The organism is Isoptericola sp. b515 (assembly GCF_030588125.1).
In the GTDB taxonomy this organism is placed as follows: domain Bacteria; phylum Actinomycetota; class Actinomycetes; order Actinomycetales; family Cellulomonadaceae; genus Isoptericola; species Isoptericola sediminis.
Window position 1 is genome coordinate 224015 of sequence record NZ_JAUQYR010000005.1, and the last position, 51115, is coordinate 275129.

At 72.8% G+C, this 51115-nt stretch carries 48 protein-coding genes, 1 pseudogene and 1 riboswitch (1 of these 50 only partly in view); of the genes and pseudogenes, 17 read left to right on the plus strand and 32 right to left on the minus strand.

Annotated elements, in window-relative coordinates; genetic code table 11:
- On the minus strand, nucleotides 1-11 hold the start of the coding sequence (locus Q6350_RS14895; RefSeq protein WP_305066611.1) for a sigma-70 family RNA polymerase sigma factor. It extends 3955 nt beyond the left edge of the window; 11 of the gene's 3966 nt are visible here — the first part of the coding sequence; its start codon is at nucleotides 9-11; its stop codon lies off the left edge, out of view.
- 179 nt (nucleotides 12-190) lie between these two features.
- Between Q6350_RS14895 and Q6350_RS14900 the strand changes: the two genes are divergently transcribed.
- A complete protein-coding gene (locus tag Q6350_RS14900) occupies nucleotides 191-952 on the plus strand; it encodes a hypothetical protein (RefSeq protein ID WP_304604589.1) in 762 nt (253 codons plus the stop codon).
- A 72-nt stretch (nucleotides 953-1024) separates the two neighbouring features.
- Here the strand turns inward: Q6350_RS14900 and Q6350_RS14905 are convergent, their stop codons facing one another.
- The 7 genes from Q6350_RS14905 to Q6350_RS14935 all read right to left on the minus strand — a co-directional run bounded on the left by Q6350_RS14905 (nucleotide 1025) and on the right by Q6350_RS14935 (nucleotide 8329).
- On the minus strand, nucleotides 1025-1333 hold the full coding sequence (locus Q6350_RS14905; RefSeq protein WP_304604590.1) for a DUF1540 domain-containing protein: 309 nt from the start codon (nucleotides 1331-1333) through the stop codon (nucleotides 1025-1027).
- 171 nt (nucleotides 1334-1504) lie between these two features.
- The gene (locus Q6350_RS14910) at nucleotides 1505-1963 is read right to left on the minus strand and encodes a heat shock protein transcriptional repressor HspR (protein WP_171248365.1); all 459 of its coding nucleotides are present in this window, start codon (nucleotides 1961-1963) and stop codon (nucleotides 1505-1507) included.
- Between the two features lie 38 nt (nucleotides 1964-2001).
- The gene (locus tag Q6350_RS14915; RefSeq protein ID WP_304604591.1) at nucleotides 2002-3009 is read right to left on the minus strand and encodes a DnaJ C-terminal domain-containing protein; all 1008 of its coding nucleotides are present in this window, start codon (nucleotides 3007-3009) and stop codon (nucleotides 2002-2004) included.
- A gap of 56 nt (nucleotides 3010-3065) precedes the next feature.
- A complete protein-coding gene (grpE, locus tag Q6350_RS14920; RefSeq protein ID WP_305066612.1) occupies nucleotides 3066-3722 on the minus strand; it encodes a nucleotide exchange factor GrpE in 657 nt (218 codons plus the stop codon).
- Complete coding sequence (dnaK, locus tag Q6350_RS14925; RefSeq protein ID WP_304604593.1) at nucleotides 3719-5608, minus strand: molecular chaperone DnaK; 1890 nt, start codon at nucleotides 5606-5608, stop codon at nucleotides 3719-3721. Before dnaK ends, grpE begins: the two co-directional genes overlap by 4 nt.
- A gap of 169 nt (nucleotides 5609-5777) precedes the next feature.
- Nucleotides 5778-6938: an MFS transporter gene (locus Q6350_RS14930; RefSeq protein WP_305066613.1), complete on the minus strand. Its 1161-nt coding sequence runs from the start codon at nucleotides 6936-6938 to the stop codon at nucleotides 5778-5780.
- Between the two features lie 101 nt (nucleotides 6939-7039).
- A complete protein-coding gene (locus Q6350_RS14935; RefSeq protein WP_304607439.1) occupies nucleotides 7040-8329 on the minus strand; it encodes a septum formation family protein in 1290 nt (429 codons plus the stop codon).
- Nucleotides 8330-8505: 176 nt separating this feature from the next.
- Between Q6350_RS14935 and Q6350_RS14940 the strand changes: the two genes are divergently transcribed.
- Entirely contained in the window at nucleotides 8506-9576 is a 1071-nt protein-coding gene (locus Q6350_RS14940) for an acyl-CoA desaturase (RefSeq protein ID WP_304607438.1), read from the plus strand.
- Nucleotides 9577-9622: 46 nt separating this feature from the next.
- Here the strand turns inward: Q6350_RS14940 and Q6350_RS14945 are convergent, their stop codons facing one another.
- Both Q6350_RS14945 and Q6350_RS14950 read right to left on the minus strand, forming a co-directional pair.
- Entirely contained in the window at nucleotides 9623-10591 is a 969-nt protein-coding gene (locus tag Q6350_RS14945) for a cold-shock protein (RefSeq protein WP_370375401.1), read from the minus strand.
- 82 nt (nucleotides 10592-10673) lie between these two features.
- Nucleotides 10674-11345 carry an O-methyltransferase gene (locus Q6350_RS14950; protein ID WP_304607437.1) on the minus strand — a complete coding sequence of 224 codons (672 nt, stop codon included), beginning with the start codon at nucleotides 11343-11345 and terminating at the stop codon, nucleotides 10674-10676.
- Nucleotides 11346-11408: 63 nt separating this feature from the next.
- On the opposite strand from Q6350_RS14950, the gene Q6350_RS14955 reads away from it, so the two are divergent.
- Together Q6350_RS14955 and Q6350_RS14960 are read left to right on the plus strand one after the other, a co-directional pair.
- Nucleotides 11409-11984: a 1-acyl-sn-glycerol-3-phosphate acyltransferase gene (locus tag Q6350_RS14955; protein ID WP_171248374.1), complete on the plus strand. Its 576-nt coding sequence runs from the start codon at nucleotides 11409-11411 to the stop codon at nucleotides 11982-11984.
- A 37-nt stretch (nucleotides 11985-12021) separates the two neighbouring features.
- Nucleotides 12022-12417 (plus strand): annotated as a pseudogene (locus Q6350_RS14960) (GNAT family N-acetyltransferase); the annotation flags it as partial.
- A 91-nt stretch (nucleotides 12418-12508) separates the two neighbouring features.
- Here the strand turns inward: Q6350_RS14960 and Q6350_RS14965 are convergent.
- Nucleotides 12509-13426, minus strand: coding sequence for a universal stress protein (locus tag Q6350_RS14965; RefSeq protein ID WP_304604598.1), 918 nt, complete (start codon nucleotides 13424-13426; stop codon nucleotides 12509-12511).
- A 125-nt stretch (nucleotides 13427-13551) separates the two neighbouring features.
- Between Q6350_RS14965 and Q6350_RS14970 the strand changes: the two genes are divergently transcribed.
- Nucleotides 13552-15174 (plus strand): GAF domain-containing sensor histidine kinase, encoded by a 1623-nt coding sequence (locus Q6350_RS14970; RefSeq protein WP_305066615.1) that lies wholly within the window; start codon nucleotides 13552-13554, stop codon nucleotides 15172-15174.
- Here the strand turns inward: Q6350_RS14970 and Q6350_RS14975 are convergent, their stop codons facing one another.
- The 3 genes from Q6350_RS14975 to Q6350_RS14985 all read right to left on the minus strand — a co-directional run bounded on the left by Q6350_RS14975 (nucleotide 15175) and on the right by Q6350_RS14985 (nucleotide 18632).
- Nucleotides 15175-15822 (minus strand): response regulator transcription factor, encoded by a 648-nt coding sequence (locus Q6350_RS14975; RefSeq protein WP_304604600.1) that lies wholly within the window; start codon nucleotides 15820-15822, stop codon nucleotides 15175-15177.
- Between the two features lie 23 nt (nucleotides 15823-15845).
- Nucleotides 15846-16385: a hypothetical protein gene (locus Q6350_RS14980; protein ID WP_304604601.1), complete on the minus strand. Its 540-nt coding sequence runs from the start codon at nucleotides 16383-16385 to the stop codon at nucleotides 15846-15848.
- Nucleotides 16386-16538: 153 nt separating this feature from the next.
- Nucleotides 16539-18632 (minus strand): hypothetical protein, encoded by a 2094-nt coding sequence (locus Q6350_RS14985; protein ID WP_305066616.1) that lies wholly within the window; start codon nucleotides 18630-18632, stop codon nucleotides 16539-16541.
- A 208-nt stretch (nucleotides 18633-18840) separates the two neighbouring features.
- Between Q6350_RS14985 and Q6350_RS14990 the strand changes: the two genes are divergently transcribed.
- Nucleotides 18841-19080 (plus strand): hypothetical protein, encoded by a 240-nt coding sequence (locus Q6350_RS14990; protein WP_246246830.1) that lies wholly within the window; start codon nucleotides 18841-18843, stop codon nucleotides 19078-19080.
- 39 nt (nucleotides 19081-19119) lie between these two features.
- Here the strand turns inward: Q6350_RS14990 and Q6350_RS14995 are convergent, their stop codons facing one another.
- Nucleotides 19120-20238, minus strand: a complete 1119-nt coding sequence (locus Q6350_RS14995) for a dipeptidase (RefSeq protein WP_304607433.1) — start codon at nucleotides 20236-20238, stop codon at nucleotides 19120-19122.
- 45 nt (nucleotides 20239-20283) lie between these two features.
- Nucleotides 20284-21855: a SulP family inorganic anion transporter gene (locus Q6350_RS15000; protein ID WP_370375402.1), complete on the minus strand. Its 1572-nt coding sequence runs from the start codon at nucleotides 21853-21855 to the stop codon at nucleotides 20284-20286.
- 222 nt (nucleotides 21856-22077) lie between these two features.
- Between Q6350_RS15000 and Q6350_RS15005 the strand changes: the two genes are divergently transcribed.
- Nucleotides 22078-22446 (plus strand): MerR family transcriptional regulator, encoded by a 369-nt coding sequence (locus Q6350_RS15005; RefSeq protein WP_304604604.1) that lies wholly within the window; start codon nucleotides 22078-22080, stop codon nucleotides 22444-22446.
- 84 nt (nucleotides 22447-22530) lie between these two features.
- On the opposite strand, the gene Q6350_RS15010 is transcribed toward Q6350_RS15005, so the two are convergent.
- The 6 genes from Q6350_RS15010 to Q6350_RS15035 form a co-directional block, all read right to left on the minus strand.
- Nucleotides 22531-22890, minus strand: a complete 360-nt coding sequence (locus tag Q6350_RS15010) for an RNA-binding S4 domain-containing protein (RefSeq protein ID WP_171248383.1) — start codon at nucleotides 22888-22890, stop codon at nucleotides 22531-22533.
- A 71-nt stretch (nucleotides 22891-22961) separates the two neighbouring features.
- On the minus strand, nucleotides 22962-25328 hold the full coding sequence (locus tag Q6350_RS15015; RefSeq protein WP_304604629.1) for a glycoside hydrolase family 3 N-terminal domain-containing protein: 2367 nt from the start codon (nucleotides 25326-25328) through the stop codon (nucleotides 22962-22964).
- A 116-nt stretch (nucleotides 25329-25444) separates the two neighbouring features.
- Nucleotides 25445-27178, minus strand: a complete 1734-nt coding sequence (locus Q6350_RS15020; RefSeq protein ID WP_305066618.1) for a glycoside hydrolase family 43 protein — start codon at nucleotides 27176-27178, stop codon at nucleotides 25445-25447.
- Between the two features lie 76 nt (nucleotides 27179-27254).
- Entirely contained in the window at nucleotides 27255-28139 is an 885-nt protein-coding gene (locus Q6350_RS15025) for a carbohydrate ABC transporter permease (RefSeq protein WP_369810849.1), read from the minus strand.
- Nucleotides 28136-29161, minus strand: a complete 1026-nt coding sequence (locus Q6350_RS15030) for a carbohydrate ABC transporter permease (protein ID WP_305066619.1) — start codon at nucleotides 29159-29161, stop codon at nucleotides 28136-28138. Before Q6350_RS15030 ends, Q6350_RS15025 begins: the two co-directional genes overlap by 4 nt.
- Before the next feature lie 8 nt (nucleotides 29162-29169).
- Entirely contained in the window at nucleotides 29170-30462 is a 1293-nt protein-coding gene (locus Q6350_RS15035) for an ABC transporter substrate-binding protein (RefSeq protein WP_304604630.1), read from the minus strand.
- A 200-nt stretch (nucleotides 30463-30662) separates the two neighbouring features.
- Here Q6350_RS15035 and Q6350_RS15040 point away from each other — a divergent pair, with 200 nt between their 5' ends.
- Nucleotides 30663-31730, plus strand: a complete 1068-nt coding sequence (locus Q6350_RS15040; protein ID WP_304607431.1) for a LacI family DNA-binding transcriptional regulator — start codon at nucleotides 30663-30665, stop codon at nucleotides 31728-31730.
- A 26-nt stretch (nucleotides 31731-31756) separates the two neighbouring features.
- On the opposite strand, the gene Q6350_RS15045 is transcribed toward Q6350_RS15040, so the two are convergent.
- The 4 genes from Q6350_RS15045 to Q6350_RS15060 form a co-directional block, all read right to left on the minus strand.
- Nucleotides 31757-32413, minus strand: coding sequence for a response regulator transcription factor (locus Q6350_RS15045; RefSeq protein WP_304604608.1), 657 nt, complete (start codon nucleotides 32411-32413; stop codon nucleotides 31757-31759).
- Complete coding sequence (locus Q6350_RS15050) at nucleotides 32410-33915, minus strand: cell wall metabolism sensor histidine kinase WalK (protein ID WP_305066620.1); 1506 nt, start codon at nucleotides 33913-33915, stop codon at nucleotides 32410-32412. Before Q6350_RS15050 ends, Q6350_RS15045 begins: the two co-directional genes overlap by 4 nt.
- Entirely contained in the window at nucleotides 33891-35102 is a 1212-nt protein-coding gene (locus Q6350_RS15055) for a phosphotransferase (RefSeq protein ID WP_171248388.1), read from the minus strand. The genes Q6350_RS15050 and Q6350_RS15055 overlap by 25 nt, the downstream gene beginning before the upstream one ends.
- A gap of 80 nt (nucleotides 35103-35182) precedes the next feature.
- Nucleotides 35183-35557: a hypothetical protein gene (locus Q6350_RS15060; RefSeq protein WP_304604609.1), complete on the minus strand. Its 375-nt coding sequence runs from the start codon at nucleotides 35555-35557 to the stop codon at nucleotides 35183-35185.
- Between the two features lie 213 nt (nucleotides 35558-35770).
- Between Q6350_RS15060 and pgi the strand changes: the two genes are divergently transcribed.
- The 8 genes from pgi to Q6350_RS15100 all read left to right on the plus strand — a co-directional run bounded on the left by pgi (nucleotide 35771) and on the right by Q6350_RS15100 (nucleotide 44235).
- Nucleotides 35771-37480, plus strand: coding sequence for a glucose-6-phosphate isomerase (pgi, locus tag Q6350_RS15065; RefSeq protein WP_304604610.1), 1710 nt, complete (start codon nucleotides 35771-35773; stop codon nucleotides 37478-37480).
- A gap of 91 nt (nucleotides 37481-37571) precedes the next feature.
- On the plus strand, nucleotides 37572-38402 hold the full coding sequence (locus Q6350_RS15070; protein ID WP_171248391.1) for an STAS domain-containing protein: 831 nt from the start codon (nucleotides 37572-37574) through the stop codon (nucleotides 38400-38402).
- Nucleotides 38399-38800, plus strand: coding sequence for an STAS domain-containing protein (locus Q6350_RS15075; protein ID WP_304604611.1), 402 nt, complete (start codon nucleotides 38399-38401; stop codon nucleotides 38798-38800). The genes Q6350_RS15070 and Q6350_RS15075 overlap by 4 nt, the downstream gene beginning before the upstream one ends.
- Nucleotides 38797-39213 (plus strand): ATP-binding protein, encoded by a 417-nt coding sequence (locus Q6350_RS15080; RefSeq protein WP_304604612.1) that lies wholly within the window; start codon nucleotides 38797-38799, stop codon nucleotides 39211-39213. The genes Q6350_RS15075 and Q6350_RS15080 overlap by 4 nt, the downstream gene beginning before the upstream one ends.
- A gap of 32 nt (nucleotides 39214-39245) precedes the next feature.
- Complete coding sequence (locus tag Q6350_RS15085) at nucleotides 39246-40268, plus strand: SpoIIE family protein phosphatase (protein WP_304604613.1); 1023 nt, start codon at nucleotides 39246-39248, stop codon at nucleotides 40266-40268.
- Nucleotides 40269-40276: 8 nt separating this feature from the next.
- Nucleotides 40277-41512 (plus strand): HAMP domain-containing sensor histidine kinase, encoded by a 1236-nt coding sequence (locus Q6350_RS15090; RefSeq protein ID WP_304604614.1) that lies wholly within the window; start codon nucleotides 40277-40279, stop codon nucleotides 41510-41512.
- Nucleotides 41509-43113 (plus strand): SpoIIE family protein phosphatase, encoded by a 1605-nt coding sequence (locus tag Q6350_RS15095; protein WP_304607425.1) that lies wholly within the window; start codon nucleotides 41509-41511, stop codon nucleotides 43111-43113. The genes Q6350_RS15090 and Q6350_RS15095 overlap by 4 nt, the downstream gene beginning before the upstream one ends.
- 9 nt (nucleotides 43114-43122) lie before the next feature.
- Nucleotides 43123-44235, plus strand: a complete 1113-nt coding sequence (locus Q6350_RS15100) for a PrsW family intramembrane metalloprotease (protein ID WP_305066623.1) — start codon at nucleotides 43123-43125, stop codon at nucleotides 44233-44235.
- A gap of 46 nt (nucleotides 44236-44281) precedes the next feature.
- Here Q6350_RS15100 and Q6350_RS15105 read toward each other — a convergent pair whose 3' ends face one another.
- The 3 genes from Q6350_RS15105 to Q6350_RS15115 are packed head-to-tail and all read right to left on the minus strand — an operon-like array spanning nucleotide 44282 to nucleotide 47864.
- Nucleotides 44282-45028: an ABC transporter ATP-binding protein gene (locus Q6350_RS15105; RefSeq protein WP_370375403.1), complete on the minus strand. Its 747-nt coding sequence runs from the start codon at nucleotides 45026-45028 to the stop codon at nucleotides 44282-44284.
- Nucleotides 45028-46764 (minus strand): ABC transporter permease, encoded by a 1737-nt coding sequence (locus tag Q6350_RS15110; protein WP_370375404.1) that lies wholly within the window; start codon nucleotides 46762-46764, stop codon nucleotides 45028-45030. The genes Q6350_RS15105 and Q6350_RS15110 overlap by 1 nt, the downstream gene beginning before the upstream one ends.
- Complete coding sequence (locus Q6350_RS15115; protein WP_305066624.1) at nucleotides 46761-47864, minus strand: thiamine ABC transporter substrate binding subunit; 1104 nt, start codon at nucleotides 47862-47864, stop codon at nucleotides 46761-46763. Before Q6350_RS15115 ends, Q6350_RS15110 begins: the two co-directional genes overlap by 4 nt.
- 57 nt (nucleotides 47865-47921) lie before the next feature.
- A riboswitch (TPP riboswitch) is annotated at nucleotides 47922-48025 on the minus strand.
- Between the two features lie 106 nt (nucleotides 48026-48131).
- Between Q6350_RS15115 and Q6350_RS15120 the strand changes: the two genes are divergently transcribed.
- Entirely contained in the window at nucleotides 48132-48416 is a 285-nt protein-coding gene (locus Q6350_RS15120; protein ID WP_304604618.1) for a DUF4235 domain-containing protein, read from the plus strand.
- An 89-nt stretch (nucleotides 48417-48505) separates the two neighbouring features.
- Here the strand turns inward: Q6350_RS15120 and Q6350_RS15125 are convergent, their stop codons facing one another.
- From Q6350_RS15125 to Q6350_RS15135, 3 genes are all read right to left on the minus strand, one after another.
- Entirely contained in the window at nucleotides 48506-49183 is a 678-nt protein-coding gene (locus tag Q6350_RS15125; RefSeq protein ID WP_305066625.1) for a PAS domain-containing protein, read from the minus strand.
- A gap of 157 nt (nucleotides 49184-49340) precedes the next feature.
- The gene (locus tag Q6350_RS15130) at nucleotides 49341-50252 is read right to left on the minus strand and encodes a sulfite exporter TauE/SafE family protein (protein WP_305066627.1); all 912 of its coding nucleotides are present in this window, start codon (nucleotides 50250-50252) and stop codon (nucleotides 49341-49343) included.
- A gap of 129 nt (nucleotides 50253-50381) precedes the next feature.
- On the minus strand, nucleotides 50382-50840 hold the full coding sequence (locus tag Q6350_RS15135) for an Rrf2 family transcriptional regulator (RefSeq protein WP_171248401.1): 459 nt from the start codon (nucleotides 50838-50840) through the stop codon (nucleotides 50382-50384).
- Nucleotides 50841-51115 lie beyond the last annotated feature (275 nt).

Below are 51115 nucleotides of genomic sequence, written 5' to 3' on the forward strand. Positions count from 1 at the left end.
ACGTCGGTCACACTCGTCCGCTTCTCGCCCGGTTGTCGGCCTCTGCACCCGCGTCGACACGGGACGCTCACACTCTATCCGTACCCCGTGCACGTCGCCGCCCGGCCGAGCGGGCTGATCCGGGCCGGTTTCACCCGCACACGTCGCGGGTTTCTGCGTCATAGTGGGGGGCCATGAGAGTCACATCAGCATGAGCCTGCCGCCCGGCGACACCGTCGCCGTCGCCACGCGCGAACGCTGGCGCACCACGAGCCTGACGGAGGTCTGGCTGCGCCCGGGCGACTGGTACCACCCGGCCGTGGACGCGGTCGTCGAGGCCATCATCGAGGGCCGCTCGCCCGAGGCTCCCGCGCACCGGCTGGGCAACGCCCGCAGCGCCGCCGGCATCTCCCTGGACGAGACGCTGGAGGACGTCGCCTGCCTGTTCCGGACGGTGGGCTCCCCGGTCGACGTCGACGCGGTCCGCGGATCGGCCCTGGGCTGGGCGCTGGGACGGGAGCGCCGGCCCGCCCTGAGCGGTGTCCGTGATCCCGCGACCGGCCTGCCGACGGGGGACTACCTGGGCGAGCGGCTGCGCGAGACCTACGGACGGGCGGAACGTGACGGCGTCGAGGCGTCCGAGTCCCACTGCCTGGTCGTGGTGGACGTGGCCGTCGAGGCGCTGGACCCCTGGCAACGCATGGCACGCGCCGCGTCGGTGGGGCGGACCCTGGACCAGGTGTTCGGCGGCGGGCACCCGATGGCGTCCCTCAGTGACGGCGTCTTCGCCGTCCTGTGCGAGCGGTCGGCGGACATCCCGCGCCTGTCCCAGGGCGTGCGTCGCATCATCGAGCGGAACGCCCAGATCCTCGGGGTCTCCGAGACGATGCGTCGGCCGGTCCGGGTGTGGATGGAGCGGCTGCCCCGTGACCACGAGGCGGCGCTCGACCTGCTCGAGCACCTGCGGCGCTGACGGCCCGCACCGCGACACCAGGGCCCCGGACGGATCTCCCGTCCGGGGCCCTGGTCGTGCTGCGCGGCGTGCTCAGGCCTCGGTGAAGGTGAGGCAGTCGGCGTGGTGGTCGTCCTGCGGACCGGACCCGACGCGGATCGCCGAGGCGCCGCACTCGAGGTCCTTGTTGTGGACGCAGTCGATGCGCTGGCAGGCGCCGACGTGCGCGACGACCTTGTCGAGCCCGCCCTTGGTGCCGAGCGGGATGAACGTGGCGCAGGCGGCGTCACCGGGGACCCCGGCGATCGTGACGGCACCCGCGTGGCAGTCGTGGTCGTGGTTGTAGCTGCAGCCCTCCACCGAACACTCGGTGACCTCGGGCATCTCCATCAGCGTGGTCATGGCCGCTCCTCGGGTCGCTGGATCATCGCCGAACCATTTCGATGATAGGCACGTCTCGGCATTCCTGCCGAGAAACCAAAGGCGACCTCGAAAGATCAGGGGAGGCTTACCGAGCGATTCGTGAATTGCGAAAGGACGGCATTTCCAAATTCCGCGGTCGGCGCCGTCGCCTCACCCGCGGTCGCGCGAGGGACGCCACAGGACCAGCGCACCGCCCCGCTCCCGCCGCGGGTCGATGTCGAGCCGCAGCTCCGAGCGTCGCACGCGGCGGCCCAGCGGCACCGCGACGACGTCACCACCCGTGCCGGCGGCGAAGACGCGACCCTCCGCCTCGTCCCGCGCGGCGATGAGCCCCGCCAGCTCGGAGAGCCGTCGCTCGAGCTGGCCGACCTGGTGCTCGAGGTCGAGGATGCGCTTGATCCCGGCGAGGTTGATGCCCTCCTCCTGGGCGAGGCGCTGCACCTCGAGCAACCGGGCGACGTCGCGCCGGGAGTAGCGGCGCCCGCGCCCGCGGGCGCGCCGGGGCACGACCAGACCGAGCCGGTCGTACTGGCGCAGCGTCTGCGGGTGCATGCCGGACAGCTGCGCGGCCTGCGAGACCGTCAGCACCGGTGCGTCGTCGGTGACCATCTCGACCTCCCTCGCGCCCTGAGGTTACCGGTGCGTGCCTACTGGGCGGCCTGGGCGCCGAGCTCCGCGCGCACGTCGCCGGTGTCCACCTGTGCCGCGAACTCCTCCAGCGCCTGCTTCGCCGACCTGCTGAGCTTCTGCGGCACGACGACCTGGATCGTCACCAGCAGGTCGCCGGTGCGCTTCGCCGTCGCCACGCCACGACCCTTGACCCGCAGCACGCGGCCCGACGGCGTGCCCGCGGCGACCTTGAGACGCACCGTCTCGCCCGACAGCGTGGGCACCTCGACGGTCGTGCCGAGCGCCGCCTCGGCGAAGGTCACCGGCAGCGTCATGCGCAGGTTCGCGCCGTCCATCGCGTACACGGGGTGGGACTCGACGTGCACCTTGATGAGCAGGTCCCCGTCCGGGCCACCGTTCATGCCGGGCCGGCCCTTGCCGCGCAGCCGGATCTTCTGGCCGTCGTGGACCCCGGCGGGGATCCGCGCGGTCATCTTCCGGCCGTCGACGGTCAGCTCGACCGTCGTGCCCTCGACCGCCGCGCGGAAGGGCAGCGTGGCCCGCGTCTCGACGTCGGCGCCCTTCTGGCGCTGGGGCCCGCCGAACCCGGCCGGGCGTCCGCCCGCGCCCCCGCCGAACATCGATCCGAGGATGTCCTCGAAGCCGCCGCCGGTCTGCTGGTACTGGACCCGGGGGCCTCCGGGGCCGCCCGCCCGGCCGGCACCGCCGCCGAACATGGAGCTGAAGATGTCCTCGAACCCGGCCTGGCCGCCACCCGCACCGGGCGCTCCGGCGAACCGGGCGCCGCCGCCGGCCATGGAGCGCAGCGCGTCGTACTGCTTCCGCTGCTCGGGGTCGGAGAGCACCGCGTAGGCCTCGCCGATCTCCTTGAACCGCGCCTCGGCGGCGGCGTCACCCGGGTTCTGGTCCGGGTGGTACTGGCGCGCCAGCTTGCGGTACGCCTTCTTCAGGGCCGCCTCGTCGGCGTCCTTGGGAACGCCGAGCGCGGCGTAGAAGTCCTTCTCGATCCAGTCCTGGCCGGTCACGACGTTCCTTTCTGCTGCACGTGCACGAACTGCCGAACGAAGCCGGCGTCGTGCGGCTACTCCGGTCCGACGACGCCCACGCGGGCGGCGCGGACCACCTTGTCACCGATGCGGTAACCGGGCTCGACCACCAGGTTCACCGTGGTGGCGGTCGCCTCGGCGTCCGTGTTGTGCATGAGCGCCTCGTGCACGGTCGGGTCGAACTCCTCGCCCACGGCACCGAACCGCTCGATGCCGAACTTGCCGAGCGAGGCGTCGAGCTTCTCCGCGATCGCCGCCATCGGGCCGGACAGCTCGCCGTGCGACTTGGCCCGCTCGATGTCGTCGAGCACGGGCAGCAGCGCCGCGAGCACGTCCTGCGTGCCCTGGGTCCGCGCGGCCTCCTGGTCACGCAGCGCCCGGTTGCGGTAGTTGGTGAAGCTCGCGCGCTCCCGCTGGAGCGCGTCGAGGTTCTCGGCCGCCTGGGCCTTGGCCTGCAGCAGCTCGGAGTCCTCGGCGGCCTCGCCGACCGGCTCGAAGTCGAGCGCCTCCAGGGGGTCGCCCTCGCCGGACGACGACGCGGCCTCGTCGGTCTCGGGGGCGCCCTCGGGCGTCTCGCGCTTCTCGCCGGTGGTGGGGTCGACCTTGCGCTTGTCCGTGAAGTGGAAGGGGGAGTCCCCCGAGCCGCCGTTCTCCGGCGGCTCGGGGGTGCCCTGCGTCTCGTCGGACGTCACTGGGAGTCCTTCTTCTCGTCCTCGTCGTCCACGATCTCGGCGTCGACGACGTCCTCGTCGGAGCTCTCGGACTCCGACGACGGCGCGTCGCCCGCCGTGGTGCCGGCGGTGCCGGCGTCCGCACCCGCGGCCTGCTCGGCCGAGTAGAGCGCCTCGCCGATCTTCTGCGAGGAGGCACCGAGCTTCTCGTAGGCGGACTTGATCGCCTCGGCGTCCTCGCCCTCCAGGGCGGTCTTCACCGCGGCGATGTCGCCCTCGACCTCGGAGACGACGTCGGCGGGAAGCTTGTCACGGTTGTCCGCGATCTGCTTCTCCATCGAGTAGGCGAAGGACTCCGCCTGGTTGCGGGTCTCGGCCTCCTCGCGACGCTTCTTGTCCTCCTCGGCGTGCTCCTCGGCGTCCTTGACCATGCGGTCGATGTCCTCCTGCGGCAGCGCGGAGCCACCGGTGATCTTCATCGACTGCTCGGTCCCGGTGCCGCGGTCCTTGGCGGACACGTGCACGATGCCGTTGGCGTCGATGTCGAAGGTGACCTCGATCTGCGGGACGCCGCGCGGGGCCGGGGCGATGCCGGTGAGCTCGAAGGTGCCCAGCGGCTTGTTGTCCCGGGTGAACTCGCGCTCGCCCTGGAAGACCTGGATCGCCACGGAGGGCTGGTTGTCCTCGGCCGTGGAGAAGATCTCGCTGCGCTTGGTCGGGATGGCCGTGTTGCGCTCGATGAGCTTGGTCATCACGCCGCCCTTGGTCTCGATACCGAGGGAGAGCGGGGTGACGTCGATGAGCAGCACGTCCTTGCGCTCACCGCCGATGACACCGGCCTGCAGCGCGGCGCCGACGGCGACGACCTCGTCCGGGTTGACACCCTTGTTCGGGTCCTTGCCGCCGGTCAGGTCGCGCACGACGTCGGCGACGGCCGGCATCCGGGTCGAACCGCCGACCATCACGACGTGGTCGATCTCCGAGACGGAGATGCCGGCGTCGCGGATGACGGCGTGGAACGGCTCCTTGGTGCGGTCGACCAGGTCCTGCGTCATCTGCTGGAACTGCGCGCGGGTCAGCTTCTCGTCCAGGTGGACGGGGCCGTTCTCGCTCATCGACAGGTACTGCATCGAGATGTTGGTGCTCGTCGCGGAGGAGAGCTCCTTCTTGGCCTGCTCGGCCGCCTCGCGCAGGCGCTGCAGGGCGATCTTGTCCTTGGACAGGTCGACGCCCTCGGTGTTCTTCACCTGCTTGATGAGGTGCTCGACGATGCGCTGGTCCCAGTCGTCGCCGCCGAGGCGGTTGTCACCGGAGGTGGCGCGGACCTGGATGGTGGAGAAGTCGTCGTCGTCCTTGCCGACCTCGAGCAGGGAGACGTCGAAGGTGCCGCCACCGAGGTCGAATACCAGGATGAGCTCGTCCTGCTTGGACTTGTCGAGGCCGTAGGCCAGCGCGGCGGCGGTCGGCTCGTTGACGATGCGCTGGACGTTCAGGCCGGCGATCTGACCGGCGTCCTTGGTGGCCTGACGCTCGGCGTCGTTGAAGTACGCCGGGACGGTGACGACCGCGTCGGTGACGGGCTCGCCCAGGTACTCCTCGGCGTCGCGCTTCAGCTTGCCCAGGATGCGGGCGCTGATCTCCTGCGCGGTGTACTTCTTGTCGTCGATCTCGGTGGACCAGTCGGTGCCCATGTGGCGCTTGACCGAGGAGATGGTCCGGTCGACGTTGGTGACGGCCTGGCGCTTGGCGACCTCGCCGACGAGGACCTCGCCGGTCTTGGAGAACGCGACGACCGACGGGGTCGTGCGGGCGCCCTCGGCGTTGGCGATGACGGTGGGCTCGCCACCCTCCAGGACGGCGACCACCGAGTTGGTGGTGCCGAGGTCGATTCCGACAGCTCGGGACATGTTGGCACTCCTTGTTCGTGCGGGGGTTGAGTCGTCTGCACTCAACGTAAGACGCCGCCCGGCGGCTGTCCAGTCGAGAGGGACGAAGTTGAGTCTGCCTCACTCAACCTTGCACGGAGCGGCGATATTCCCACAGGTCGGAGGACATGTTCGCCGACGGTGAAGCGCCTCACATCGACGCAGTCCGCCTGGTCGCCGGGACGGCGCAGGCCATGCCCACCACCGTGACGGCGGCGGCCACCAGGAACTGCACGGCCATGTCCGTCGACCCCGCGAGAAGTCCCAGCGCCGCGGGGCCGATGATCGAACCGACCGCCAACGCGAGGAGCGTCGCACTGAAGCCGGCGGAGGGTCGCTCGGGAAAGACGTGCCCGCTCCACACGGCGAGCAGCGCCGACATCATCATGAAGCCCGGCCCGTAGAGCGCACCGGAGGCCACGACCCCCGACCAGGTTCCCGGGAACAGCCCGAGCAGCCCGATGGCACCGGCCAGCAGAGCCAGTGCGAGCAACAGGATCCGCCGCAGGCCGAACCGCCTCACCAGGTCGCCCGTGACGAGGCCGACCACCCCGACGACGCCGACGCACGCCCACAGCACCGACCGCGTGGACTCGGGCAGGCCCCGGTCCAGGGCCAGATCGGCGGCGTACGTCCAGTAGAACGCGCTCGACACCCCGAACAGGAGCGCCACCGCGAGGAGCGGCCACGAGTCACCGTTGACGAACCACCGCCAGCCCGGCCCACCGGCCCGACGTCGGGTGGCCGTCCGCCGGTAGGGCTGGGTGGGCAGCAGCCGCGCGTTCCACAGCATGCTTCCGAGGGCGAGGGCCGCGAAGACGATCCACGCGAGACGCCAGGACCCGCCGGCGACCAGCGCGACAGGTCCCGACACGGCCAGCCCGACGGCGGTTCCGGTGCTCACGACGGACAGGACCCGGTCCCGGCTCCGCGGACGGACCAGCTGGGAGACGGCGTCCGACAGGGGCGCCCACGCCCACCCCGGACTGGTGCTGGCGAGCAGTGCACCCGTCGCCATCACACCGGCGTGCGGGGCCAGGGCGATGAGCGTCATCCCGACGGTCGCGCACGCCCCGGCCAGGACCACGGGCAGTCGCGGGCCGAAGCGGGCGGCGAGCACGCCGCCCGCCAGCAGTGCCAGCAGGTAGCTCGCGTAGCTACCACCCGAGACGAGTCCGAGCGTCTCGGTCGACAGGCCGAACTCGTCCTCGAACACCGGGACGAACAGTCCGTAGCCGTAACGGGCGAACCCGAAGGAGACCCCGATGATCGACATCCCGGCCAGTCCGACGTGCCACGGTCCGACAGTCATGCGTGCCTCCCGGCCGCGAGCCGGTCTCTCGCACGCGGCCCGGTTCCAGCCCACCAGCCGTGGCTGCTCCTGACAAGGGGAACAGGTCGCGCACAGACCTGTCATCCGTCCGTCGGGGTATCGACCACAGCCACGGTGTCATCCGCCAGCGACCCCGTGACCGGGACCGGGGCCCATTCCTGAGAACCCTCGGCCGACCCGGCGTAGCCCGACGTCACGTAGGCGAGACAGGCCAACGCCCGGTCGTCGAACTGGTACCAGGCGGCGGCGGTGGGGTACACCGCGACGACGTCCACGCGATACCCGCCCTCGACCGACAGGTCCTGCTGGCGGCACGACGCGGTGGCGCGCCTGGCCAGCTCCGACTCACCGGGGTACTCGACGGGATCCCGGGGAGCGTCGTCCAGCACCAGCACGGGCCAGGCCCCCGTCTCGACCACCTCACCCGTGTGCGGTTCGTCGCAGTCGAGCACACCCACCTGCCCCAAAGCTGCCTCCGGGGCCTCGGGCTCGGTCAGGTCGAGGCAGTCTCCGGCCCGGAGCGCACCCCGGTCCTTGGTCTCCACGGTGTCGCCGAACACCGCTCCCCCGCCGAAGGCGACCGCCAGCGCGACGACGGCGGGCCAGACCCACCACGGGGTCCGGCGGCGCGGGACCGGCTCCTCGGCCGCACCGGACGGACCTGCTCCCGTCGATGCACCCCCGTTCGACGAGGTGTGCGCCGGCGCGGGGCCGTGCTGCTTCTTGTCGACGTCGTGCTCGACGATGCTCAGCAGGAACCGCAGCACGCCGAAGATCACGAACGCCCGCACGATCACCAGCGCGAGGCCCACGTCGAACTCGTAACCCGTGACGGGCTGCTCCCACCCGAGCGTGGCCGGCACGTCGAGCGGGAAGGCGTCCCAGGTCATCCAGAAGACGAGCTCTCCCGCCCGGGCGAAGGACGTTCCCGACCCCACGAGCGCCGCGACGCCGTAGACCATCCACAAGATGAACCAGAGGGCCGACAGCGCGGCCATCGATCCGGGGCGCACGCCGTGGTGCCCCGTCGCGCGGTTGACGAAGAAGAGCACGACCGCCGTGGCCGCACTGCCGAACGCCACCACCGAGACCCACGGGTCTACCGGGACGACGTGGGTCGCTCGGAGCAGGAGGACCAGGACGACCGCCGTGACGGCCCAGGCCAGCCCGTGCATCGGGAGCCAGCGGCGGTCGCACAGATCGACGAAGCCGCCGTGCAGCTCGCGTGCTCGCGACCTGACCTGCGGCACCGCGTGAACGGTGACCGCGTCGCGCACGAGCGACAGCGGGCTCCTCGGCGAGCCCTCGACCTCGGACATGATCCGCTCCGACGCGATCGACGGACGGCCCGGCGGGCCGTCGAGCACCATCTACCGGAGAAGAGCGACACCGCACCGACGCTGATACGGGACGGACGTGCACCGTTCGTTCACGAGTCGTCTGCTCCCCCGGTACGGCCGACCCCCTAGTGTGAAGCCATTCACATCACAGGCATCACCTCACGACCGCGGCTGAGAAGTCGACACCCCCGACGACGAGGACGTCCATGACCTCCGCCGCACTGCGCGCCGACAACCCTGTCACCAGCACCTACGCCGCCCTGTCCCGCACCGTCCGGGACGCCGGTCTGCTGCGCAGGACACCCCGCTACTACCTGTGGACCCTCGGCGTGCTGACCGCCGCGCTGGGCGGGATCGTCACGGGTTCCGTCCTCCTGGGCGACTCCTGGTTCCAGCTCCTCATGGCCGGTGCGCTGGGCCTGGTCCTGACCCAGTTCTCGTTCGTCGCGCACGAGGCGGCGCACAAGCAGGTGTTCGCCTCCGGACCGGTCAACGATCGCGTCGGGCGCATCCTCGCCAACGGGGTGGCCGGCATCAGCTACTCCTGGTGGATGTCCAAGCACACGCGCCACCACGCCAACCCGAACAAGGTCGGCAAGGACCCGGACATCGCGATGGACACCATCGCGTTCACCGAGGAGCAGGCCCGCGAGCAGAAGGGCTTCCTGGCGCTGATCAACCGCTACCAGGGCTGGTTGTTCTTCCCGCTCCTCACCCTCGAGGGCGTGAACCTGCACGTCACCTCGATCCGGTCCCTCTTCACCGGGAGGCCGGACACCCTGCGCGCCCGTATCAACGAGCTCGTCGTGATCGGCCTGCGCCTGAGCCTGTACCTCGCGGTGCTGTTCGTGTTCCTGCCCGTCGGGCTGGCCTTCGCGTTCCTCGGTGTGCAGATGGCCGTGTTCGGCGTCTACATGGGCGCCTCGTTCGCCCCGAACCACAAGGGCATGGCGCTGATCCCCGCGGACAGCAAGCTGGACTTCCTGTCCAAGCAGGTGCTGACCTCGCGCAACATCCGCGGCGGCTGGTGGATGAACATCCTCATGGGCGGCCTGAACTTCCAGATCGAGCACCACCTGTTTCCCTCCATGCCGCGCCCCCACCTGGCCCGGGCCCGGGAGATCGTCCGCGAGCACTGTGCGCACCTGGGCATCCCGTACACGGAGACGAGCCTGGTGGCCTCCTACGGCATCGTCGTGCGCTACCTGAACCGGGTGGGCCTCCAGGCCCGCGACCCGTTCGACTGCCCGATGTTCCACCAGCTGCGCGGGCGCTGAGGAGTCGGGGCGAGGGCGGCGGCGGTGCTCGGACCTGCCGCCGCGCTCACACGATCTCGACGCGGTCGGCCTGCGGTCCCCGGTCGCTCTGGCGCACCGTGAACCGGACCCGGTCGCCCTCCTCCAGCATCTCGGCGCCCCGCACCACCGACACGTGCACGAACAGGTCCTCGCCGCCGTCGTCGGGCGCGATGAACCCGAAGCCGCGGTCCGCGTCGTACCGTGCGACGGTCCCTTCGCCTCCCCGCACCGGCCCGCGGGATGCGGGCGGACGGCCCGGTCGACCGCGGCCCGCCACGTCACGCCCGCTCCCCGCGCCCCGCACGACCTGGACGTTGCGGGCGTTCGGCCCCCGGTCGCCGTCGACGACGTCGAACGTCACCCGCGCGCCCTCGGAGAGCTCGGACGTCCCCCGGCCGAGCGCCTTGACGTGGACGAAGACGTCCTCGCCGCCCGCGTCCGGAGCGATGAACCCGAAGCCCTTGGCCTCGTCGAAGAAGGACACGGTGCCGTCGGCACCGTCCGAGGCCGGCTTCGCGGCCTCCGCCGCGAGCGGGAGCAGGTGGTCCGCCTGCGGCCCCTTCTCCCCCTCGACGACGAGGAACGCCACGCGCTGCCCCTCCGTGATGACGCCGCCGGTGACGATGGCCGAGCTGTGGACGAAGATCTCGCCGCGGCCGCCGTCAGGCGTGACGAAGCCGTAGCCCTTGGTCGGCTCGTACCAGCTGACCGTGCCGAGCACGCCCAGCGGCGCATCGGCAGGCTGGTCGCCCGTGACACGGACCCGGCGCGCCTGCGGGCCCCGGTCACCCTCGCCCACCTCGAACTCGACGGACTGCCCCTCGCGGAGCTGCTTCGGTCCCGTGCCACCGCCGACGATCTCGGACGCATGCACGAACAGGTCGTCGGCGTCGTTCCCTCGGTCGATGAAACCGAACCCTCGGTCGGCGTCGAACCATCGGACGGTTCCCTGGTGCACGAAGAGCTCCTCGTTGGTGGTGGACGGTGCTGTCATCCAGTGTCCCCCCACAGCACCCCTGACAGGTGCGCCCGGCCGCCGCCGTCGCCCCCGGGGCCTGTCCGGAACCTCACACCGCTCAGGTCACGCGCGCGATCGCGAACCCGTCCCACCCCTTGGCCCCGACCGTCTGGAGCGCGGTCGCGGTCAGCCGCGGGTCGCTCCCCAGGGCGTGCAGGAACTCCCGCACCCCGACGACGTCCGGGTCGTCGTCCTCCGGGTCGACGACGGCTCCCCGGCGGACCACGTTGTCCCCCACGATGACGCTGCCGGGCCGCGTCACGCGCAGCGCCAGCTCGAGGTAGGCGGGCATGTTCGCCTTGTCGGCGTCGACGAACACGAGGTCGTACGGCTCCGCACCGCGGTCGGCGAGGCGTGCCACGACGTCCAGCGCGCGCCCCACCTCGATACGCACCAGCGGGCCGACGCCGGCACGGTCGACGTTCTCCCGCGCGACCTCGGCGTGCCGCGGGTCGAGCTCCACCGTCGTCACGTGCCCCGCTCCCCCCACCGCGCGGGCGAGCCAGATGGTGGAGTAGCCGGCGAGCGTGCCGATCTCCAGCACCCGCCGGGCACCGGAGACCTGTGCGAGCAGCGCGAGGAACGCCCCCTGGGTCGCCGTGACCTCGATCGGGGGCAGACCGCGCTCCCGCCCGCGGTCCCGCGCGGCGACGAGCGCCGCGTCCTCCTCCACGAGCTCGCCGGCCAGGTAGGCGTCGACCTCGGACCAGCTCTGCTCCGCGCTCGCCATACCGCCGATGATGGCACCGAACCCGTCCGCACGGGCGGTCGTGGCACGCCGTAGGATCGTCGCGTGCTCACTTCGCTCCGTCGCGGCATCGCGCGTCTGTACTGGCGGATCAGCCAGTGGCGGCTGAAGACCGAACCGGCCCCCGACCGGACCGGCATCCTCATCGGCGCCCCGCACACCTCCAACTGGGACTTCGTCCTCATGCTCGCCATCGCCTGGCGGCTGGGGATCGACGTGCGCTGGTTGGGCAAGCACACCTTGTTCACCGGGTGGCGGGGACCGATCATGCGCGCCCTGGGCGGCATCCCGGTGGACCGCCGGGACCCGTCGCGCGTCGTCGACGACATCGTCGACCGGGTCGCGGCCGGGGAGACCTTCCACCTCGTGGTGACACCCGAGGGCACCCGCTCGGGCAACGGCTGGAAGTCGGGGTTCTACCGGATCGCCCGCGAGGCGGACCTGCCCATCACCCTGGGGTACGTCGACCGGACCACGATGACCACGGGTCTGGGCCCGACCATGGAGCTGACCGGCGAGGTCACGATGGACATGGACCGGATCCGCGCCTTCTACGCCGACAAGGCGGGCGTCCGGCCCGAGCTGCGCACCGAACCGCGCCTGCGCTCCGAGGACAACTGACCGGGAACCGGAGCGGCCGGAGTCGCACTTCACCCCCGAGCACCACGCGCGGACCGTCCCGGACGAGCTCGCCGCGCACCGCGCCGGCCGCACCGTCCCGTGCGTCCTGGCGCGCGACAGCGAGGTCGTCGGCCGCGTCACGCTGAGCGACGTCGTGGCCGGCCCGTTCCGCAACGCCCACCTCGGCTACTGGCTCGCCGGCGCCGTCACGGGACACGGCGTGATGACCGCCGCCGTCGAGGCGCTCGTCACCCATGCACGGGACGCCGTCGGTCTGCACCGTCTGCAGGCCGCGACGCTGCCGCACAACCACGACTCGCAGGGCGTGCTCGCCCGGACCGGCTTCGAGAAGATCGGCTACGCCCCGCGCTACCTGCAGATCGCGGGCGCCTGGCAGGACCACGTCCTGTTCCAGCGGATCCTGCACGACTGAGACGTCGGCGCTGGTCGACCGGGCCTGCACACAGCAGCGTCCCGCCCGGCCGTCGGGGGAAGACGGCCGGACGGGACGTGTCCCACGGGTCCTACGCGGGCTCGTGGGCGATCAGGACCGGGCAGGGTGCGTGCCGCACCAGCCGGTCGGGCATCGACCCCAGCACCCGGCCGACCATCGGCGAGTGCTTGCGTCCGCCGACGACGGCGAGGTCGTGCCGGTTGAGCCGCTGCTGCAGGACGTCGATCGGCACCCCGGTGACGACCTCCGTCGACACCTCGACGTCCGGGAACTTGTCGGTCCAGCGCGACATGATGTCCGTCATCGCCTTCATGGCCTCGTCCCGGTACTCCTGCGAGAGCGCACTGGCCATGGCGTACGGCCCGGCGATGAAGTCCGGGTGCACGGCGTGCACCACGAGCAGCGGCGCCGCGGCGCAGTCGGCCTCCCCGAACGCCTGCTCCAGGACGCGGTCGGCCTGCTCGTCGGTGTCGACGGCGGCTACGACCCGCCAGATCGGGCCGACGCTGTCGCTCGGGGTGACGGAGTGCTGCGCGACCGGGTCGGTCGGCACCACGACGACGGATCCGTGCGCCATCGCCGCCACGGCGGACGAGACGGATCCCAGCACCACCCGGTCGATGCCGCCGAGGCCGCGCTGTCCGACCACGACGACGCTCTCGGGACCGGTGTGGCCCACGAGCACGCCGGCCGGCGTGCCGGAGACGACCTCCCACGAGACCTCGTCCGCGACGGGGGCTGCGGTGGGCCGGTGCTCGCGGAGCTCGACCAGCCGTTCCGCGGCCCGGGAGATCCCCTCCTCCGCCCGCTCGCGGATCGCCTGCTCCCCGAGGCCGAAGCCCGGCTCGGCCGGAGTCGTCGGAACGGTGTACGCGCTCACCACGGTCAGGGTTCCCTGTCGGCGTACGGCTTCGGCGGCCGCCCAGTCGAGGGCCTGCTCACCGGCGATCGAACCGTCGATGCCGACGATCACTCGTGTGCTCTTCATGACGACCTCCTTGGTCTTGCCCCTAGTAGGCCACGGACGCACCGCCGCCCGGCAGTGCCTCTCGCCTCCCCCTGGCAGGCCGAAGGTCCCGGGCCGGACAGCCCTGGTCCCGCTACGGTGAACAGGTGCACGACGACGACGTGGACCGCCTGCTCGCGGCCGTGGTCTCGGTCGGGAGGGGTCTCGACCTCGAGACCACGCTGCAGCGCCTCGTGGAGACGGCGTCCGACGTCGTCGACGCGAGGTACGCCGCGCTCGGGATCCTCGGCGAGGACCAACGGATCGCGCGGTTCCTCACCGTCGGGCTCACCCCCGAGGAGATCCGCGCGATCGGCCCCTACCCGACGGGCAAGGGCCTCCTCGGGGAGCTGGTCCGGCACCCGGAGTCGCTCCGCCTGGCCGACATGAGCGCCGACCCCCGGTCGGTCGGGTTCCCGGCCCACCACCCCCCGATGCGGACGTTCCTCGGCGTCCCGCTGCGCGTCCGGGGCCGCCCGTTCGGCAACCTGTACCTCACCGAGAAGCGCGGCGGCGGCGAGTTCACGGCCCGCGACCAGCACCTGGCCGAGGGACTCGCGGCCGCGGCCAGCGTCGCCGTGGAGAACGCGCGGCTGTACTCCGCGGCCCGGCTGCGCGAGCGGTGGGCCCGTGGGAACCACCAGATCTCGCGGGAGATCGCCTCGGGCTCCTCGCCGGACTCGGTGATGGACGTCGTCGCCCGGGAGGCCATGCACGTGGCCGAGGCGGACACCGCCGTCCTGGCGATCCGCGCCGACGACGCCGACCAGCTCGTCATCCGCTCGGCCTGCGGTGCCGGGGTCGACGGCCTGGTCGGCACGGCCCTGCCGACGCGTGGCACGTTCGCCGCCGACGCCTACGTCTCCGGCCAGCCCGTGACGACGGCGGACGCGGCCACCGACGACCGCACCACCCCGGCGTTCCGGCCGGTCGACGTCGTCGGCCCGCTGGCCGCGGTACCCCTGGGCGGGCCGGGCGAGACGATCGGCATCCTCACCGTCGGGCGGCGACGCCACACCCCGCCGTTCTCGAGCGTCGCCATCGACTCGCTGCAGGCCTTCGCGGCGCAGACCGCCGTCGCGCTCGAGCTGGCGCAACGTCGTCGGGACGGGGAACGCCTCGCGGTGATCCGCGACCGCGACCGGATCGCGCGCGACCTGCACGACCTGGCGATCCAGCGGCTGTACGCCACCGGGCTGAGCCTGGAGGCGGTCGGGCGCCGGCTGGAGCGGGACGGTCTCGACCAGGACGCCGACCGCGTGGGACGTGCCGTGGACGACCTCGACGACACCATCAGCCTCATCCGCACCACCATCCACGGCCTGCACCAGCCCGAGGCGCAGGACCGTCGGGCCGGCATCAAGGCCCGGCTCATCGCCGAGTGCGACGCGGCCGCGCGGACGCTGGGTTTCCATCCCGCCCTGCGGATGTCCGGCCCGATCGACACGGTGGTGCCGGCGGTCGTCGCCGACCACCTCGTGGCCGTGCTGCGCGAGGCGTTGTCGAACGTGGCCCGGCACGCGCACGCCGGACGGGTCGACGTCTCGGTCGACGCGATCGAGTCGCTCCGGCTCGTCGTGCGCGACGACGGACGTGGCATCCCGGACGACGCCGCCCCCAGCGGCCTGCGGAACATGGAGGAGCGGTCGGCCGAGCTCGGGGGGACGTTCGAGGTCGACACCGGCCCGGGCGGCACGACGGTCCGCTGGCGGGTGCCGCTCAGACGGTGATCAGTGCCGGTCCTCGAGGCGGGTGGCGAGCACGGCGGCCTGCACGCGGCGTTCCAGCCCCAGCTTGGCCAGGATGCTGGAGACGTAGTTCTTCACGGTCTTCTCGGCCAGGTACAGCTCGGCACCGATCTGCCGGTTGGTCATCCCCTGCCCGATGAGGGCGAGGACCCGCTGCTCCTGCTCGGTCAGCCCGGCCAAGGGGTCGTCGTCGTGGCGGTCCTGCGCCCGCATGCGCTGCATCACCGCGGCGGTGGTGCGGGGGTCGAGCGTGGAACCCCCGGCCGCGACCGTGCGGATCGCGGCGACGATGTCGGTCCCGCGGACCTGCTTGAGCACGTAGCCGGCAGCACCGGCCATGATCGCGTCGAACAGCGCCTCGTCGTCGTCGAACGAGGTGAGCATGAGGCAGGCCACGTCCATGCGCGAGTGCAGCTCCCGGCACACGGTCACCCCGTCGCCGTCGGGCAGGCGCACGTCCAGCACGACGACGTCCGGGGTGAGAGCGGGGATGCGAGCGAGGGCCTGGGCGGCGGTGCCGGCCTCGCCGACCACCTCGAGGTCCGGTTCGGCCTCGATGAGGTCGGCGACACCGCGACGGACGATCTCGTGATCGTCCACGAGGAAGACCCGCACACTCGGCTCGCCCATGGCTCTACGCTACGCAGTCGACGTCAGCGCAGCCAGGGGAGACGCTGAACCAGCTCGGTGGAGCCCCAGCGCTTGCCGAGACCGAGCGTGTCGCCGGCGAGGATGGCGGCCAGGCCGACCAGCAGGACGGCGTCGACCAGGTGGTAGTCGACGAACGGGTTGTTCTCCAGCGGCAGCGAGGCGAGCCACATGAGCAGCATGAGGATCGCGCCGGAGACGGCGGCGACACGCATGCCGATACCGAGCAGCAGCGCGAGGCCGATGCCGAGCAGCCCGAGCATGAACAGCCAGTCGATGAAGACGTTGTTCGCGAGCGAGCTGAAGAAGTCGCCGAACGTCCCCTCGGCGTTGCTGAGGTAGCCGGTGGTGGGCGAGCCGCCCGAGATCCAGGCCCGCTCGGCGGGCGTGGCGACGCCCAGACCGAAGGTCTTGTCGAAGAAGGCCCAGAGGAACTCGACGGCGAGCAGCAGCCGGACGACGGCGAACGTGTACGCCGCGGCCGGTGAGAGCGAGGTCTCGCGCACGGTGGGGGTCGATGCCTGGTGCGCGGAGGCGGTGGTCATGACGATCTCCTCCTTCGACCGGGAACTCCGGTCCTGGGCACCGGGCGGTTCCCGGTGTCAGCACCAGACTCGCGGTCCCGTGCCCCCGGGGGCAGGGTGCAACGGCCCTGACCTGCGGGCCCATGGTCCCGCCCCCGGGGCCGAAGGTCCCGATCAGGACACCGAGGGCTCCGCGGGGACGCGCTCGGCGTCCGTCCCCTCGCCGTCGACGTCGTCCCGGTCCCCGTCGACGCCGGGCGCGGCCACGACGGCGACGACCCGGGGCTCCGTGAGCACGGCCGCCGGCCGCCGACGTCGTCGCCGGACGACGAGCCACGGGACCAGCACCAGCAGGGCCAGTCCCACGAGGGCACCGATCACGAGCGCGATCCCGACCCACGGCGCGCGGTCGGCCCGCTCCGTGGTCTCGGTGGCGGCCAGCTGCGCCCTCTCGAGGTCCCCCGATGCGAGCGCCTCGGCGGCCTCGGTCGCCGACGCCTCCGCTGCGAGCACGCGCTCGCCCAGCTCGGTGACGGGGTCACGGTCGGCGGCGACCGCCTCCGTGGCGGCGTGCACCTGCTCCAGGGTGTCCGTGGTCCGGGGCAGCAGGTCGCCCACCTCGGTGAGGTCCGAGACCGACCCGGCGTCCTCGTAGGCGGCCCGGATGCTGTCCGGGACGCCCAGGCCCGTGCGTGCGGCGGCCTCCTGCAGGGCCGACGCCTCCACGGTCAGCGGGTCGAGGACCTCGAACACCTCTCCCGCCTCGTCGTAGTCCCAGACCGTCATGGCGCGGCGCAGCGTGTACGGGGCGGCCCAGTCGCCGTCGGCGGTGTCGAGACGCTCGTACTCGGCCCGGGCGTCGGCACGCTCGGCGAGCTGCTTCTTCTGGGGTCCCGTCGCCACCCACTGCCGGAAGACCTTCGTGCCGTCCACCCCGCCGCGCTCGGCGGCCAGGTCCAGGAACCGCTTCCAGTCGACCGTGCCGAAGCGGTGCTCGGTGCTGCCCGCCGGCTCGTAGGCGCTCTCGCCGGCCACCGCCGACCGGACCACCTCGGTGAACGTCTCGTCGTCCAGGTCGCCCAGCAGCTTCTCGACCACCGTGTAGGAGGCGGCGTACCCGTAGTCCTCGCGCGCGACGTTCCCTCCGTCGGACCACTTGTTCAGCGCCACGGCCCCCTGGGCGTCCCGCTTCGGCGCCTTGCGCGGGGTGCCCTTGCCGTCGAGGGAGTCGATGACGCGGAAGGCGGTCACCTCGGTCAGTCCCTCGGACAGCCAGCGCTCGCGCACCGTGTCCTCGTTGAACCAGGCGTGCCCGAGCTCGTGGAACAGCGTGGCCTCGTCGAGGTCCTCGGCGAGGACGATCTCGCGGCCCGTCTCGTCGTACCAGGCGTAGCCGAGCACCTGGGGGGAGACGTCCTCGCGGATGACCTCGATGTCGCCCGGCCAGTCGGATCCGGTCAGCCCCTCGATCACCGGCAGCCCCTGCGACACCCGGTCGGCGGCGAAGTAGAGCCACGCGTCGTCACCGCGGAAGGCCTGCAGGGTCAGGCTGGTGTCCCCGACCTCGATCTCCCGCTCGTCGGAGCGCTCGTGGTCACGCAGGGACACCACCGCCCAGGTGCCCACGTCCTCGATGTGGTCGTCGAGGGAGTACACGGTGCGCTTGCCCTCGGTGTCCGGGGTGAAGCGTGCGGTGGCGTCGAACGTCATCGAGCTCGGGGCGTCGACCTCGACGCTGGTCCTGCCCTCGTCGCCGTAGGCGAAGACCGCGAACGTGCCGTACCCCGGGCCGACCCGCGCCCAGCGGTCCGACCGGATCGGGTCGCCGGCGATCGTGTAGGTCCACTCGATGGTGCGCGACCGGCCGTACCGCAGCGGGGAGAACCCGGCGGTCGCCCACCGGATGTTCGGGTCCTCCGAGTCGACGGTCGAGATCCTCAGGTCGACGCCGCCGCTGCTCGCCCGGAGGTTCTTCGCGCTGGACGGCACGCCGATGCCGTAGGCGTCCCAGTAGTAGTAGGTGTTGCCCCGGTCGGGGGTGACGTTGGTGATCGTGGTCGTCACCGTGGCGGTGACCTTGCCCTTCTTCGACACCACGTACCGCGCGTGGGACTCCTCGGTGATCCCGCCCGCGGCGGCCGCCGGGACGACACCCGCCGGCACGGCCACGAGGCCGGCCAGCGCCAGTCCCGCCACGAGCAGCGTCGTCATCGTGCGGCGGACGAACCGTCCCCCGCGCCTGCGTTCGGTCTGGTCCGTCCGTGCCACACACACCCCGTCGTCGTCCCGGCGGTCACGGTGGCCGCCGCGCGCCGATCGTAGCGGCTGGCGCGCCGCAGCAGAAGGCCTGGTCAGGCGCGGTCTCGGCCCGCGACCGTCGAGGCCGCCCCGCTCGCGTGCTGACACGGCGTGCGGTACACCGGGAGGGTCAGCGTCGACGACCTGGGGGTACCTCATGCAGAACGACGCCGGAGCCATGACGATCGCACTGCTGACCGCCTGTTCCGAACCGGACCTGGGGATCCGCTCCACCATCGTCCAGGAGCTGCTCGACGAGGCCAGCCAGGACGCGCACCTGGCGCGCCAGGTGATGACCACGATGCTCACGGCGTCGGTGCTCTCCCTGCGGGCCTACTCGGAGGCCACCGCGCGCGAGCCCGGGACCGTCCTGCAGGCGCTCGGCATCTCCTGGTCGCGCCGGACGCTCGGCGTCTGAGTCGTCCGTCCCGCGTGCCCCCGCGACGGGAGTGCGCGGTCAGCGCTCCGCGTCGCGGAGCACGCGCAGCACGTTGCCGCTGGTGAGGCGGCCGAGGTCCGCGTCGGACCAGCCTCGCTCCGCCAGCGCCTCCAGCAGCGCCGGGTAGCCGGACACGTCCGCGAGCTCGGGGGCGAACCCGCTGGCACCGTCGTAGTCCCCGCCGAGGCCGACGTGCTCGACGCCGGCCACCTCGCGCACGTGCTCGACGTGGGCGACGACGTCGGCCAGGCGCGTGGGCGGTGCGGGCCGGGTCTCGCGCCAGTCCGCGAGGAACGCGCTGAACGCCAGGTAGTCGGTCGCGCGGATCCCCTGCTCGGCGGCGGCCGCGGCGGCCTCGTCCTTCCACTCCGCCACCGCCGGCGTGACGAAGTGCGGCACGAAGGTGACCATGCAGACGCCACCGTTGCCCGCCAGCCGGCCCAGGACGTCGTCCGGCACGTTGCGCGGCACGTCGCAGACGGCGCGGGCGCTCGAGTGGGAGAAGACCACCGGCGCCGTCGTGACGTCGAGCGCGGCGTGCATGGTGCCCGCGGCGACGTGCGAGAGGTCGACGAGCATGCCGAGGCGGTTCATCTCGCGCACGACCTCGCGGCCGAAGTCGTTCAGGCCGCCGTGCTCGCTCGGCTCGTCCGTGGCGGAGTCCGCCCACGGCGTGGAGTCGTTGTGGGTCAGCGTCATGTACCGCACGCCGAGCTCGTGGAACATGCGCAGCACGCCGAGGGAGCCGTCGATCGAGTGCCCGCCCTCGGCGCCCAGCAGGCTCGCGATGCGCCCGTGGGACCAGGCGTCCTCGACCTCCGCGGCGGTCGTGGCGAGCTGCAGCTGGTCCGGGTACCGCTCGACCATGCGGTGCACGCCGTCGATCTGCTCCAGCGTCGCCACCACGGCGTCCGCCCCGGGGATGGTGGTCGGCACGTAGACCGACCAGAACTGCGCCCCCACTCCCCCGGCTCGCAGCCGGGGGATGTCCGTGTGGGTGCGGTCCGCCGTCGGCCCCGCGATGTCGAGCAGGTCCCAGTCGTAGCCGACCTGCTCGCGGGCCTCCCAGGCCAGGTCGTTGTGCCCGTCGGCCACGGGGTGCTCGGCCAGCAGGGCGCGGATCCGATCGCTCACCATGTCGGCGACCCTAGCGCCGGTCGCCCCCGCCGGCCGAGCGGCGGCTCAGTGCTCCGCGCCGAGCTTGCCGGCGAGGCGGTCCAGCCGCTCCCGGCTGTCGTCGTTGAGCCCGCGGAACTCCACGGTCTTGCCGTGCACGGCGTACTTGTGCTCGACGGCGTCGAGCGCGGCGACGGTCGAGGCGTCCCAGATGTGGGCGTTGGACATGTCGATGATCACGCGCTGCTCGTCGCCGGAGTAGTCGAACTGGTAGACGAGGTCGTTCGACGACGCGAAGAACAGCTCGCCGTCGACGGCGTAGACGCGCTCGCCGTCCTCGTCGGAGGCGTCCAGCCGGGTGACCGTCGTCAGGTGCGCGACCCGCTGGGCGAACAGCACGGCCGCGACCACCACACCGGCCACCACGCCGTAGGCGAGGTTGTGCGTCCACACGGTGACGACGACCGTCGAGAGCATGACGCCCGTCTCGGCCCACGGCATGTTGCGCAGGGTCGAGGGGTGGACCGAGTGCCAGTCGAACGTGGCCACCGAGACCATGATCATCACGGCCACGAGGGCCGCCATCGGGATGACCGACACGACGTCACCGAGGGTGACGACGAGGATCAGCAGGAAGATGCCGGCCAGGAAGGTCGACAGCCGGGTGCGCGCGCCGGAGACCTTCACGTTGATCATCGTCTGGCCGATCATGGCGCAGCCGCCCATCCCGCCGAAGAACCCGGTGACGAGGTTGGCCACTCCCTGGCCCCACGTCTCGCGGGTCTTGTTCGAGTGGGTGTCGGTGACGTCGTCGACGAGCTTGGCGGTCAGCAGCGACTCGATGATCCCGACCAGCGCCATGGCGAACGCGTAGGGCGCGATGATCTGCAGCGCCTCCAGGGTCAGCGGGACGTCCGGGAAGAACAGCGCCGGCAGGGAGTCGGGCAGGTCGCCCTGGTCGCCGACGGTGGGCACCGCGATCGCCGCGACGACGGTGAGGATCGTCAGGAGCACGATGGCGACCAGCGGCGCCGGGACGACCTTGGTCAGCCGGGGGAAGAACACCATGATCGCGAGGCCGGCGGCCACGAGCGCGAAGACCGTCCAGCGCTGGTCGGAGGGCACCGCGTCGCCGAACAGGTGCGGGATCTGCGAGGTGAAGATGAGGATCGCGAGGGCGTTGACGAACCCGACCATCACCGAGCGGGGGATGAACCGCATGAGCCGCGCGACGCCGATCAGGCCGAGCACGACCTGGATCACCCCGCCGAGGATCACGGTGGCGATGAGGTAGTCCAGCCCGTGGTCGCGCACGACCGGGGCGATGACCAGGGCGATGGCACCGGTGGCGGCGGAGATCATCGCCGGCCGGCCGCCGACGAACGCGATGGTGACGGCCATCGTGAACGAGGCGAACAGCCCGATCTTGGGGTCCACGCCCGCGATGATCGAGAACGCGATGGCCTCGGGGATGAGCGCCAGCGCCACGACGAGCCCGGCGAGCACCTCGGTGCGCAGCCGCGTCATCGAGCTGAAGGCGGCCCGGAAGGAGCCGGACGAGGTCGCCTCGGGGGCGCCGGTGACGGGCTGGGGCTCGGGGGCCGGGTCGGGCAGGGAGGCACGCAGGTCGGTCGACACGCGGAGGCTTCCTCTCGGTTCGGTGGCGCCGTGGGCGCACGGCAGACCGAGAGGGACCGCTCGACGACGGGCTCCCGGCCGGGGACAGGGCTCAAGGGGCGCGGCGTCGCGCGAAGGATTCGGGTGTCGCGACCGACGGCGCCGGACGCACGTCGGCCCGCGACGGGGCAACTCTACCCTCACGTGAGGGTAGAGTTCATCCTCGTGTCTCACGATCCGGCCATGCATCACATCGGGGCCGTCGCCGAGCGGACGGGCCTGTCGTTGCGCACGCTGCGCCACTACGACGAGGTCGGGCTGCTGCGCCCCTCGGCACGGTCCGAGGGCGGGTTCCGGCTCTACACCGACGCCGACGTCGAGCGGCTGCTGCTGATCCGCCGCATGAAGCCGCTGGGGTTCTCCCTGGAGGAGATGTCGGACCTGCTGCGGGTCGCCGACACGCTCGGTGCCGAGGCCGTGGGCCCGGACGAGCGTCCTGCCGCCCGGGACCGGCTCGCCGGCTACGTGACCGCGGCGGAGGAACGGCGCGCCGACCTGGCGCGCAAGCTCGAGATGGCCGACGAGCTGATCGCTCTGCTGCACCGGCTCTGACCGCGCCGGGTCAGCACCGATCCGCGCGGGTCAGGACCAAATACGCCGGGTCAGGACCAGCCCCCACGAGTCAGGACGGCCGGACTACCGCCGTCCTCCCCGGAGCCTGTCGATCTCGCGCCTCTCCTTCTTGGTGGGCCGGCCGGCACCCCGCTCCCGCAGGCCGACCGCGGCCCGCTCCGCACGCGTCGGCACCGGCGGGCTCTGGTCCTCGTAGGCCTTGACCGCCAGCGGTGCGCCGACGCGCTTGGGCAGCAGCTCGCGCACCACGACGATGCGCTGGCGCAGCGGGTCCTGCCAGGTCACGCGGTCGCCGACCTGGACCTGCGTGGCCGGCTTGGCGACGGTGCCGTTGACGCGCACCTTGCCGGAGCGCAGCGTCGAGGCCGCGACCGACCGGCTCTTGAAGAGCCGGACCGCCCACAGCCAGATGTCGATCCGCATCCGTCCACTCTGCCACGTCCTGCCTCGCGCGAATCGGTCCTGACCCGGCAGATTCTGTCCTGACCCGCGGGTCAGGGCTCGCGCACCACCACGGCGGTCGCGACCCGGGCGTCGGCACCGGTCACCGCGTGCACCGGACCCGTGAGGTCCACGCGGGCCCGAGGTGTCGCCGTCCCGGGCACCTGACGCTTGGGGGCGACCCGCTCGTTCCGGATCGCACCGCCCGTCACGTGCCGCAGGTCACCGGCCTCGCCCGCCACGGCAGCGGCGTGCGACCCGACCCAGACGTCCACCGCTCCCGGCTCGACCACCCGGTCCAGACGCCGGTCGCTGAACGCGAACCGGGCCGTCGGCACCGAGAAGGCGACCTCGACCGACTCCCCCGGCGCGAGCGCCACCCGTCGGTACGCCAGCAGCTGGGCCACGGGCCGAGCGACCGACCCGACGAGGTCGTGGCCGTAGAGCTGCACGACGTCGGCACCTGCCACGTCCCCGGTGTTCGTGACCCGCACGGTGGCGGACAGCGTCCCGGCGGTGGCCACGGCCGGGTCCACCCGGAGCTCGCTGTACTCGAACGTCGTGTACGACAGCCCGAACCCGAACGGCCGCAACGGCGTGGAGTCCGTGGAGGTGACGTCGCTCGGGCCACCGAGCACGGGGTGCAGGTAGGAGTACGGCTGCGCCCCGGCCGACCGCGGCAACGACACCGGGAGCCGTCCGGACGGGGTGACCGCACCGGTCAGCACCCCGGCGACGGCGGGACCGCCCTCCTCGCCGGGGAAGAACGCCTGCACGACGGCCGCGGGACCGCGGTCACCGTCCAGCGCCCAGTCGATCGCGTAGGGCCGACCGGACAGGACCACCATGACCACCGGGGTCCCGGTGGCGACCACGGCCTCGACCAGCTCCCGCTGCACGCCGGGCAGGTCCAGCGACTCGACGTCGTTGCCCTCCCCGACGGTGCCCCGGCCGAACAGCCCTGCCTGGTCCCCGACCACGACCACGGCCACGTCGGCCGAGGACGCCGCGGCCACCGCGTCGGCGAACCCCGAGGTGTCCTCTCCCGCGACGTCGCAACCGCGGGCGTGCACGACCTCCGGACGAGCCGCCCCGGCGGCGGTGAAGGCGTCACCGACGGACTCGAGCACGGTGGGGATCTCGAACCCGAGCGGGTGCTCGGGGTGGTGGGCGAGCACGTGGTTGGCGAACGAGTAGCAGCCCATCAGCGCGTCGGCGCGGGCCGCGTTCGGGCCGACGACCGCGACCCGTCCGGGCGCCTTGGTCCAGCGGCCCAGCGGCAGCACGCCGTCGTTGGACAGCAGCACCACCGACTCCTCGGCCAGCCGCCGCGCCACCTCACGGTGGCGTGGCGAGTCGAGGTCGACGTCGGCGGGCGGCTCGTCGGCGAACGCGTCGGGCTCGAGCAGTCCCAGCCGGTCCTTCTGCGCCAGGACGCGGAGCACCGCCCGGTCGACGAGAGCCTCGTCGACACGGCCGTCGCGCACCGCGGCCGTCAGCGGGTCGAGGAACGCGTCGCCGGTGGGCAGCTCGACGTCCACCCCGGCCGCGAGCGCCGTCGCCGCGGCCTCGCCGCGGTCGGCGGCCACCCCGTGCATGACCTCCAGGAACGCGACCCCGAAGTAGTCCGCGACGACCACGCCGTCGAACCCCCACCGGTCCCGCAGGACCCCGGTGAGGTACTCGTCCGAGGAGTGCAGCGGCACGCCGTCGATGTCGTTGTAGGACGCCATGACCGACCGGACGCCGCCGTCACGCACCGCCATCTCGAACGGCGGCAGGTAGACGTCGGCGATCTCGCGCGGACCGGCCGAGACCGGTGCGTGGTTGCGTCCGGCCCGCGACCCGCTGTACCCGACGAAGTGCTTGAGGGTGGCGTGCACCCCTGCTCCCTGCAGGCCGCGGACGTAGGCCGTGCCGACGGTGCCGACCAGGTACGGGTCCTCGGCGATGCACTCGTCGACGCGCCCCCAGCGCGGGTCCCGGATCACGTCGAGCACGGGTGCCAGGCCCTGGTGGATGCCGAGGGAGCGCATGGACTCGCCGATCAGGGCGCCCATCTCCGCCACGAGCTCGGGATCGAAGGCGGCACCCCAGGCCAGCGGCGTCGGGAACGTGGCGGCCTGCCAGGCCGCCAGCCCGGTCAGGCACTCCTCGTGCACCAGCGCGGGGATGCCCAGCCGGGTCTCGGCGCGCAGGCGCCGCTGCTCGCCCCACAACCACCGGGCACGCTCCACGGGGTCGACCGGCCGGGTGCCGTACACCCGGGTGTAGTGACCGATGCCGTGCCGGGTGACGTCGCCGAGCCGGTCGGCCCCGGCCTGCCCGGCCGCCATCTCGTCCTGCAGGGGGGCCACGACGTCGCCGCCCTGGTCGAGCCAGTAGCCCGCGAGCTGGGCCACCTTCTCCTCGAGGCTCATCCGCGCGTGCAGCGCCACGACCCGGTCGGAGGCGTGCGGCGCCGCGCCGGGCGTGCCCGGGCCCGCGGTGTCGGCGACGGTGTCCGACCTGCCCTGAGCGTTCGGCTGGACGTGGGTCACGGTCGGTCTCCTTCGGTGGACACGAGCTCGGACTCGAGGCTGCCTGCGGCGGCGTGGAGCGTCGAGAGCGACGTGGTGGTGGTCTGGTGGCGCGGGATGCTCCCTCCCGCGGGGTGATAGGCGAGCCGGACGCGTACCGACCCTGCGGCCGGCCTCCCGTCGCTGGTGGCGAACGCACCGATCCACAGTCCGAGGAATCCGCCGGTGGTGACCGTGTCGAGCCACCGCGCATCGGCGGTCGCGACGTGGTGCTCACGCCCGGGGCCGTCCGGCGTCGGTGACCTGTGGAACAGGTCGACGTCGGTGCCCCGTGCCCTCATGCCCAGCACGATCCGTCCGGCGTCGGCGGCGACGGAGGCGTGGCCCATCGGCTCACCGCTGCCCGGGAGGGCGTCCGCCCGGGGGTCGGCACGCCCCGGGACGCCCTCGCCGCCGGCACCGGCACGTCGGCGGGCGCGGACGACGAGCCGGCCGTCCTCCGGCGTGACGTCGAGCGTCACGTGGTCCTGCTCGGACTGCCGGAGCACGAGCCCTGCTCGTTCGCCGACCTGCAACGCGGCGACGTCCAGCTCGAGCGTGACGTCGACGTCCTGGTGCTGCTGGCGAAGCCCGACGAAAGCCGGCACGCCCGGCTCGCCGAGGCCGTCCGCCCGGACCGGGAGGTGCCACCCGTCGCCGTCCGGCGCGGCGACGGTGGCGGGCAGGGCACGCAGCGCCGTCCACCGCCGGTCCGACGGGGCGACGACTCCGGGCCGGCCCCCGGGGTTCCATCCCGAGGGGGCCGCCGACGAACCCGGTACCTCGACCTCGCGAGGCACCATGCCGACTCCCGGCGCGAAGACCGGCCACCCGTCCTCCCACACCACCGGCACGAGGAACGTCTCCCGGCCCAGGGGGTAGTGGTACCCCCCGTAGGTACGCATGGCGAGCAGCACGGCGAACCAGTCGCCGTCGGGCGTCTCCACGAGATCGGCGTGCCCGACACCCACGACCGGGTGGCGCCTGCCCAGATGTCGGTGGGTCAGCACCGGGTTGCCCGCGTTCCCGACGTACGGACCGGTCACGCGTTCGGCGCGAGCGACCGAGACCGCGTGGTGGAACTCCGTCCCGGCCTCCGCCGCGAGCAGGTAGTACGTGCCGTCGACCTTGTACAGGTGCGGCCCCTCGGCCCAGACGGCGTTCGTGAGCGCACCGTTCCAGACGAGATGCTCGGGCCCGGTGAGCTTCATCGACGTGCGGTCGAGCTCCCGGATCCACACCTCGGTCTGGTCGTGCCATTCCGCGCGGTCCGGATCGACCAGACGGGTGCCGTGCATCCAGACCCGCCCGTCGTCGTCGAAGAACAGCGACGGGTCGATGCCGCGCTCGTCGAGCCAGATCGGGTCCGACCACGGTCCTGCCGCGTCGTCCGCGAGGCACACGAAGTTGCCGCCCCGCTGGTCGTCGTTCTGGTCCACGAGCGTGCACACGACCCAGAACCGCTCGCCGTCGTGACGGATCGTCGGAGCGTAGAGGCCCCCGGACGAGCGGATACCTCCCAGGTCGAGCATGCCCTCACGGTCGACGACGTGACCGACCGTCTCCCACGTGACGAGGTCACGCGAGCGCATGACGGGGAGTCCGGGCAGGTACTCGAAGGTCGAGCAGACCAGGTAGTACCACTGCCCCACCCGGCACACGCTGGGGTCGGGATAGCAGCCCGGCAGGACGGGGTTGCGTACGAGCGACACGGAAGTCCACCTCCACAGGACGGGGTGCGAGGACGACGTCGGGGCGTCGCCGGGACGTCGTCCTCGCGGGCCGGGCTCAGCCCTTGATCGCGCCGGTCAGTCCGCCGACGATCCGCTTCTCGAAGAGCGTGAAGAACAGCAGCGCCGGGATCATCGACAGCGAGGTGAACGCCAGCACCCTGGCGGTGTCCACCGAGTACTGCGACGCGAAGTTCGCCACGCCCAGCGGGAGGGTGAACGTCGCGGGGTCGCTGAGGATGAACAGGGGCAGCATGTAGTTGTTCCAGGCGTTGATGAACGCCAGGATGCCGACGGTGATCACGCCGGGCATCGACAGCGGGACGACCATCCGCCAGAAGAATCCGAGGCGGCTCGCCCCGTCGATGCTCGCCGCTTCCTCGAGCTCCTGAGGGATCGCCCGCAGGAACGGCACCAGGATGATGATCGTCACCGGCAGAGCGAACGCGATCTGCGGAAGGATGATGCCCATCAGCGAGTTCGTCAGGCCCAGCATGCGCACCATCAGGTACAGCGGCGTGATCGCCACGGTCATGGGGAACATCAGCCCGGCGGCGAACAGGGAGTACATGGCTCCCTTGCCGACGAAGTCGTACCGGGCGATGACGAACGACGCCATGACGCCCAGGACGACGGTGCCGACCGTCGTCGCGAGCGCGGAGATCGTCGAGTTCACCATGGCGACCCAGAACTCGCTGCTGGCCAGGACGTCGGTGTAGTTCGTGGTGACCCACGGCGACGGCAGCCCGGACGGGTCCTCGGTGATCTGCGAGTTCGTGCGGAAGCCGCCGAGCACGATGTACAGGACCGGTCCCATGCACGCCGCGATGAGCACGACGGCGATCAGGTAGGTGGCCGGGCTGCCCCACGCGAACGCCGTGGAGTGGCGCAGGACCTGCGGCGACGTCTGCGGGCGAGTGGGCGAAACGGTCGAGGCGCTCACTTCTTCCTCCTCTTCCGGCCTGAGTTTCCGGTCACCGCGCCCTCGGTGTCGCGGCGCAGCACGAAGCGCTGGTAGAACAGCGCGACGACCAGGGAGATCATGAACAGCACCACGGCGACGGCACTACCGAACCCGTAGTTCCCCGCCAGGTGACCGTTGAGGTACATGTAGGTCGCCATCGTCGACGTGCCCGCCGTGGCGGCGACGTACTGCCCCCAGATGATGTTGACCAGGTCGAACAGCTGCAGCGCCCCGATCATCGACAGGAACGCCCAGATGCGGATCGTCGGTCCGAGCAGCGGCAGCGTGATGCGGAACTGCTGCTGCCAGAACGAGGCGCCGTCGATGGCGGCGGCCTCGTACAGCTCCTCCGGGATGGACTGCAGACCGGCCAGCATGAGGATGACCGCGAAGCCGACGTACTTCCACGTGAGGATGAGCATGAGGGTGCCCATGGCGATGTTCGGGTCGGCGAGCCAGCTCTGCTGCAGGTTCTCCAGACCGATCTTGGCCAGGACCGTGTTCACCGCTCCGGTGTCGGACATCATCAGCGCCCAACCCGTGCCGACGATGACCTCGGAGATCACGTAGGGGACGAAGATCAGCATGCGGATGACGGACCGCCCGCGGATCTTCTGGTTCATCAGCAGCGCGAACAGGATGGCCACCGGGCCCTGGATGACCAGGGACAGGACCACGATGAGGAAGTTGTGGCGGACCGCGTCCTGGAACGTGGGATCCGTCAGGATCGAGACGTAGTTCTGCAGGCCGGCGAAGTCCGTCGGCGGGCCGAAGCCCTTCCAGCGGAAGAATCCGTAGTAGGCCGCCATGAGCACCGGCACGATGACGAACGTCAGGAAGACGAGGATCGCGGGGCCGGTGAGGAGCGTGATCTCTGCACGTTTGCGCCAGTCGGCCCCTCGCCGCGACGGCTCGGCCGCCGGCTGTGCCGCAGGGGGCGGCGTGCTGCCGCCCCCTGCGGCCGAGGGACCCTCAGGCGCCATGACCTGTGAGTCGGACATCGGTGCGATCACCCGCGCGAGGCGGCCGTCTCCATGGTCGAGACGATGCCCGCGGCGTCACCCTGACCGGCCAGCAGCTCCACGACGGCCGTGTTCAGCGCGTTGCCGACGTTCTGGCCCAGGACGGTGTCCATCCAGGTGCTGACGTAGGCGGCGTCGTTGTAGGCCTCCATGATCGGCTGGAGCGCCGGGTCCTCGACGACCTCCTGGGCGTCCTGGTTGGCCGGGATGGTCTGGTACGCCTCGGCGTACTGCTCCTGCTGGTCCTTCGTCGCGATGAAGTTCAGGAAGTCCTCGCACGCGGACGGGGAGTCCTGCGAGCAGCTGAAGCCGTCGACGCCGCCCATCATCGCCGTCGGGTCACCCTCGCCACCCTCGACCTCGGGGAACGGGAACCACCCGAGGTCGTCCAGCGGCTGCTGGTCCGGGGTGAGGGAGGCGATCACACCGACGTTCCAGCCACCCATGAGCTCCATGGCGGCCTCGTGGTTCGCGACCAGCCCGGCCGACGACCCCGCGCCCTCCTGCGGATCGGTGGTCAGGAAGCCCTCGTGGAACGGCTCGGTGGCCGCGAAGTCCTCGAGGTCCTGGCCGGCCCGGAGCCAGCACTCGTCCGAGAAGTCCGCGGACGTGGACAGGCTCTCGATCGTCTCCTGCGAGCACTCGCGCAGGGCGAAGAAGTAGAACCAGTGCGCGGCCGGCCACGCGGCCTTCGCGCCGAGCGCGATCGGCTCGATGCCGGCGTCCTTGAGCTGCGCGTCGACCTGCTCGAGCTCGTCGATCGTCGTCGGGGTGCCCGAGACGCCGGCCTCGTCGTAGAGGTCCTGGGAGTAGAACATGCCGCCGGGCAGGACGGCGAGCGGCATCGCGTAGTTCTTCCCGTCCACGGTGAAGGCGGACAGCGCCGCGCCCATCGTGTCCTTGGCCTCGTCGCTGAGCGTGCCGGTCAGGTCCTTCACGTTGCCGCTGGCGACGATGTCCGCCAGCTTCTGCCCGCCGCGGGCCATGAAGACGTCGGGCATGTCGCCGGAGTTGACGGCCGTCTGGAGCTTGCCGTCCATGTCCTCGTTCTGGATCGACTGGATCTCGAAGTCCACGTCCGGGTGCTCCTCGGTGTAGGCCGCGGTCGCGTCCTCCCAGTACTGCTTGCCCGGGCCCGTGGTCGAGTTGTGCCAGACGGTGAGCGTCACCGGGCCGCCCTCCTCGGCGGAGCCGCCTTCGTCACCGCTTCCGCAGGCCGTCAGCGTGCCCAGGCCCATGACCAGGGCGGCCGTGACCGCGAGCGACCTTCGCGAACGCATCTTCATGACTGATCCTCCTCGTCGAGAATGCCTACCGCTGGGGGTGTTCCCCACGACGGCACCTGAACCCGCACCTGCACGGGTGTGGCCAGCCCCTAGCGTTTCCGACGGACGCAGCTTTCGTCAAACGTTTTCGATAACGATTTCATCACTGCCTTCCGTGGCTCGTCACCCCGGGCTGCGCGGGATACCGTCTTCCTGTGAGCACCGCCGCCGACCCGTCCGCCGCGGGTCCCAGGACCAGCCCGCCCGCCGGACGGGTGACGATCTCCGACGTCGCGCGCGTCGCCGGCGTGTCGGTCGCGACCGTCTCGAAGGTCGTCAACAACCGGTACGGGGTCGCCTCGTCGACGGCGGAGCGCGTCCTCGCCGTCGTGGCCGAGCTGGGCTACGAGTCCTCCCTCGTCGCCCGCAGCCTGCGGCGCCAGTCCACCAACGTGGTCGGCGTGCTGGTGGCCGAGTTCGAGCCCTACTCGACCGAGCTGCTCAAGGGGATCTCGTCAGCCGTCGGCGGCACCGGCTACGAGCTGCTCGCCTACAGCGGCGGGTCCGACGGCGGAGTGCCCGGCGGGTGGGAGCGCCGATCGCTGTCCCGGCTCGCCGGCACCCTCATCGACGCCGCGATCGTCGTCACCCCGACCATGGTGATGTCGGGCGCCTACGGGGTCCCCGTCGTGGCCATCGACCCGCACACCGGCCCCGAGGGCACCCACACCGTGGACTCCGACAACGTCACCGGTGCGCGCGAGGCCGTCGAGCACCTGCTGGGACTCGGGCACCGGCGCATCGCGCACCTGGGCGGACGCACGGACCTGCAGTCCGCGCGGCTGCGCGAGCTCGGCTACCGCCAGGCGCTCGAGGCCGCCGGCATCGACGTCGACCCGGACCTGGTGCGGGTGGGCGGCTACCGTCCCGACACCGCCGACACCCCCGCGCGCGAGCTGCTCACCGCGACCGGCGACGCCCGGCCCACCGCCGTCTTCGCCGCCAACGACCTCTCCGCGATCCACCTCATGGAGGTCGCCGCCGAGCTCGGCATCCGCGTGCCGGAGGACCTGTCCGTCGTCGGCTTCGACAACGTCCCCGAGTCGATGACCACCACCCCGGCGCTCACCACCGTCGCCCAGCCGCTGCACCAGATGGGGGCCGAGGCGCTACGCATGGTGCTCGACCTGCTCCACGGCACCCCCCGCGACCAGCACCTGCGCCTGCCGACCTCGCTCGTGGTGCGCGGCAGCACGGCCCCTCCCCCTCCGCCCGCGAGGTAGGCGGCGGAGGTCCCCCGCCCGACGGGTCAGACGAGCCGGTAGCCCATCCCCCGCACCGTCTCGATCCGCTCCGTGCCGATCTTCCGGCGCAGGTAGCGCACGTACACGTCGACCACGTTCGACCCCGGGTCGAAGTCGTAGCCCCACACCCGCGACAGCAGCTGCTCGCGCGAGAGCACCCGTCCCGGGTTGCGCAGGAACACCTCCGCCAGCGCGAACTCCCGGGCCGACAGGTCGACGGACCGGCCCTCCACCGTCACACGGCGGGACCCCAGGTCGAGGCCGAGACCGCCGTGCTCCAGCACCTCCCGCTCGGCGCGTCCCGGCTCCCGCAGCCGCAGCCGGATGCGGGCCAGCAGCTCCTCGAACCCGAACGGCTTGGCCATGTAGTCGTCCGCACCGCCCTCGAGCCCGGTGACCCGGTCGGTGATGGAGTCCCGGGCGGTGAGGATGACCACGGGCATCGTGGACCCGGAGCCGCGCAGCCGGGACAGCACCTCGAACCCGTCGACCTCCGGCAGCCCGATGTCCAGCACCATGAGGTCGTACTCGCCGCTGAGCGCGTGCTCGACGGCCGACGCGCCGTCGGAGACCACGGTCGGGACGAACCCGTGGGCCCGCAGCCCCTTGCGGACGAACTGCGCGATGCGGTCCTCGTCCTCCGCCACCAGGATCCTGCTCATCGGACCGTCCCCTCCTGGACCCCGCCGACCGGGCCGCCGGCGACGGGCCACGACACGGTGACACGCAGCCCGTGCTCCCCCACGCCGTCGGACGCCGGGGACCCGGCCTCCGCCGTGACGGTCCCGCCGTGCCCGTGCGCGACGGCGGCGACGATCGCCAGGCCCAGCCCCGACCCGGGGACGTCCGCGTCGCCCACCCGGACGAAGCGCTCGAAGATGCGCTCGCGGTCCTGCGGTGCCACACCGGGCCCCTCGTCCCGCACCCAGAGGCGGGCGGTCGAGCCGGTGACGGCACTGCCGACCGCGATCCGCGTCCCGGGACGGGAGAACCTCACCGCGTTGTCGGCAAGCTGCAGCACCGCCTCGGTGAGCCGCTGCTCGTCGCCGGGCACGACCCCCTCGGCACGGGCGTCCACCCGCCAGGCGCGGTCCCCCAGAGCGCGCGCCTTGTCCAGCAGGTCGTCGGTCAGCGGCCCGAGGTCGACCTCGCCGAGCCGCACGAAGTCGGGGCGCTCGGACTTCGCCAGCAGCACGAGGTCCTCGACGATGCGGCTCATCCGCGCGGTCTCGTCCAGCAGCAGGGCTCGCGTCTCGGCGACGTCGTGCGGGTCGTCGGGCTCGAGCAGCTCCAGGTGTCCCCGCAGCACCGTCAACGGGGTGCGCAGCTCGTGACCGGCGTCGTCCAGGAACTGCCGTTGGGCGTCGAAGGCCGCCGCCACCCGGTCCAGCATCGTGTTGAAGGCCCGGCCGAGCGTGGCGACGTCGTCCTCGCCGTGCACCGGGGCCCGCAGCGTCAGGTCGTCGCCGCCGACCCGCTGCGCCGTCGCCGCGAGGAGCTCGAGCGGCCGCAGCAGCCGCCCCACGACCCACCACGCCACCGCCCCGACCAGGACGAGCGTGCCGAGCGAGACCAGGGCGAAGGTCCGGCGGAGCTCCTGCTGCGAGGCCAGCGCGAGATCCGTCCCCACGCCGACGACGTAGGTGCCGTGCTCCGAGCCGTCGGCGACCTGCACCGGGACGGCGATCACGTGCATCTCACCCACGGCGGTCGGGATCCGTTCCTCGACCGCGCTCCGGGCCTGCGGCCCGAGGTCGCCCACCAGCCCCACCAGGTCCGGGTCGTCGACCACCGCGGAGGCCCACGACGGCGAGTACAGGTCGGCGTCGCCGCCGACGAAGGTCACCAGCATCTCGTCGGCGCCCGGCACGTTGCGCTCGATCGCCACCCGCAGCAGCTGCTCCACGCTGCTGAAGGGCTCCCCGGTGTCCGGGTCCACGCCCCGCTCGGCCAGGACCCGGAACTCCTCGACCTCCTGGTCGAGCTCGCCGTCGATCCGTTCGAGGACCGCCCGGGCGTGGATCGTGTCGGTCACCGCCCATGCCACCGCCAGCCCGAGGGCGGACAGCAGCAGCACCGAGAGCACCGCCTTGGTGCGGACCGGCAGCGCCGACGGACGGAGCCGCCGGCCGCGCCCGGTCACCCCGGCACGCCGCCCAGCCATCGCTCGACGGCGTCCAGCCGTCGGGAGGTCTGCAGCGGCCAGTCCGCCTCCTGGACCCGGTGCGGCCCCGTCGCCAGCGACAGCAGCACCCCGCCGATCCGCGCCGACAGCTCCACCGGCTCGACCTGCCCGGCGAAACCCGCCGCGTACTCGAGCGCCAGGGCGTGCAGACGTTCGTTGTCCCACCCGCGCAGCAAGGACAGCGTCTCGATGTGCGCCACCAGGCACGCCAGGTCGTCGGCGCGCCGGCCCGGACCGGCCGAGTCGACGTCGAGGAGACCCGTGATGCGCCCGTCGGCGAGCATGACCTGGGCCTCGTACAGGTCCCCGTGCGTCGGCTCGTCCGGGCGCTGCCCGGCGATCCGGGTCGCGATCGTCTCGGCGAGGTGCCGTGCCCGGTCGGCCTCCGCGGGCATCGCCGCGCCGATCACCGACGCATAGTGGCCCGCGTTCTCGCTCCACGAGGTGCGCAGCGGCAGCTCGGCGACGCTGTCCGGCAGCCGGTCGAGCATGGTGACGACCTCGGCGGCGCTCGGGACCGCTCCCCCGTCGCGGACCGCGTGCCGCATCGACTCCCCGGACAGGGGCGCGATGACGAGCAGACCGTCGGCGCTGCGTCCGAGCGGCTTCGGCACCGGCAGCCCGGCGCCGGCGAGCAGCGCGTGGCGGGCGTGCAGGTCGTCCACCTTCTCGGGGCGCACGACCTTGAGGAAGACCCGGGCCCCGGGGGTGCTCGCCTCGATGACCGCGCGGCGCGTGGGACGGTAGGCACGGACCCTCAGCGTGACGGGGCCCCGCGCGACCTCGGGCACGCCCAGGTCGCCCAGCAGGGTGGCGACCGCCTCCGCGTCGTAGGCCGTGGCCAGCGCCGGCAGCGCCGGATCGCCCGGGAACCGCCACACGGCCACGGCGTGCTCGCCGTCGTCGAGGGTCAGGACACCGGGGACCTGCTGGTCGCCCGGGCGGCCGAGCGACGCCCCGAGCGTCTCGGTACGCACCCGCCCCGCCTCGACGCCCTCGCCCCACCGCACGCGCGCCCGGTAGGCGACGGTCGTCGACCGTCCGGGGCGGTGGTCCACCTGCCGGACCGACCAGTCGACGAGCTCGCCGCCCGCCGTCGAGACCGCGGTCGCGAGGAGCTCGGTCGCCTCCTCACCCGTCAACAGGTCCAGGTCGCTCTGTGCCATCGGTCCATCCTCGCCAGAACCGGCGCGGAGCGCGCGCTCACCGCTCCGGTCGGCGATCCCCTCCAGGACCGGCACGGTGCTCAGTCGTCGGAATCGGCCGAGTCCGCGCTCTGCACGTGCTGCGGGGAGGGCGAGGCGGTCTCCGCGCTGCGGGCGCTCTGCGTCGAGGGGTCGTCGGGCGAGTCGGAGGTGTCGACGGCGGTGGTCGGAGAGTCGGAGGACTCCGGGGACGGGTCGCTGACGTCGGTCGACGCGGGACCGGTCGAGCCCGACGACTCGTCGACGGACGACTCGTCGGTCGCGCCCTCCTCCGGGCCGTCCAGCGTGACGGCGTCGACGCCCCCGGACGGGTCGTCCTGGTCGCTCGTCCCGACGGCGGCGGCGCCCGCGACGCCCATGCCCAGGGCCGCGGCGGTGCCGACGACGATCCAGCGCTTCTTCACGGACGGTCTCATGGCTGCTCCCTCGAACGGTGCCGGCATCCGCTGCCTGCGGACGTGCACCATCCTTCGGCGCCGGCATGAGACCTCGCGGAGACGAGCATGAGAGTCCTCTCATCCTCCGGGCGCGACCCGCCGAGGGCCGGACGGGCCGTCGCCGTGGGCACGGGCCTCCCGGACCGCGGACCGGGCGCGCAGACGCTCGTCGCGGTCATTACGGTAGGCCTCATGACGACCTCTCCTGTCGACGCCACCACCACGCCCGCCTGGGGCGAGCTGCTCCGCCACCACCAGGAGTTCCGCGGGGACCTGCGCGGCTGGTTCGCCGCCGATCCCGGCCGCGCCGAGCGGTTCAGCCACACCACCGGGGACCTGCTGGTCGACCTGTCGAAGAACCTGGCGACCGACGAGACGTTCGACCTCCTCGTCCGTCTCGCGCACGAGGTGAACCTGCCCGAACGCATCGAGGCCATGTTCACCGGCGAGCACATCAACGTGACCGAGGACCGTGCCGTGCTGCACACCGCGCTGCGCCGGGCCCCCGGGACGCAGCCGTCGCTCGTCGTCGACGGCCAGGACGTGGACGCCGACGTCGCCCGTGAGCTCGACAAGGTGGGGGCGTTCGCGGAGCAGGTGCGCTCCGGGGAGTGGAGCGGCGTCACCGGCAAGCCGGTCCGGACGGTCGTCAACATCGGCATCGGCGGCTCCGACCTCGGCCCGGTCATGGTCTACGAGGCGCTCAAGCCCTACGGGCGCGAGGACCTCGAGGTCCGGTTCGTCTCGAACATCGACCCCACCGACCTGGCGCAGAAGACCGCCGACCTGGACCCCGAGACGACGCTGTTCATCGTGGCGTCCAAGACGTTCGGCACCCTGGAGACCCTCACCAACGCCCGCCTGGCCCGGGCCTGGCTGTGGGAGCGTCTGCACGCGGTCGGCGCCATCGAGGACGACCACGACGCGAAGCAGGCCGCGGTCCGCGCCCACTTCGTCGCCGTCTCCACCGCGCTGGACAAGGTCGAGGCGTTCGGCATCGACCCCGCCAACGCGTTCGGCTTCTGGGACTGGGTCGGCGGTCGGTACTCGGTCGACTCCGCCATCGGCACCTCGCTCGCCGTCGCCTTCGGCCCGGAGGTCTTCCGGGAGCTGCTCGCCGGCTTCCACACCGTCGACGAGCACTTCCGCACGACGCCGCTCGAGCGGAACGTGCCCGCGCTGATGGGGTTGCTCAACGTCTGGTACACGAACTTCCTCGGCGCCCACACCCACGCGGTGCTCCCCTACGCCCAGCAGCTCCACCGCTTCCCCGCCTACCTGCAGCAGCTCACGATGGAGTCCAACGGCAAGTCGGTGCGCTGGGACGGGTCGCCGGTCACGACGCAGACCGGCGAGGTCTTCTGGGGCGAGCCGGGGACGAACGGCCAGCACGCCTTCTACCAGCTCATCCACCAGGGCACCCGGACCGTGCCGGCCGACTTCGTCGCGTTCGCGACCCCCGCCTACCCGCTGGTCGACGCGGTCGGTGACGGCAAGGCGGTGGCGCCGGGCGCGGACGTGCACGAGCTGTTCCTGGCGAACTTCTTCGCCCAGACCAAGGCCCTCGCGTTCGGCAAGACGGCCGACGAGGTGCGGGCCGACGGCACCGCCGAGGAGCTGGTCAGCGCCCGGACCTTCTCCGGCAACCGTCCGACGACCTCGATCATGGCGCCGGCGCTCACGCCGTCCGTCCTGGGTCAGCTCGTCGCGCTGTACGAGCACATCACCTTCGTCCAGGGCGTCGTGTGGGGCATCGACTCCTTCGACCAGTGGGGCGTCGAGCTCGGCAAGAAGCTGGCCCTGGAGGTCGCCCCGGCCGTGTCCGGGGACGACGCCGCCCTGGCGGAACAGGACTCCTCGACCCGCCGGCTGGTGGAGTTCTACCGGACACACCGGGCCTGACCTGCGGCGACGCGAACCGGTGGGTCGCGGGGGCGTTCTGCTCCTACACTGTCTCCGCGATCCACCCTCGCGCCGCCCGAAAGGAGCCCACGTGCCGACTGCCCGGAGTGCCCAGCTCTCCACGATCCTCACGGACCACGCCGAGGCCGTCCGCGCCGCGTGGCTCGACGCGTCGAGCGTCGAGCTGCGGGGCCGCAGCACCCGCGGCGAGCTCGAGCGCGAGCAGTCGGACATCTACGACGCGCTCGTGGAGGGGCTGCGCGACGGCGGCTCCGAGCTGGGCGACGCGGCGTTCGACCAGCTGCGGGGCATCCTGGCCGACGTCTCCGGTGCCCGCGCCCGCCTGGGGTTCACCCCCCGGGAGACGGCGATGGCGGTGTTCGCGCTCAAGGAGGGCCTGTACAGCCTGGTCGACGACGACGTCCGCGCGCACCTGACGCCGCTGATGCGGCTGGTGGACGACCTCGGCCTGTACACGTTCGAGAACTACGCGGACGCCCGCGAGGCGATCATCACCGAGCAGGCGGAGCAGCTCATGGAGCTGTCCACCCCGGTGGTGAAGCTGTGGGAGGGCATCGTCGCGGTGCCGCTGGTGGGCACCCTCGACTCGGCCCGCACGCAGGTCGTCATGGAGAAGCTCCTCAACACCCTCGTCGAGACGGGCAGCGAGCACGCGATCATCGACATCACGGGTGTGCCGGCGGTCGACACCCAGGTCGCCCAGCACCTGCTCAAGACGGTCGTGGCGGCGCGCCTCATGGGCGCCCAGTGCACGATCAGCGGCATCCGGCCGCAGATCGCCCAGACGATCGTGGCCCTCGGTATCGAGTTCGGCGACATCCGCACCCGCGCGTCCCTGGCCGACGCCCTGGTCGACGCGCTGCGCGAGAAGAAGCGACCGACCAGCGAGGTGCGCGGGTGAACGAGGTCCCGATCCTCAAGATCGGGTCGACGCTGCTGGTGTCGATCCAGGTCGAGCTGCAGGACGACACCGTGCTCCAGCTCCAGGAGGACCTCGCCGCCCGGATCACCCGGACCGGTGCGCGGGGCGTCATCATCGACATCTCCGGCCTGGAGATCGTCGACAGCTTCATCGGCCGCATGCTGGCCTCCGTCGCCGCCGTCTCGCGGGTGCTGGACGCCCGCACCGTCGTCGTCGGGATGCGTCCCGCCGTCGCGATCACCATGGTCGAGCTCGGGCTGGGGCTGCACGGGGTGCAGACGGCGCTCGACGTCGACCGCGGTCTGGCCCTGCTCAGTCCCGACAGCGTGGCGGCCGAAGACGTCCTCCTCGCGGCCGTCGAACGCGACGCCGGATGACCACGACCTCTCCCACCACCGGCACCCGACAACCGGTTCGCGACGACTCGGACGTGGTCCGGGTCCGCCAGGCCGTGCGACGGCTCGCCCAGCAGGCGCGGCTGTCCCTGGTCGACCAGACGAAGCTCGTCACCGCGGCGAGCGAGCTCGCGCGCAACACCCTGGTGCACGGCGGCGGCGGCGAGGCCGAGGTCGAGCTGGTCACGAGCGGGCGGCGCACCGGTGTCCGTGCCGTCTTCTCGGACCAGGGCCCCGGCATCGCCGACCTCGACCTCGCGCTCACCGACGGCTGGACCAGCGGCGGCGGGCTCGGGCTGGGGCTGTCGGGGTCGCGTCGTCTGGTCGAGCACTTCGCGATCGACACGACGCCCGGGGTCGGGACCCGCGTCGAGATCGCGGCCTGGGCGCGATGACCGGCGTCGTCGATCCGGACGAGCCACGCAGTGTGCTCGAGAGTGGCGCCTGGTACACGGTCGACCACCCGTCGGCCGTCGGCCGGGTGCGCCGCGCGGCGGTGACGACCGCGATCCGGCTCGGGCACGACGAGAGCCGTGCCGCCGAGGTCGGGCTCGTCGTGTCCGAGCTGGCCACGAACCAGACCCGCCACGCGGGCTCCGGCCGCATGCTGCTCGCGGTCGACCGGACGGACGGGTGCGCCCGCCTGACGGTGCTCGCCGTCGACTCGGGGCCGGGCATGCGCGACGTCGCGGCGGCGATGCGGGACGGTGTCTCCTCGCGGGGCACCCTCGGCATCGGTCTGGGCACGCTGCCCCGGCTGGCGGGCTCGTGGGACGCGTGGTCGGCCCCCGGCGCCGGGACCGTCGTGTCCGCCGCGTTCGACGCGCGCCGTCCCGTCGCCGGCGACGAGCGTCCGGCGTCCACCGCCGGCGCCCCGAGCGGCATCACCCGCGCCATGACGGGTCAGCAGGTCTGCGGTGACGCGTTCGCGGTCCGCGTGGACGACGGCGCGTCGAGCGTGCTGGTCGCCGACGGGCTGGGTCACGGCCCGCTCGCGGCGGCGGCCTCGCAGGCCGCCGTCCGGGCCTTCCGCGCGGCTCCCGCGGCCGGCCCCGCGATCCTCCTCGAGCGGGTGCACCGTGCCCTGGCGGGCACGCGCGGCGCCGCCGTGGCGGTGGTGCAGCAGATCGGCTCCACCCTGCGCCACGCCGGCATCGGCAACATCGCCGGGGCGATCCACGGCACCCGCACCCGCAGCCTGCTGAGCCCCCCGGGCATCGGCGGGTCGCGCTCCCCCGCGATCTCGGAGACGACGCACGCCGTCAGCGAGGGCGACGTCGTCACCCTGTACTCCGACGGACTGACCGACCGGGTCAACCTCGTGGACTACCCCGGTCTGCTGCTGCGCTCCGCGACCGTCGTCGCCGGCGTGATCATGCGCGACTTCGCCGTCCGGCGCGACGACGCCTGCGTGGTGGTCCTGCCCGTCCGAGGGGCCACACGGCCATGAGCGGGGCGGTGGAGGCCGCAGCTCTGCAGCGTCGGCTGGCCCGGCTCGAGCAGGCGCACGAGGCACTGACGGCCCAGTACGAACAGCTCTCGGCCGAGCTGGAGGAGACGAACTCCGGCGTGGTCGCGCTCTACGCCGAGCTGGACGAGCGCGGCCGCCAGCTCGCCGCGGCGAACGAGGCCAAGTCGCGGTTCCTGCGCAACGTGAGCCACGAGCTGAGGAGCCCGGTCAACTCGATCATCGGCCTGGCGGGACTGCTCGCCGAGTCGTCGCTGGACGACGACCAGGCCCAGCAGGTCCGGTTCGTGCGCGACAGCGCCGACACGCTGCTGACCCTCGTGGACGAGCTCCTGGAGCTGGCGCGCGCCGAGGCCGGGCACCAGGACGTCCACCCCGCCCCGTTCGACATGGCCGAGCTCCTCGCCGAGCTGGAGGGCACCACGCGCCCGCTGGTCCGGGACGGCGTCGAGCTCGTCGTCGACCGGCCGGGCGTGCCCGTGCTGTGCAGCGACCGGCGCCTCGTGGCGCGTATGCTCCGCAACCTGCTGACCAACGCGGTGAAGTTCACCGAGCGCGGGTCGGTGCACCTGGTCGTCACGCCCACGGCCGACGGCGCGCGGTGCGAGGTCCGGGACACGGGGCTGGGCGTGCCCGCGGACCAGCTCGACGCGATCTTCGAGGAGTTCGTCCAGGTGCCCCACCACCTGCAGCCGGGCGCGCGGGGGACGGGTCTGGGGCTGCCGTACGCGCGGCGCACCGCCGAGGCGCTCGGCGGCAGCCTCACCGCGACCTCGACGCTCGGCGAGGGGAGCGTCTTCACGCTCACCCTGCCCTCGCTGGAGGACGCCGCCGGGGCGGACGCCCCCGCCGGTGCCCGCAGCGGTCGCGTCGGCCACGTCCTCGTCGTGGACGACGACCACGCCTTCGGCTCCTCGGTCGCCGGTCTGCTCCGCGACGAGGCGACACGGGTCAGCGTCGCCCACGACGCCGGCACGGCCCTGGCGATGCTGCAGGACGACGTCGACGCCGTCGTCCTGGACGTGCGCATGCCGGACACGACCGGCACGGCGCTGCTGGCTCGGATGCTGGACGAACGGCCGGGCCTGGCAGCCGTCCTGATGTCGAGCGGACCGAGCCCCGCCCCCGGCCCGTGGACGCGCACGGCGCGGTTCCTGCCGAAGGACCGGATCGACCGTGCCGCACTCGTCGCGGCACTCGACACCGAAGGGACAGCAGGACCGTGATCGAGGAGAACGGACGGCGACGGGTGCTCGTCGTCGACGACACCCACGCCCACCGCTACCTCATGGCCACCTGGCTGCGCGCCGCCGGCTACGCGGTGGCGGAGGCCGCCACCGGGAGCGAGGCGCTGCAGCGCGCCTCGGCCGAGTTCGACACCGTGGTCCTCGACGTCAACCTGCCGGACGTCTCGGGGGCGGAGGTGTGCCGGGAGCTGAAGAACAGGCCGGAGACGTCCCCCGTGCCCGTCCTGCACGTGTCGGCCACGTCGATCGACGCGGCGGCCCGCACGGCCGGGTTGCAGCACGGCGCCGACGCCTACCTGCCCGAACCCCTCGACCGTGACGAGTTCCTCGCCACCGTGGGCGCGCTGTGCCGCAGCTACGACGAGAAGCGAGGGGCACACCGGACCGCGCAGCGGCTCGACGACCTCGGCACGGCGCTGGTCCCCCTGCACTCGGCGCGCTCCGCCGAGGAGGCGGTGGACCTCGCGGCCCGGGGCGCGTCGAGCGTCCTCGGACGTGCCGCGATCGCCATGGTGGTCGTCGATGCCGACCACGTCCTGCGCACCGTGTGCCCGGCGCCGGGCGCCCCGCTGGTCCGCGGTGCCGGCGAGACGCCCGTCCCGCCGCCGGGAGGGGTCAGCTCGGCGCTGCTGCCGAGGGAACGCGTCCCCGCGCCGTGGCGGGAGCTGCTCACGCAGGCCGGGGTGGGGCCCTCCTCGTGGTGGACCACGTGGATGCGCGACGCCCGCGGGCGGCTCGTCGGCGGCCTCGGCGTCCAGCTGGCCGACTCCGAGACCGGCCCGACGGACGACGACCGGGAGACCGTGCGACGGTTCACGCAGGCGACCGCGGTGGCGCTGGCCAACCTGCGCCTGCTCGCCGAGGAGCACCGGATCACCCGCGCCCTGCAGGACGCGCTGCTCCCGTCCGACCTCACGGTGCGCCCCGGGTTCGACGTCTCCGCGTGCTACGAGGCCTCGGACGACCTGCTGGACGTCGGGGGCGACTTCTACGACGCCTTCGACCTCCCCGACGGCCGGGTCGCGGTGGTGATCGGCGACGTCCAGGGCCACTCCCTGCACGCCGCCACCGTCATGGGCGAGCTCCGTCTGACGCTGCGCGCCTACCTGCGCGAGGGGCACGGGGCGGAACGCGCGCTGGAGCTGCTCAACGAGGTGCTGCGCACCGACCACACCGAGACCGCGACGGTGTGCGTCTGCCTCGCGGACCCGGTCACCGGCGAGGTCGAGCTGACCGACGCCGGGCACCTGCCGGCGATGCTCGTCCGCTCCGACGGCACGGCACGGCCGGTGAAGTCCACCTCCCGGCTGCTGGGGCTGCCGAGCCCGGAGAGCCGCCCGCCGTACCGCACCACGCTGGCGGTCGGTGACCTGCTGGTCCTGGCCACGGACGGACTGGTCGAGCGCCGGGACGGCTCGCTGCGCGACGGCCTGGCCCGGCTCCGGACCGCCGCCGCGCAGATCCCCGGGACCTGCCCCGACGACGCGTGTCAGCACCTGCTCGACGCCTTCGACGACGGCGCGCGCGAGGACGACGTGGCCGTGGTGATCGTGCGCCGCACGAGCGGGGCCGCTCAGTAGGGTCAGGGCATGCCACCCCTGGAGCCACGGGCGATCCTGGCCGGCAGGCCCACCGCCCGGCCGTCGGTGGGGGTCGTCGTCACGGTGGCCACGTCCTCCCTGTGCCTGGCGGTGGCTCTCGCCCTGCTGCTGCGGGACGGTGCGGACGGCGTGGTCACGGCGGTCGTCCTGGCGCTCGTCCCCCTGCCGCTGCTGCTCGCCGGGGTCCTCGCGCTCGACCGCCTCGAGCCCGAACCCCCCGACGTCCTCGTCGCCGCGTTCGGCTGGGGTGCGGGCGTCGCCGTCCTGCTCGCCACGCTCCTCAACACCGCCGGGCTGGACCTCGTGTGGCGGCCGATGCTCGGCGCCGAGCTCGGCCGGTACGCCACGGCGTCCCTCACCGCCCCGGTCGTCGAGGAGCTGGCGAAGGGCGCGGTGCTCGTGGGGCTGCTCTGGTTCAGGCGCCACGAGCTCAACGGCCCCACCGACGGCATCATCTACGGCTCCACGGTGGCGCTGGGCTTCGCCACCGTGGAGAACATCAGCTACTACGCCACCGCTCCGGCCGGGACGCTGGCGGGGACCTTCGTCGTGCGCGGGATCGTCTCCCCGCTGCTGCACCCCCTGTGCACGTCCCTGATCGGCGTGGGCGTGGCCGCGGCGGCCCTGCGCCGGCCCGGACGGCGTGCGCTGCCCGTCGTGGCCGGCGTGGCCGGGGCGACCGCGCTGCACGCCCTGTGGAACGCCTCGACGGCGGCGGGTGCTCTCGGTCTCGGGGTCGCGTACCTGCTGGGCGCCGGCGTGCTGGCGGCGCTCGGCGTCGTGCTGCACCGGGACCGTCGTCGGATCGTCGGCCTGGTGCGCCGGCACCTGCCCCGCTACCAGGAGCTCGGCGTGATCGGCACGGGCGACCTGCGGATGCTGTCGTCGCTGCGGGCACGGCAGCGGGCCCGCGAGCAGGTCCGCGGTGCCCTCGGCCGGGGCGCGGCGCGGGCCCTGGCGGACTACCAGCAGGCCGCCACCGAGCTGGCGATGCTGCACCGCCGGTACGACCTGGGCCTGGTGGACGACGACGCGTTCGTGGCCCGCCGCGACCCGCTGCTGCTGCTCATGGGGCACGCACGGGTCGTCTTCGCGCGCTGACGGAGGGCTGCGGCCCACGGTCTACGGCAGGCCCCACCGGCGACGGTCAGGGGAGCTCGAGCCCGAGGAACTCCGCGACCCGCGCCGAGGCGGGTGCGGCGCGGAGCCGCTCCGGGGTGTCGACCTGCAGCAGCTGCCCGGCGTCCATCACGGCGACCCGGTCGGCCACCGTGAAGGCCTCGGCGTGGTCGTGGGTGACGAACACCGCCGTCGTGCGGGTCGCCCGCAGCGTGTCGCGCACGTCGATCGCGAGCTTCTCCCGCAGCTGCCGGTCCAGGGCGGACAGCGGCTCGTCGAGCAGCAGCAGCCGCGGCCGCGGGGCCAGGGCCCGGGCCAGCGCGACCCGCTGCTTCTCCCCGCCGGACAGCGTCGACACGGCCCGCCGCGCGTACCCGGCCAGCCCGACGTCCGCGAGCAGCTCGGCCACCCGGTCGCGCCGCTGCGCCGCGGGGATCCCCTGCATCTCCAGCCCGTAGGCGACGTTCCGGCCCACGTCCCGGTGCGGGAACAGCTGACCGTCCTGGAACAGCAGGCCGAACCCGCGCCGGTGCACCGGCACCCGGGCCAGGTCCTGCCCCGCGAACGACACCGACCCCGCCACCAGCGGCTCCAGCCCCGCGACCGCGCGCAGCAGCGACGACTTGCCGCAGCCGCTCGGCCCGAGCAGCGCCAGGACCTCGCCCGTCGCGACGTCGAGCGACACGTGGTCGACCGCCGTCGTGCCCGCCTCGTGCCGCGTGCCCTCGTAGCGCACGACGACATCACGGACGCTCAGGCCCTCGGCCCCGGACATCAGAACTCCCCTCCGCCCGCGTCACCGCGCAGGCGTTCCGCCACCATCATGACCGTCGCGGTGAGCACGGCCAGCACCACGGACGCCGCGAGCGCCATCCCGTAGTTCTCCGCCCCGGGCCGGCCGATGAGCCGGAAGATGACGACCGGCAGCGTCGCCGCGTCGGGCCGGGCGAGGAACGACGTCGCGCCGAACTCGCCCAGCGACACCGCGAACGCGAACCCGACGGCCAGCCCGAGGGACCGGGCGGTCAGGGGGCCGTCGACGGTCCGCAGCACCCGGCCCGGGGCGGCACCCAGGGTGGCGGCGACCTCGCGCAGCCGCGGGTCGATCGCCCGCACCACGGGCAGCACGGTGCGGACCACGAGCGGGATCGCGACGACCGCCTGCGCGATCGGCACGAGCAGGCCCGAGGTCCGCAGGTCGACGTCGAGCCCGAGCGGCCGGTCCAGGGTGATGAGGAACCCGAACCCGACGGTCACCGCGGAGACCCCGAGGGGCAGCATGAACGCGGCGTCGAGCGCCCCGACGGCCCGGCGCAGCCCGGCCGACCGGGGACGGCGCGAGACGACCAGGGCCACGAGCCCGCCGACGACGACGGCGATGAGGGCGGCCAGCACGGCCGTGCGCAGCGAGTTCGCCGTCGCCTCCCACACGGTGACGGACAGCGCGTTGCGGCCCCCGGTCGTGCCGAGGGCGACGTAGTTGTCGAACCCCCAGGTGCCGTCGGGCGTCCGCAGCGAGCGGGCGACCAGACCCGCGAGCGGCACGACGACCAGCAGGCCGACGACGGCGACGGTCGCGGCCGCCGGGACGGCGTCGCTGGCCCGTCGCCAGGAGAAGCGGTGCGCCGCGGACCGGTCGCTGGTCAGGTGCAGCGCGCGCTCGCGGCGGGCACGCAGCCGGGCGCTGACGAGCAGTGCTCCGGTGACGACCACGAGCTGCAGGATGCTGAGCACGGCGGCGGCGCGCAGGTCGAGGAACTGGGTGGTGCGGATCCAGATCTCGGTCTCGATCGTGCCGTACCGCATGCCCCCGAGCACCAGGACGACGCCGAACGCCGTCGAGCAGAACAGGAAGACCACGGCGGCCGCGGACGCGATCGCGGGCCCCAGCGCCGGCAGGGTGACCGTGCGGAAGGCCCGCCACGGGCTCGCGCCGAGGGAGCGGGCCGCCTGCTCCGCCCGCGGGTCGAGCCGCTCCCACAGCCCGCCGACGGTGCGCACGACGACGGCGTAGTTGAAGAACACCAGGGCGACGACGACCCCGGCGAAGGACTCCTCGATGCCGAGCCACCCGAAGGTGCCGCCGGGGGCGAACAGCGCCCGGAAGGCCACGCCGACCACGACGGTCGGCAGCACGAACGGCACGGTCACCAGGCCGCGTGCCAGCGCCCGGCCCGGGAACCGGCACCGGTACAGCACGTAGGCGCCGGGCAGCCCGAGCAGGACGGCCAGGACCGTGCCGACGGACGCCTGGGCGAGGGTCTGCCCGACGACGCGCCACGTGCGGGGCTGGGACAGGACCTCCGCGAACCCGGACAGGTCGAGCGCCCGGGTGCCGCCGTCGTCGGTGAAGAACCCCTGGACGACGAGCGCCGCCACGGGCCACGCGAAGAACACCCCGAGGAACAGCAGGGGCAGGCCGGCGGCGAGGACCCACCACAGCCAGGTCCCCGGGGCGGGCCGACGGCGGGGCGGCCGCAGGGACGCCCCGCCGCTGGTGGAGGGCGTCACCCGATGACCGTGGCCGTCCACTGCTCGATCCACTCGTCACGGTGCGCGGCGATCTCGTCCGGCGCGACGTCGAACGGTTCCTCGGCGAGGGGGGCGAACTGCTCCCACTCGGCCGGCAGCTCGACGGTGTCGTCGGCCGGGTACATGTACATGTTCGCGGGGATGTCGGCCTGCACCTCGGCGGAGGCGAGGAAGTCCACCAGGGCCCGGGCACCGTCGGGGTTGTCGGTGCCGGCGAGGACGCCGGCGTACTCGACCTGGCGGAAGCAGGTGTCCAGCAGCGCCTCGGTGGTGCTCTCGCTGCCGTCCTCGCTCACGGTGAAGGCCGGGGAGGTGGCGTAGGAGAGCACGATCGGCCGCTCACCGCCCTCGCCGGCCCCGGAGAAGTCGACGTAGTAGGCGTCCGACCAGCCGTCGGTGACCTTGAGACCGTTGTCCGAGAGGTCGGCCCAGTACTGCTGCCAGCCGTCCTCCCCGAAGGCGTCGACGGTGGCGAGCAGGAACGCGAAGCCGGGCGACGAGGTCGCCGGGTTGGTCACGACCGTCAGGTCCTCGTACGCCGGGTCGGTCAGGTCCTCGAGGGTGCTCGGCGGCTCGACGCCCTCGGCCTCGAACCAGGTGGTGTCCACGTTGAGGCAGACGTCGCCCTTGTCGATCGGGGTGAGCCCCTCGAGCGCCGGGTCGACGAGCCCGGTCGCGGACGGGTCGAGGTCGGCCGGCGTGTACGGCTCGAAGACGTCGGCCTCGACGGCACGCGAGGCGAAGGTGTTGTCCACGCCGTAGACGACGTCGCCGAGCGGGCTGTCGGCCGTGAGCACGAGCTGGTTGACCAGGGTGCCGGCGTCGCCGGCGGCGACCTGCTCGACAGTGAGCCCGGTCTCCTCCTCGAACGACTCCAGGACCCCCTCGCTCAGGGCGAAGGAGTCGTGCGTGACGAGCGTGACGGTACCGGACAGCTCCGGCGTGGCGCTCGCGTCGGCGGAGCCCGCGGAGCTGCTGGGCGCTGCTCCGGGGGACTCCTCGCCGCCGCAGGCGGCCAGCGCGGGCAGCAGCGCGACGACGGCGGTGGTCGCGACGGTGCGACGGAGACGATGACTCATGTGTCCTCCTCAGACGTTCGAGAAGGGGGTCCGCCGCTCGGAGGGTCCGAGGCGACGGGATCGAGAAGCCCGACTTCCTCCACCGGTGCTAACCGGATCAGGTTCGAGGGTCTGCGGTGGTCCGCACTCTCAGCGCCGACGGCGCTCCCCTGTCGTTCCCCCCGAGCCTACACACCTCGAGCACGCTACGGTGGTGGCGTCCGTGGCGCGGACCTCCCGAGGGAGTTCGTCCGTGACCGCCCGGCGCACCGAACGACTGGAGGACCCGTGGAGCTGTCCAAGAGCACCGAGCCGACGCTGGCCGTGAAGGTCGGGACGATCGCGGCGACCCTCGCCGCGGGCTGGGTGGCCCAGAAGATCATCAAGACGATCTGGGAGAAGGCCACGGGCAAGGAGGCCCCGATCGACCTGGACGCGGACGACATCCCGATCGTCCAGGCGATCACGTTCGCCGCCGTCACGGGTGGTGCCGCGGTGATGGCCCGCCGGCTCGCGAAGCAGGGAGTCGTCAAGGCGGTCGACCGCCGCGCCAAGAAGATCTCGACGGTCTGAGTCCCGGACTCGCGGGGCGGCTCGGTCGCCCCGCGAGCGGTCGGGCGGTGACCGGCGCGCCTCGCGAGAGGTCGGACCGGTACCGGTGCTCAGCGCCGGGTGCTCTGACGCCGACGGGCCAGCTGGGCCTCGTGCCCGTGCGGGCGGTCCACGCTGTGGACCGCGTCGAGCGCGGCCTGCAACCGGTCGTCAGGCTCTCCCCGGGACGTGCGGAGCTCGCTGACGACCTGTGACGCCGCTGACTGCATCGGGATCCCGGCTCGTGCGGCGACCTCGCCGAGCAGGTCCGTGGCGTCGGCCTCGTCCAGGCCCCGGGTGATCATGAGGGCACCCTTGACCTGTTCGACGGCGGCGGCGGAGACCATCGCCCGCCCGACGGCACGGTGGGACTCGCGGTCCAGCACCTCGCGAGCGACCGGGCTGACGTCCAGCACGTACCCGCCCACCCGGGCGATGGCCCCGTCCTCGTCCAGCTGCCCCCGACCCGTGACGACGACCGTACGTGCCTTGCCGTGCGGGTCGATGATGCGGTGGGCGCTGCTGAACGGCCGCCCGGCCCGCAGGGACACGATCGCCGTCCGCGACACGCGCGCCCGGTCGTCCGGGTGGGTCCGCGCCCGGATGATGTCCACGGTGGGTGTGAGATCGCCGGGCTCCGACCCGTACATCCGGTAGACCTCGTCGGACCACCACACGGCACCGGAGGGCGCGTCGATCCGGTACTGACCCACGACGAGCTGGGTCCCGGTGGAGAGTGCGTCGGTCACCGATGAGAGCGCGGAACTCTTCATGATCCGCGACGACGACGGCGAACTCATGTGTTCTCCTCCCGACGATCTCACCGGGCCGGGCCGGGCCGGTGTGGCCCACCGTACTCCGCGGAGTCACGAGCGCCACCTGGGCGGACGTCTTCACCCGCGGGTTTCACCCGCCGACGCTGTACGCGTCCTGGGTCGTCGTCCGGGCCACGGTCACCGACTGCTCGCGGCGGTGCGCCCGCACGGACCACGCGACCGCCGCGGCCCAGAGCACGACGACGGCGGCGAGGACCACCGTCGTCCAGACCGGCGCGAGGTCGACCGCGGCGAGCAGGGTCCGGCTGTTGGTGAGCACGATGACGCCACCGACCGCCGATCCGAGCACCCGGGGCGGCACGAGCCGGACCAACCAGGCCGCGACCGGCGCGGCGACGAGGCCGCCCAGCAGCAGGGCGGTGGCCCACATCGGGTCGATGCCCGCCGTCCCGAGGCCCACGAGGAAGCCCAGGCTGGCCGCCACGGCGACGAAGAACTCGCTGGTGTCGATCGAACCGATGACCTTGCGGGGCTCGAGGCGTCCGCTGGCGAGGATCGCCGGCGTCCCGACCGGCCCCCAGCCGCCGCCACCGGTGGCGTCGAGGAAGCCGCCGACCAGGCCGAGGGGCGCGAGGAACCGGCGGCGCAGCGGCTGGCCGATCTTGTCGGTGCGCAGGCCGCGGAACGTGAACCGGGACAGCACGTACACGCCGAGCGCGAGCAGCAGCACCGACATGACCGGCTTGGCGAGATCGGTCGACAGCCACGACAGGAACGTCGCCCCGGCGAACGCGCCGATCGCCCCCGGCACGCCGATGCGCGCCACGACGCGCCAGTCCACGTTGCCGAACCGCCAGTGCGACGCCCCCGACGCGAGGGTGGTCCCGATCTCCGCGAGGTGCACCGTGGCCGACGCCGCGGCCGGGTTGGTCCCGATCGCCAGGAGCAGCGTCGTCGACGTGACGCCGTAGGCCATGCCCAGGCTGCCGTCGACGAGCTGAGCCCCCAGGCCCACGAGAGCGAGCAGCACCAGTGTCTGCATCACAAGTCCCTCCGTCCGTGCGTGGTCGGCGACCCCGCTGAAGTGACTATATCCGATCGGGCTAGTCGGGTTTAACGATACGCAGCATCCTGGTCGAATGTGCGTCGACGGACCCGGAGGGGGCCGCGGTCAGGGGTTCTGCCAGGCGGAGTCGCTGGACGTCAACGACCGGATCTCGTCCGGGAGGGATCCCGCCGCCAGGTCGGACACGGTGACCTCCTCCAGGACACGCCGCACGCTGGCCCGCAGGGCCACCCAGACGTGCAGGAGGTCGGCGGCGGCCCCCTCGTAGTCCAGGTCGGCGGGACGCTCGTCGCGGACGAACACCAGCGGGCCGTCGACGGCCCGCACGACGTCCGCCACCGTCACCTGGTCGGCGGGTCGTGCCAGGACGTAGCCGCCCCGTGCGCCCCGGCGGCTGGCCACGATGCCCTCGCGGCGCAGGTCACGCAGGATCGACTCGAGGAAGCGGTGCGGGATGTGCTGCGCCTCGGCCAGCGACTCGGCGGGCACGGGTGCACCGTCGTCGCCCGCGGCGAGCTCGGCCGTCGCGCGCACCGCGTAGTCGGCCTTCGCCGAGACCCTCACCCTGGTTCCTCCCGTTCAGCAGTCCGCCCCGCACGCTCACCGCGCACCCTGCGTTCATCGTAGAGGTGGGGAGCGGGCCGTCCGCGACGGACCCGTCCGCGACGCCGGCACGCCGCCGCGGGGGGTGGACGCCGTCTGCGCGGTCCGCTGTGGTCTCGGGGGTCGGGTGGGGAAATGCAGCAGGCCCCCCACCTGTGGTGGGGGGCCTGCTGTGAAGGGTGTCCGGCGGCGTCCTACTCTCCCACCCCGTCTCCAGGGCAGTACCATCGGCGCTG

What these genes read in the sequence shown, in the direction of transcription:
- Q6350_RS14900 (WP_304604589.1), top strand. Translation starts at nt 191, where the DNA reads ATGAGCCTGCCGCCCGGCGACACCGTCGCCGTCGCCACGCGCGAACGC.
- Q6350_RS14905 (WP_304604590.1), bottom strand. Translation starts at nt 1,333, where the DNA reads ATGACCACGCTGATGGAGATGCCCGAGGTCACCGAGTGTTCGGTGGAG.
- Q6350_RS14910 (WP_171248365.1), bottom strand. Translation starts at nt 1,963, where the DNA reads ATGGTCACCGACGACGCACCGGTGCTGACGGTCTCGCAGGCCGCGCAG.
- dnaK (WP_304604593.1), bottom strand. Translation starts at nt 5,608, where the DNA reads ATGTCCCGAGCTGTCGGAATCGACCTCGGCACCACCAACTCGGTGGTC.
- Q6350_RS14930 (WP_305066613.1), bottom strand. Translation starts at nt 6,938, where the DNA reads ATGACTGTCGGACCGTGGCACGTCGGACTGGCCGGGATGTCGATCATC.
- Q6350_RS14935 (WP_304607439.1), bottom strand. Translation starts at nt 8,329, where the DNA reads ATGGTGCTCGACGGCCCGCCGGGCCGTCCGTCGATCGCGTCGGAGCGG.
- Q6350_RS14940 (WP_304607438.1), top strand. Translation starts at nt 8,506, where the DNA reads ATGACCTCCGCCGCACTGCGCGCCGACAACCCTGTCACCAGCACCTAC.
- Q6350_RS14945 (WP_370375401.1), bottom strand. Translation starts at nt 10,591, where the DNA reads ATGACAGCACCGTCCACCACCAACGAGGAGCTCTTCGTGCACCAGGGA.
- Q6350_RS14950 (WP_304607437.1), bottom strand. Translation starts at nt 11,345, where the DNA reads ATGGCGAGCGCGGAGCAGAGCTGGTCCGAGGTCGACGCCTACCTGGCC.
- Q6350_RS14965 (WP_304604598.1), bottom strand. Translation starts at nt 13,426, where the DNA reads ATGAAGAGCACACGAGTGATCGTCGGCATCGACGGTTCGATCGCCGGT.
- Q6350_RS14975 (WP_304604600.1), bottom strand. Translation starts at nt 15,822, where the DNA reads ATGGGCGAGCCGAGTGTGCGGGTCTTCCTCGTGGACGATCACGAGATC.
- Q6350_RS14980 (WP_304604601.1), bottom strand. Translation starts at nt 16,385, where the DNA reads ATGACCACCGCCTCCGCGCACCAGGCATCGACCCCCACCGTGCGCGAG.
- Q6350_RS14990 (WP_246246830.1), top strand. Translation starts at nt 18,841, where the DNA reads ATGACGATCGCACTGCTGACCGCCTGTTCCGAACCGGACCTGGGGATC.
- Q6350_RS14995 (WP_304607433.1), bottom strand. Translation starts at nt 20,238, where the DNA reads ATGGTGAGCGATCGGATCCGCGCCCTGCTGGCCGAGCACCCCGTGGCC.
- Q6350_RS15005 (WP_304604604.1), top strand. Translation starts at nt 22,078, where the DNA reads ATGCATCACATCGGGGCCGTCGCCGAGCGGACGGGCCTGTCGTTGCGC.
- Q6350_RS15010 (WP_171248383.1), bottom strand. Translation starts at nt 22,890, where the DNA reads ATGCGGATCGACATCTGGCTGTGGGCGGTCCGGCTCTTCAAGAGCCGG.
- Q6350_RS15015 (WP_304604629.1), bottom strand. Translation starts at nt 25,328, where the DNA reads ATGAGCCTCGAGGAGAAGGTGGCCCAGCTCGCGGGCTACTGGCTCGAC.
- Q6350_RS15030 (WP_305066619.1), bottom strand. Translation starts at nt 29,161, where the DNA reads ATGTCCGACTCACAGGTCATGGCGCCTGAGGGTCCCTCGGCCGCAGGG.
- Q6350_RS15035 (WP_304604630.1), bottom strand. Translation starts at nt 30,462, where the DNA reads ATGCGTTCGCGAAGGTCGCTCGCGGTCACGGCCGCCCTGGTCATGGGC.
- Q6350_RS15045 (WP_304604608.1), bottom strand. Translation starts at nt 32,413, where the DNA reads ATGAGCAGGATCCTGGTGGCGGAGGACGAGGACCGCATCGCGCAGTTC.
- Q6350_RS15050 (WP_305066620.1), bottom strand. Translation starts at nt 33,915, where the DNA reads ATGGCTGGGCGGCGTGCCGGGGTGACCGGGCGCGGCCGGCGGCTCCGT.
- Q6350_RS15055 (WP_171248388.1), bottom strand. Translation starts at nt 35,102, where the DNA reads ATGGCACAGAGCGACCTGGACCTGTTGACGGGTGAGGAGGCGACCGAG.
- Q6350_RS15060 (WP_304604609.1), bottom strand. Translation starts at nt 35,557, where the DNA reads ATGAGACCGTCCGTGAAGAAGCGCTGGATCGTCGTCGGCACCGCCGCG.
- pgi (WP_304604610.1), top strand. Translation starts at nt 35,771, where the DNA reads ATGACGACCTCTCCTGTCGACGCCACCACCACGCCCGCCTGGGGCGAG.
- Q6350_RS15080 (WP_304604612.1), top strand. Translation starts at nt 38,797, where the DNA reads ATGACCACGACCTCTCCCACCACCGGCACCCGACAACCGGTTCGCGAC.
- Q6350_RS15100 (WP_305066623.1), top strand. Translation starts at nt 43,123, where the DNA reads ATGCCACCCCTGGAGCCACGGGCGATCCTGGCCGGCAGGCCCACCGCC.
- Q6350_RS15105 (WP_370375403.1), bottom strand. Translation starts at nt 45,028, where the DNA reads ATGTCCGGGGCCGAGGGCCTGAGCGTCCGTGATGTCGTCGTGCGCTAC.
- Q6350_RS15115 (WP_305066624.1), bottom strand. Translation starts at nt 47,864, where the DNA reads ATGAGTCATCGTCTCCGTCGCACCGTCGCGACCACCGCCGTCGTCGCG.
- Q6350_RS15130 (WP_305066627.1), bottom strand. Translation starts at nt 50,252, where the DNA reads ATGCAGACACTGGTGCTGCTCGCTCTCGTGGGCCTGGGGGCTCAGCTC.